General features: G+C 40.8%; 56 protein-coding genes, 1 tRNA gene, 1 pseudogene and 1 riboswitch (1 of these 59 running past the window's edge). Of the genes and pseudogenes, 30 read left to right on the forward strand and 28 right to left on the reverse strand.

The window, feature by feature from the left end:
* Positions 1-95: 95 nt before the first annotated feature.
* Positions 96-171: transfer RNA gene (locus JOC37_RS02195), tRNA-Trp, on the reverse strand.
* Positions 172-324: 153 nt separating this feature from the next.
* Between JOC37_RS02195 and JOC37_RS02200 the strand changes: the two genes are divergently transcribed.
* The 6 genes from JOC37_RS02200 (at position 325) to JOC37_RS02225 (ending at position 6811) form a co-directional block, all read left to right on the forward strand.
* Positions 325-1263 carry a D-alanine--D-alanine ligase gene (locus JOC37_RS02200; protein WP_204615450.1) on the forward strand — a complete coding sequence of 313 codons (939 nt, stop codon included), beginning with the start codon at positions 325-327 and terminating at the stop codon, positions 1261-1263.
* 217 nt (positions 1264-1480) lie between these two features.
* Complete coding sequence (locus JOC37_RS02205) at positions 1481-1675, forward strand: hypothetical protein (RefSeq protein ID WP_204615452.1); 195 nt, start codon at positions 1481-1483, stop codon at positions 1673-1675.
* Between the two features lie 108 nt (positions 1676-1783).
* On the forward strand, positions 1784-4543 hold the full coding sequence (locus JOC37_RS02210) for a UPF0182 family membrane protein (protein WP_204615454.1): 2760 nt from the start codon (positions 1784-1786) through the stop codon (positions 4541-4543).
* Positions 4544-4683: 140 nt separating this feature from the next.
* The gene (locus JOC37_RS02215; protein ID WP_204615456.1) at positions 4684-4947 is read left to right on the forward strand and encodes a late competence development ComFB family protein; all 264 of its coding nucleotides are present in this window, start codon (positions 4684-4686) and stop codon (positions 4945-4947) included.
* 169 nt (positions 4948-5116) lie between these two features.
* On the forward strand, positions 5117-5572 hold the full coding sequence (locus tag JOC37_RS02220) for a hypothetical protein (protein ID WP_204615459.1): 456 nt from the start codon (positions 5117-5119) through the stop codon (positions 5570-5572).
* Between the two features lie 72 nt (positions 5573-5644).
* A complete protein-coding gene (locus JOC37_RS02225; protein WP_204615461.1) occupies positions 5645-6811 on the forward strand; it encodes a glycosyltransferase family 4 protein in 1167 nt (388 codons plus the stop codon).
* 35 nt (positions 6812-6846) lie between these two features.
* Here JOC37_RS02225 and JOC37_RS02230 read toward each other — a convergent pair whose 3' ends face one another.
* Complete coding sequence (locus JOC37_RS02230) at positions 6847-7569, reverse strand: LysM peptidoglycan-binding domain-containing protein (protein ID WP_204615470.1); 723 nt, start codon at positions 7567-7569, stop codon at positions 6847-6849.
* Between the two features lie 147 nt (positions 7570-7716).
* Here JOC37_RS02230 and JOC37_RS02235 point away from each other — a divergent pair, with 147 nt between their 5' ends.
* The 4 genes from JOC37_RS02235 (at position 7717) to JOC37_RS02250 (ending at position 11383) form a co-directional block, all read left to right on the forward strand.
* Positions 7717-8013 (forward strand): DVU0772 family protein, encoded by a 297-nt coding sequence (locus tag JOC37_RS02235; protein WP_204615473.1) that lies wholly within the window; start codon positions 7717-7719, stop codon positions 8011-8013.
* A 202-nt stretch (positions 8014-8215) separates the two neighbouring features.
* On the forward strand, positions 8216-8980 hold the full coding sequence (locus JOC37_RS02240; RefSeq protein WP_204615475.1) for a phosphate ABC transporter substrate-binding protein: 765 nt from the start codon (positions 8216-8218) through the stop codon (positions 8978-8980).
* 33 nt (positions 8981-9013) lie between these two features.
* The gene (locus JOC37_RS02245; protein WP_204615477.1) at positions 9014-10759 is read left to right on the forward strand and encodes a Na/Pi cotransporter family protein; all 1746 of its coding nucleotides are present in this window, start codon (positions 9014-9016) and stop codon (positions 10757-10759) included.
* Positions 10760-11152: 393 nt separating this feature from the next.
* Complete coding sequence (locus JOC37_RS02250; RefSeq protein WP_204615479.1) at positions 11153-11383, forward strand: Sec-independent protein translocase subunit TatA/TatB; 231 nt, start codon at positions 11153-11155, stop codon at positions 11381-11383.
* Between the two features lie 49 nt (positions 11384-11432).
* Here the strand turns inward: JOC37_RS02250 and JOC37_RS02255 are convergent, their stop codons facing one another.
* Both JOC37_RS02255 and JOC37_RS02260 read right to left on the reverse strand, forming a co-directional pair.
* Entirely contained in the window at positions 11433-11684 is a 252-nt protein-coding gene (locus JOC37_RS02255) for a hypothetical protein (RefSeq protein ID WP_204615481.1), read from the reverse strand.
* 271 nt (positions 11685-11955) lie between these two features.
* Positions 11956-12150 carry a hypothetical protein gene (locus JOC37_RS02260; RefSeq protein WP_204615483.1) on the reverse strand — a complete coding sequence of 65 codons (195 nt, stop codon included), beginning with the start codon at positions 12148-12150 and terminating at the stop codon, positions 11956-11958.
* Between the two features lie 234 nt (positions 12151-12384).
* Here JOC37_RS02260 and JOC37_RS02265 point away from each other — a divergent pair, with 234 nt between their 5' ends.
* A complete protein-coding gene (locus JOC37_RS02265; protein WP_204615486.1) occupies positions 12385-12717 on the forward strand; it encodes a hypothetical protein in 333 nt (110 codons plus the stop codon).
* A gap of 4 nt (positions 12718-12721) precedes the next feature.
* Here JOC37_RS02265 and JOC37_RS13650 read toward each other — a convergent pair whose 3' ends face one another.
* Together JOC37_RS13650 and JOC37_RS02275 are read right to left on the reverse strand one after the other, a co-directional pair.
* The gene (locus JOC37_RS13650) at positions 12722-13039 is read right to left on the reverse strand and encodes a nitrous oxide-stimulated promoter family protein (RefSeq protein ID WP_204615493.1); all 318 of its coding nucleotides are present in this window, start codon (positions 13037-13039) and stop codon (positions 12722-12724) included.
* Between the two features lie 88 nt (positions 13040-13127).
* Positions 13128-13907, reverse strand: a complete 780-nt coding sequence (locus JOC37_RS02275; protein WP_238480707.1) for a sulfite exporter TauE/SafE family protein — start codon at positions 13905-13907, stop codon at positions 13128-13130.
* A gap of 166 nt (positions 13908-14073) precedes the next feature.
* Positions 14074-14177: riboswitch (TPP riboswitch) on the forward strand.
* A 68-nt stretch (positions 14178-14245) separates the two neighbouring features.
* On the opposite strand from JOC37_RS02275, the gene thiC reads away from it, so the two are divergent.
* From thiC to JOC37_RS02290, 3 genes are all read left to right on the forward strand, one after another.
* Positions 14246-15547 (forward strand): phosphomethylpyrimidine synthase ThiC, encoded by a 1302-nt coding sequence (gene thiC / locus JOC37_RS02280; RefSeq protein WP_204615497.1) that lies wholly within the window; start codon positions 14246-14248, stop codon positions 15545-15547.
* Between the two features lie 168 nt (positions 15548-15715).
* Positions 15716-15967 carry a hypothetical protein gene (locus JOC37_RS02285; protein WP_204615499.1) on the forward strand — a complete coding sequence of 84 codons (252 nt, stop codon included), beginning with the start codon at positions 15716-15718 and terminating at the stop codon, positions 15965-15967.
* Between the two features lie 26 nt (positions 15968-15993).
* Complete coding sequence (locus JOC37_RS02290) at positions 15994-16308, forward strand: helix-turn-helix domain-containing protein (protein WP_204615501.1); 315 nt, start codon at positions 15994-15996, stop codon at positions 16306-16308.
* Between the two features lie 47 nt (positions 16309-16355).
* Here JOC37_RS02290 and JOC37_RS02295 read toward each other — a convergent pair whose 3' ends face one another.
* The gene (locus JOC37_RS02295; protein ID WP_204615503.1) at positions 16356-17405 is read right to left on the reverse strand and encodes a 4Fe-4S binding protein; all 1050 of its coding nucleotides are present in this window, start codon (positions 17403-17405) and stop codon (positions 16356-16358) included.
* Positions 17406-17700: 295 nt separating this feature from the next.
* Here JOC37_RS02295 and JOC37_RS02300 point away from each other — a divergent pair, with 295 nt between their 5' ends.
* The 4 genes from JOC37_RS02300 (at position 17701) to JOC37_RS02315 (ending at position 22361) form a co-directional block, all read left to right on the forward strand.
* A complete protein-coding gene (locus tag JOC37_RS02300; RefSeq protein WP_204615506.1) occupies positions 17701-18297 on the forward strand; it encodes a hypothetical protein in 597 nt (198 codons plus the stop codon).
* Between the two features lie 391 nt (positions 18298-18688).
* Positions 18689-20479 (forward strand): indolepyruvate ferredoxin oxidoreductase subunit alpha, encoded by a 1791-nt coding sequence (gene iorA / locus JOC37_RS02305; RefSeq protein WP_204615514.1) that lies wholly within the window; start codon positions 18689-18691, stop codon positions 20477-20479.
* Between the two features lies 1 nt (position 20480).
* Positions 20481-21068, forward strand: a complete 588-nt coding sequence (locus tag JOC37_RS02310) for an indolepyruvate oxidoreductase subunit beta (RefSeq protein WP_204615517.1) — start codon at positions 20481-20483, stop codon at positions 21066-21068.
* Positions 21069-21071: 3 nt separating this feature from the next.
* Positions 21072-22361, forward strand: coding sequence for a phenylacetate--CoA ligase family protein (locus tag JOC37_RS02315; RefSeq protein ID WP_204615519.1), 1290 nt, complete (start codon positions 21072-21074; stop codon positions 22359-22361).
* Positions 22362-22525: 164 nt separating this feature from the next.
* On the opposite strand, the gene JOC37_RS02320 is transcribed toward JOC37_RS02315, so the two are convergent.
* Both JOC37_RS02320 and JOC37_RS02325 read right to left on the reverse strand, forming a co-directional pair.
* The gene (locus JOC37_RS02320) at positions 22526-23524 is read right to left on the reverse strand and encodes a tyrosine-type recombinase/integrase (RefSeq protein WP_204615529.1); all 999 of its coding nucleotides are present in this window, start codon (positions 23522-23524) and stop codon (positions 22526-22528) included.
* A gap of 22 nt (positions 23525-23546) precedes the next feature.
* Positions 23547-24662, reverse strand: coding sequence for a 4Fe-4S binding protein (locus tag JOC37_RS02325; RefSeq protein WP_204615531.1), 1116 nt, complete (start codon positions 24660-24662; stop codon positions 23547-23549).
* A gap of 276 nt (positions 24663-24938) precedes the next feature.
* On the opposite strand from JOC37_RS02325, the gene JOC37_RS02330 reads away from it, so the two are divergent.
* The 10 genes from JOC37_RS02330 to JOC37_RS02375 all read left to right on the forward strand — a co-directional run bounded on the left by JOC37_RS02330 (position 24939) and on the right by JOC37_RS02375 (position 37065).
* Positions 24939-27014 (forward strand): molybdopterin-containing oxidoreductase family protein, encoded by a 2076-nt coding sequence (locus tag JOC37_RS02330; RefSeq protein WP_338017325.1) that lies wholly within the window; start codon positions 24939-24941, stop codon positions 27012-27014.
* A 3-nt stretch (positions 27015-27017) separates the two neighbouring features.
* Positions 27018-27587, forward strand: a complete 570-nt coding sequence (locus JOC37_RS02335; protein WP_204615535.1) for a 4Fe-4S dicluster domain-containing protein — start codon at positions 27018-27020, stop codon at positions 27585-27587.
* The gene (locus JOC37_RS02340) at positions 27577-28734 is read left to right on the forward strand and encodes a PucR family transcriptional regulator (protein WP_204615538.1); all 1158 of its coding nucleotides are present in this window, start codon (positions 27577-27579) and stop codon (positions 28732-28734) included. Before JOC37_RS02335 ends, JOC37_RS02340 begins: the two co-directional genes overlap by 11 nt.
* Positions 28735-29282: 548 nt before the next feature.
* Positions 29283-31853 (forward strand): molybdopterin-dependent oxidoreductase, encoded by a 2571-nt coding sequence (locus JOC37_RS02345; protein ID WP_204615540.1) that lies wholly within the window; start codon positions 29283-29285, stop codon positions 31851-31853.
* A gap of 16 nt (positions 31854-31869) precedes the next feature.
* Positions 31870-32424 (forward strand): DMSO/selenate family reductase complex B subunit, encoded by a 555-nt coding sequence (locus JOC37_RS02350; RefSeq protein ID WP_204615542.1) that lies wholly within the window; start codon positions 31870-31872, stop codon positions 32422-32424.
* Between the two features lie 8 nt (positions 32425-32432).
* On the forward strand, positions 32433-33257 hold the full coding sequence (locus JOC37_RS02355; protein WP_204615549.1) for a dimethyl sulfoxide reductase anchor subunit family protein: 825 nt from the start codon (positions 32433-32435) through the stop codon (positions 33255-33257).
* A 120-nt stretch (positions 33258-33377) separates the two neighbouring features.
* Entirely contained in the window at positions 33378-34082 is a 705-nt protein-coding gene (locus JOC37_RS02360) for a TorD/DmsD family molecular chaperone (protein ID WP_204615557.1), read from the forward strand.
* An 85-nt stretch (positions 34083-34167) separates the two neighbouring features.
* Positions 34168-34809, forward strand: coding sequence for a molybdenum cofactor guanylyltransferase (gene mobA / locus JOC37_RS02365; RefSeq protein ID WP_204615559.1), 642 nt, complete (start codon positions 34168-34170; stop codon positions 34807-34809).
* Positions 34790-35812, forward strand: coding sequence for a molybdopterin-binding protein (locus JOC37_RS02370; RefSeq protein ID WP_204615561.1), 1023 nt, complete (start codon positions 34790-34792; stop codon positions 35810-35812). The genes mobA and JOC37_RS02370 overlap by 20 nt, the downstream gene beginning before the upstream one ends.
* Before the next feature lie 2 nt (positions 35813-35814).
* A complete protein-coding gene (locus JOC37_RS02375; RefSeq protein WP_204615563.1) occupies positions 35815-37065 on the forward strand; it encodes a molybdopterin molybdotransferase MoeA in 1251 nt (416 codons plus the stop codon).
* A gap of 766 nt (positions 37066-37831) precedes the next feature.
* On the opposite strand, the gene JOC37_RS02380 is transcribed toward JOC37_RS02375, so the two are convergent.
* From JOC37_RS02380 to JOC37_RS02450, 15 genes are all read right to left on the reverse strand, one after another.
* On the reverse strand, positions 37832-38428 hold the full coding sequence (locus JOC37_RS02380) for a hypothetical protein (protein WP_204615565.1): 597 nt from the start codon (positions 38426-38428) through the stop codon (positions 37832-37834).
* A 227-nt stretch (positions 38429-38655) separates the two neighbouring features.
* The gene (locus JOC37_RS02385; protein WP_338017326.1) at positions 38656-39423 is read right to left on the reverse strand and encodes a LysM peptidoglycan-binding domain-containing protein; all 768 of its coding nucleotides are present in this window, start codon (positions 39421-39423) and stop codon (positions 38656-38658) included.
* Positions 39424-39568: 145 nt separating this feature from the next.
* The gene (locus JOC37_RS02390) at positions 39569-40417 is read right to left on the reverse strand and encodes a metal ABC transporter permease (protein WP_204615567.1); all 849 of its coding nucleotides are present in this window, start codon (positions 40415-40417) and stop codon (positions 39569-39571) included.
* Positions 40418-40432: 15 nt separating this feature from the next.
* Positions 40433-41173: a metal ABC transporter ATP-binding protein gene (locus JOC37_RS02395; RefSeq protein ID WP_207754859.1), complete on the reverse strand. Its 741-nt coding sequence runs from the start codon at positions 41171-41173 to the stop codon at positions 40433-40435.
* A 52-nt stretch (positions 41174-41225) separates the two neighbouring features.
* The gene (locus JOC37_RS02400; RefSeq protein WP_238480713.1) at positions 41226-41633 is read right to left on the reverse strand and encodes a Fur family transcriptional regulator; all 408 of its coding nucleotides are present in this window, start codon (positions 41631-41633) and stop codon (positions 41226-41228) included.
* Between the two features lie 183 nt (positions 41634-41816).
* Positions 41817-42503: a zinc dependent phospholipase C family protein gene (locus tag JOC37_RS02405; RefSeq protein WP_204615571.1), complete on the reverse strand. Its 687-nt coding sequence runs from the start codon at positions 42501-42503 to the stop codon at positions 41817-41819.
* Positions 42504-42581: 78 nt separating this feature from the next.
* Positions 42582-44117, reverse strand: a complete 1536-nt coding sequence (locus JOC37_RS02410) for a phosphoenolpyruvate carboxykinase (ATP) (RefSeq protein WP_204615573.1) — start codon at positions 44115-44117, stop codon at positions 42582-42584.
* A 200-nt stretch (positions 44118-44317) separates the two neighbouring features.
* Complete coding sequence (gene mdh / locus JOC37_RS02415) at positions 44318-45250, reverse strand: malate dehydrogenase (protein ID WP_204615575.1); 933 nt, start codon at positions 45248-45250, stop codon at positions 44318-44320.
* A 22-nt stretch (positions 45251-45272) separates the two neighbouring features.
* On the reverse strand, positions 45273-46556 hold the full coding sequence (locus tag JOC37_RS02420; protein ID WP_204615576.1) for an NAD(P)-dependent malic enzyme: 1284 nt from the start codon (positions 46554-46556) through the stop codon (positions 45273-45275).
* 74 nt (positions 46557-46630) lie between these two features.
* Positions 46631-47359 carry a fumarate reductase iron-sulfur subunit gene (locus JOC37_RS02425; protein ID WP_204615577.1) on the reverse strand — a complete coding sequence of 243 codons (729 nt, stop codon included), beginning with the start codon at positions 47357-47359 and terminating at the stop codon, positions 46631-46633.
* Between the two features lies 1 nt (position 47360).
* Complete coding sequence (locus JOC37_RS02430) at positions 47361-49184, reverse strand: fumarate reductase flavoprotein subunit (protein ID WP_204615578.1); 1824 nt, start codon at positions 49182-49184, stop codon at positions 47361-47363.
* Positions 49181-49819: a succinate dehydrogenase/fumarate reductase transmembrane subunit gene (locus tag JOC37_RS02435; RefSeq protein ID WP_204615579.1), complete on the reverse strand. Its 639-nt coding sequence runs from the start codon at positions 49817-49819 to the stop codon at positions 49181-49183. Before JOC37_RS02435 ends, JOC37_RS02430 begins: the two co-directional genes overlap by 4 nt.
* Positions 49820-49849: 30 nt before the next feature.
* A complete protein-coding gene (locus JOC37_RS02440) occupies positions 49850-50404 on the reverse strand; it encodes a Fe-S-containing hydro-lyase (RefSeq protein ID WP_204615580.1) in 555 nt (184 codons plus the stop codon).
* Positions 50405-50454: 50 nt separating this feature from the next.
* Complete coding sequence (locus JOC37_RS02445; protein WP_204615770.1) at positions 50455-51297, reverse strand: fumarate hydratase; 843 nt, start codon at positions 51295-51297, stop codon at positions 50455-50457.
* 262 nt (positions 51298-51559) lie between these two features.
* Positions 51560-52906 (reverse strand): sigma-54 interaction domain-containing protein, encoded by a 1347-nt coding sequence (locus JOC37_RS02450; RefSeq protein ID WP_204615587.1) that lies wholly within the window; start codon positions 52904-52906, stop codon positions 51560-51562.
* A 192-nt stretch (positions 52907-53098) separates the two neighbouring features.
* Here JOC37_RS02450 and lexA point away from each other — a divergent pair, with 192 nt between their 5' ends.
* Positions 53099-53722, forward strand: coding sequence for a transcriptional repressor LexA (gene lexA, locus JOC37_RS02455; protein WP_204615589.1), 624 nt, complete (start codon positions 53099-53101; stop codon positions 53720-53722).
* 202 nt (positions 53723-53924) lie between these two features.
* Positions 53925-54137: pseudogene (locus JOC37_RS02460) on the forward strand (transposase); the annotation flags it as partial.
* Between the two features lie 182 nt (positions 54138-54319).
* On the opposite strand, the gene JOC37_RS02465 reads toward JOC37_RS02460, so the two are convergent.
* The 4 genes from JOC37_RS02465 to JOC37_RS02480 form a co-directional block, all read right to left on the reverse strand.
* Entirely contained in the window at positions 54320-54571 is a 252-nt protein-coding gene (locus tag JOC37_RS02465) for a hypothetical protein (RefSeq protein ID WP_204615591.1), read from the reverse strand.
* Positions 54572-54586: 15 nt separating this feature from the next.
* Positions 54587-55330: a hypothetical protein gene (locus tag JOC37_RS02470; protein ID WP_204615595.1), complete on the reverse strand. Its 744-nt coding sequence runs from the start codon at positions 55328-55330 to the stop codon at positions 54587-54589.
* Positions 55331-55401: 71 nt separating this feature from the next.
* Positions 55402-57129 carry a hypothetical protein gene (locus JOC37_RS02475; protein WP_204615598.1) on the reverse strand — a complete coding sequence of 576 codons (1728 nt, stop codon included), beginning with the start codon at positions 57127-57129 and terminating at the stop codon, positions 55402-55404.
* A gap of 383 nt (positions 57130-57512) precedes the next feature.
* Positions 57513-57671, reverse strand: the end of a protein-coding gene (locus JOC37_RS02480; RefSeq protein WP_204615601.1) for a MerR family transcriptional regulator. It continues 255 nt past the right edge of the window; the window shows 159 of its 414 coding nt (coding positions 256-414); its start codon lies beyond the right edge, outside the window; its stop codon occupies positions 57513-57515.

Here is a 57671-nt window from a genome sequence, read left to right on the forward strand (position 1 = left end):
ATGAACTTCGTTCCACAACATGAACCGCCGTATACCGAACGGTACGTACGGTGGTGTGAGAGGACGGGAGTTAATCACTCCCTCCTACTCGATTTTGGCAGGGGAGACAGGACTTGAACCCGCAACACCCGGTTTTGGAGACCGGAGCTCTACCAATTGAGCTACTCCCCTTTGTAAATCTGAAAACTTTCACCGGCACATGCTATTATAAGATAAATTTTTTTATTCGTCAAGGGATTTTGCTCTTGAACAAGGAATTTGCTGCCAGCGTAAGAATATAATAAATGATAATATATATATATATATACTACCGGAGGTGTCTTAATGGCCTTAAAAATAGGCGTGTTATATGGAGGTAAATCCACTGAAAGGGAGGTTTCATTAAAAAGCGGTGAAGCTGTTTTTCAAGGTTTAAAAGCAAAAGGTTACCGGGTAGTGAAAATTGACGTTGCCGAACAGGACTTTATTGATCAAATTAAAAATGAAAATATTAACCTCGCTTTTTTAGCGCTGCACGGGAAATATGGTGAGGATGGAACAATTCAAGGTCTGCTGGAAATACTGGGAATTCCTTATACCGGTTCAGGAGTGCTGGCCAGTGCTGTGGCCATGAACAAGGTAACCACTAAGAAATTGCTGCAGGTAGATAATATTCCAACACCGGATTTTTGTACTTATACCAGGGAAGACATTAGCAAACTTGGTATGGAACAGGTAAGTAATGAAATTATTGACCGGCTGTCACTGCCGGTGGTGATAAAAGCACCTACCCAGGGTTCCACCATAGGTATATCTTTTGTAAAGACCAAAGATGAACTGCCAAAGGCATTGGAAGAATCATTTAAATTTGACCGCCTGGTAATGGCTGAAAAATTCATCACCGGGACGGAAGTAACAGTTACTGTGTTAGGTAACGAAAATCCCAGGGTATTACCCCAGATAGAAATTGTATCCGCCACCGGTGTTTACGATTACCATGCCAAATATACGGTAGGGATGAGTGAACATATAATCCCGCCCCGGCTGCCGGATAAATATCTGGAAATAACTGCAGATTTAGCCCTGCGTACTCACCAAACCTTAGGGTGCCGGGGACTAAGCCGGGTAGATTTGATAGTTACAAAAAATGGTAATGTTTATGTGTTGGAAGCCAACACGCTGCCGGGAATGACAGAAACCAGCCTGGTTCCTGATGCCGCCCGGGCAGCGGGCATAGAATTCCCTGATTTGGTAAGCACGCTGGTTGAGCTGGCGCTGGAGTAGAGGACGCAGACACTGCGTCCTTTTCAATATTTTAGCAAACGGAGGGAAGAATGGCGGGGGAAGCAGGGTGCTGCACAGGATGTGCGGCATTACTGGGAATGAAACATTTTAATAAAAGAAAATAGTCTAATTCTTAAAATTGTGAAATAATGTGCAGGAAAAACAGTAGTAAATAGAGAAAAAAATACTAATTGACATAAACATTGGAGGTGTGAGCATGGCAGAACGCTGCCTGATGTGTGGTAAACTGCTTGAAAAAGAAGAAGAACAGAAAAATGATCACTGGTGGGATGACGAGGACGATTTTATCCCCAAACCGAAAAAGAAAACAGCTTCATTTTGTCAAATGTGTGAAGCCAAATTAAGAAAAGAATCTGATGATGCCCACAAAGGCCCCAGAAAACAAATGTAAAATGTTTAACCTCAAGTCTCAATAATTAATAATTATTGTTAATTGTTGTTTTTTTGGGGAAATATATACTATATATACTTATGAGAGACTTTTGGAGGTGTATTTTTTTTGCGATCGAAAGCTAAATGGTATTTAATTGCCGTACTTTTATTATTCTTTAGTATGTCATATTGGTTGGCAAATTTGTATACCGACTGGTTGTGGTTTAGTTCCCTTCAATACCAATCAGTTTTTGCAACCATTTTATTTAGTGAAATGGGCCTGCGGGCGGCATCCGGGATAATATTTTTTATATTTTTACTGGCTAACCTGTTATTTACCAGGCCTTTTCTATTACAAAAGCTGGAAGATTTTCGATTAAAACGTGTCCGGTCATTTGATGAAAATGTAGTGGTGATACAGCAGCCGGCGGCAGAAAAGTGGTTGGAAAAGATCAACAAGCGCATGGTGGGGTTGCTGTTTTTACTGGCCAGTGCTGTGCTGGCTTTTGTAACCGGTAGTACATTCAGCGGTGACTGGATTACACTGCAGAAATTTTTAAACGCTACCTCCTTTGGCACTACGGATCCCATTTTTGGTAAGGATATAGGTTTTTATGTATTCAGCTTACCTTTTTACCGGTTTGTACTGTCCTTTTTAACCTGGATCACAGTGGTAGCTGCACTGGCAGTGGGCTCAGTGTATTTCCTTGCCGAAACACTGAACAGTAACGGCCGCTTGCAGTTATTAAAGAGCAGCCGGGCCCGTTTGCATCTATCAACCCTGGCAGCATTATTCTTTTTATTTAAAGGTATTGATTTTTACTTACAGCAGTTTTTACTGCTGTTTTCCGAAAGAGGCGCCGTGTATGGTGCCGGGTATACCGACGTACATGTAAATTTACTGGCTTTAAAGGTACTGGCAGTATTATCAATATTAACGGCTGTCGTTATATTAATAAATGTTTTTCTGCGCCGCTTCAACCTGGTTTTGTACAGCGTGATTGGTATTATTGCCGCTGCGGTAATTTTAAATGGAATAATTCCTTACGTTGTGGAACGCTTTATAGTTGAACCCAACCAGTTTAACCGTGAAAAACCTTATATTGCTCACAACATTGAATATACCCGTAAGGCATACAGTTTGGATAAAATTGAAACGGCCAAGTTTCCAGCCGGAAAAGTATTAACCGCCGATGATATACAACAGAACAGGGAAACAATTGATAACATCCGGTTGTGGGATTGGAAGCCTTTACAACAGACCTATGCACAGCTGCAGGAAATGCGCCTGTATTACGAGTTCTCTGACATAGACATTGATCGTTATTACATTAATGGTGAGTACCGGCAGGTAATGCTGGCCCCCAGGGAGTTAAATCAAAGGCAGCTTCCCTCCCAGGCGCGAACATGGGTTAACCAGCGTTTGATATATACCCACGGTTATGGAGTGGCCATGAGCCCGGTTAACGAAGTTTCCAAAGAGGGCCTGCCCAAGTTTTTTATTAAAGACATACCGCCCAAAGGGATCAAAGATATTAAAATAACAAGACCGGAAATTTACTTTGGTGAAAAAACAAACGAGTATGTAATTGTAAATACTAAAACTAAAGAATTTGATTATCCAAAGGGCGAAAAGAATGTTTATACCACCTATGAAGGGGAAAGCGGTATCAAAATAAATTCATTATTGCGCAAGCTGTTATTTGCTTATGTACTATCCGATTCAAAAATACTGTTTACCGGGGACATAACCCCTGACAGCCAAATTTTATTGTACCGCAACATTAGAGAACGTGTACCTAAAGTGGCACCATTTTTATCCTTTGACAGCGACCCCTATATAGTAATAAGCGGGGGGAAGCTGTATTGGATGTGGGATGCTTACACCACGACCAATATGTACCCGTACTCTGAACCCTTTCAGGGAGATTTAAATTATTTAAGAAATTCAGTTAAAGTAGTAATTGATGCTTATACAGGGGATATTGATTTTTATATTGCAGATAAAGAAGACCCGTTGATTAAATGCTATAAAAATATCTTTCCCAGCATGTTTAAAGATTTAGATGAAATGCCCGGGGATTTAAGGGCCCATATTCGCTATCCCATCGATTTATTTAATGTGCAGGCCCAAATGTATACCAATTATCACATGCTTAACGCTCAAGTATTCTATAACAAAGAAGATAGGTGGGCGCTGCCCACAGAGATATTTGAAGGTAACGAGCAGAAATTGTCTCCTTACTATACGATTATTCAAATGCCCGGCTCCGAAAAGCCGGAGTTTGTCCAAATCCTACCGTTCACCCCAACCAATAAAAAGAACATGATTGCCTGGTTGGCGGGACGTTCCGATGGGGAAAATTACGGTAAGTTACTGCTTTATGAGTTTCCGAAGCAGAAACTGGTATATGGTCCAATGCAAATAGAGGCCAGAATAGATCAGGATACAACCATTTCCCAGCAGCTGTCACTGTGGGATCAGCGGGGATCATCTGTAATAAGGGGCAACCTGCTGGTAATTCCCGTTAATGATTCACTGCTCTATGTAGAACCATTATATTTGAAGGCCGAGCAAAGCAGCATGCCGGAACTGCGCCGGGTAATTGTTGCCCATGGGGACAAAATAGTTATGGAGCCCACGTTGGAGCAGTCATTACAGCGCATTTTCGGTCAAGAAACGAAAGCACCGCAGCCGCCCACTTCAGAACCGGGGGCAGAGCAGGATGAACTCCAGGCAGCAACAATGGATAAACTGATAAAGATGGCTGTGCAAGTTTACAACAAGGCACAGGAGCAACTTAAAAACGGCGATTGGGCCGGGTATGGTGAAAGTCAGAAACGCCTGAAAGAAATATTAGATCAGCTGGACAGGCAAAAACGTTAAAAGATAATAAAAAAAGATAAAATAAAAAAATTGCTAAATTACCGGGTTTATTCCGGTAATTTTTTTTACTGATTACTACTGAAATAAATAGTTGTTTTTGGTATAATTAGAAAAAATTACGAATGTGAGGTTTCCAAAAAATGTTACACAACTATACTGAAACAGCTGTTTTGCAGCTGTTAAATGAAGTATTAAAAAATTATGATGGCAGTTTATGCACTTGTGAACGATGCCGACAGGATATAATAGCCCTTGCACTAAACAACCTGCCCCCCCGGTACATTGTTACCGATACCGGTGAAATAATCACCCAGGTTTCTTTTAATCATTTTGGCGGCAGAGCCCAAGTAATAGCACAAATAGTAAAGGCGGTAGAAACAGTAGCCAAAAATCCCAGACACTAAAGACCAGCAGGGCTGGTCTTTAGTGCTGTTGAAAAAAATATAACCGGCCTGGAACGAGCAGCAGCGGTTTCCTGCTAATATACCAATATATGCCAATTTATCGGAAGGAATTTAAAAGGCGGTCCACGTATTAAATTATATGGAAAATAATGGTAAGGAGTGGACTGCTTTGCACAAGCCTGTTACTTTACCGGCAATACTGATTTTAGTAATATACACCGTTGTTTTATCACTGCCTGTCACCGGTGCCGGCGGTGAAGTAACTTCCCCGGCAGAAATAACCAAGGTAGTTAAAGGGGCGGTGGAATGTACAGAATGGATGAGGGCCAACACAGAGCAGGAAGTGAACAGTATTTTAAGCCGGTATTACACCGGTAAAGCATTAGAAGAAAATACTAAGAGCGTATGGGAATTCGTAAAATTACCCACAGACTGGCACTCGATAACTACCGCTGAAGATTGTGAAATAATATACCAAGACAAAAATATGGCGGTGGTAAAAGCCCGTTTAACAGATACAGATGAACTGGATAAAGATACACAGAAAGGAACGGCATTATTTTTTTTAACCGCTACCGAAGACGGTTGGAGAATATACGCTCAGAACTACCAATGGCACTGGTAACCTTTGGTATAATTTAGATTATAATTGGAGATGCTTTAATTTAGTAGATTGCACGGCAAAGGGGGGCACAAAATGAAAATTGCCATGTTTTCTGATAGTTATCGTCCTTATACCAGTGGAGTAGTTCGTTCTTTAGAAATATTTAATGCCGAGTTAAAATCAATGGGCCATGATACCTATATATTTGCACCCAATTACCCGAACTGCGAAGAAGAGCCGGGGGTATATCGCTTTTTTTCCATCCCGGCACCCACAAATAAAGATTTCACCCTCGCTTTCCCCTTTTCACCAGGATTATTATCTAAATTGAAAAAAATAGGCCTGGACATTATTCATGTCCATTCACCCTTCTTGTTAGGACGCTTAGGGGCAAAATATGCGCGAAAACTGGGAATACCACTGGTGTTTACCTATCACACGCTCTATGATAAATATGTTCATTACGTACCCTTTGGTCAGAATATAACTAGAGAATTAACTCAAAAATTTACTATGGATTTCTGTAACCAGTGCGACCAAGTGATCGTACCCACAAATGTAGTAGCTAAGCGTTTAATAAAAAATGGATTAAAAGTGCCGGTAGAGGCCGTTCCCACCGGTATAATCACTGCAGAGTTCAAACATGCAGACAAAACATGGTTGAGAGCCAATTTTAATATACCGGCAGATAAAAAAATACTGCTTTTTGTAGGCAGATTAGGACAAGAGAAAAATATAGAGTTTTTATTGGATAGCTATATTAAAATTTTTACCGAACACCCGGATACCATCCTTGTGCTGGTGGGCAGCGGCCCGGAGGAAGAGCGTTTAAAACAAAAGGTTGTACAGAACAACTTGCAGGAACATGTGATTTTTACCGGTAGGCTGCCAAAAGCAGAAGTGCAAAAATGTTATGCAGGATCTGACATATTTGTGTTTGCTTCGGTCACCGAAACCCAAGGACTAGTGATTGCAGAGGCTAAAGCAGCAGGGCTGCCGGTGGTGGCTGTGGATGCTTATGGGGTTTCCGAAATGGTTGTAGACGGAGAAGATGGGTACTTATGTTCCTTGGATATGAATATGTTTGTTAATTTGGTTCATAAATTATTAAACAATGATAATCTGCGCCGGAAGATGGGAAGTAAGGCGATGATAAATGCCGAAAAACTGTCTTCCCGCAATTGTGCCAATAAACTGGTGGGTGTTTATGAAAAGTTAATTGCCGGTTATCAGCGTCAAGACGGGAGATTGCATGGATAGTATTAAAGCCAGCTGTTGTAAGGCTGGCTTTAATACTATCCCATTGGTTTGCAATACCGGCAGTAATATTTTTTGAATAACTTTGCATGGTGTTCTTCGTCTTCAGCGGCCCGGAGCAGCCAGGCTGAGATATATTTGTCATTTATATATGCGGCCATATCTCTATACAGTTTAGCTGTATCTTCTTCCTCTTGAGTCACATCCATTAAAAGATTACAAACATTGTATAACTCGTAATTTACATATGCTGCGCACCAGGGCTTGCCCCGGCTGTTTTCATATACAGGTTCACAACCCAACAGTTTAATAAATTTCATAATGTCGTGCATATGTCTCATTTCAATGATGGATATTGCTTCCAGTAGTTCTGCCACTTCTTCGTAGGGAGTGTCTTCTAACATTGTGTAGTAATATAAGTATTTGTGAATGGCTGTCAATTCACTGCTGCAATCGGCCAGTATATCCAGCATCATTTTGGCATATTCTGTATTGGGTTTCTCTACATTTACTTCTGGATATGGAACGGGCAGGCATACTTCAGACCATTTTTCACTATTTGGTATACACGCACAATGATTACTATCATTATAACCGTCGTGGTCATTGTCCACCGAGCCGGGAATATTGATAACCATACCGGGTATAATGACGCTGGGGTCTTCAATCTGCGGATTGGCAGCTACCAGGGCATCCAAACTGATACCATAACGCCTGGAAATTTTATATAAAGTATCCCCGGGCTGGACTGTGTATTTCATTATTTTCCCTCCCAAATTAATTTGTTTTAATTTATGTGGGGAAAGCAACCATTGTGAATATAATAGAGCTGTGAATATGAAGGATTTATAAAGAAAATGTTGAAGTATTATTTTGTTATCAAATTGATTTGGAAGGGAGTTAGAGTAATGAATATAGAAAAAATCAAAAGTAATCTTTGCTGGGATTTTAAATTTGAGGATGAGTTTAAAACCGAAAAGACTGGCTATACCTTTATTGTTGATGTATGCAGCGGTACACCAGCTCTGGCCCTGTATCGTTTTACTCCTTATGGATGTAAATGCGAACCATTGGAAGAGCAGCCTCCGGTGGACATGATTAAAAGGGCCCTGGTTGAGCAGGGAAACGGTGAGCTGAAGGACGGTTTTTACTACCTGGATAATGATCTGCGTGCATGGGTAGAGAATAACATACTTAAAGTTTAAATGAATGTGTGCTGTCTCTATTTAATAGTTCCCCCAAGTTTGTTTACAGGGGGATTGTTAATTTCGCGTTAAATAAGTTAAATTGTCGTTAAAAATGTGGTTTTATAAAGGTTTTTTTCTATTTATTAAAGAATAATATAACTGGGTACAGTAATGTATCAAATTATGTTGAGGATTAAGGATTAAGGAGCAATAGAATAACATGATTAAACGTACTCTTGTTATTTTTTTGCTGCTGGCACTGTTGGCAGCCGGTTGTGGCAGTAAAGCCGAAACGATAAGAATTGTGGGTTCCACATCAATGCAGCCTGTTTCGGAAGTGCTGGCGCAGCACTTTAAACAACGGCATCCCGGTGTGCAGATTTTTGTCCAGGGCGGGGACTCGGAAATAGGGATGCGGAGTATAAAAAATAACATTGCTGAAATAGGGTCCTTATCCCGGCCGCTAACTGCTGACGAAAAAAAATTAGTGAATGCCTATGAAATAATTGAGGACAGTATTTCTATAATTGTTAATAATGAAAATAAAGTAGACTGCATCAGCTTGCAGCAATTAAAAGATATTTTTACGGGAAAAATAACAAACTGGAAACAAATAGGGGGGGCTGATTATTCGATATCGGTAATTTCTAGAGAGGAAGGTTCCGGTACATACAATATGTTAAAAGATATTGTTATTGGAAGCAGCAATGAAATTGTTGATACAGCTTCAATAATGACTTCAACCGGAGCAGTCCGTACCACTGTGTCCAGGGATAAATATGCCATTGGATATGTGTCTTCTGCTTACGTTAATAAAGATGTTAAACTGCTGAAGATAGTAAATGAAAAAAATGAACCGGTAAAATTAAGCAGGCCACTAATATATATAACAGGTAAAGAAGCAGATAATATAACTAAGCAATTTTTGCAATTTGCATTAAGTGACGAGGCGCAAAAAATCATTACCAAAATATTAAGGGATTAATGTATTAACTAAATTTTTCCCGGAGGTATGAAAATGGATTTTTCAATGCAGGATATTCTATTTAAAGCCTTTGGCGGTTTAGCTATATTTTTGTTTGGAATAAAATTTATGTCTGAAGGCTTGCAAAATGTTGCTGGCCAGCGTTTAAGAGTTTTTTTGGAGAAAGGAACCAAAACGCCGGTTAGAGGTGTACTCACCGGTACACTGGTTACAGCACTGATTCAGAGCAGTAGTGGAACAACAGTACTTACAGTGGGGTTAGTTAACGCCGGCTTATTAACTCTCAGACAAGCCATTGGAATTATTATGGGTGCTAATATTGGTACAACACTGACGGCATATTTAATTGGTTTTAACTTAAAGCATTATGCGCTGCCCATTGTTGCTGTAGGTGGTTTGTTGCTTTTCTTCTTTAAAAATAAAAGCGTAATCAATTTCGGACAAGTGGTTTTTGGTTTCGGGCTGTTGTTTTACGGCATGGACGTAATGGGTAGTGGGTTAAAACCATTAAAAGAGATGCCGTTTTTTACAGATTTGATGCTTAACGTGGAAGATACACCTTTATTGGGTGTGGCCATAGGAACTGTTTTTACTATGCTGGTACAGAGCAGCAGTGCCACCATTGGTATACTGCAGGAACTGGCCAGTCAGGGGTCTGTAACATATATGCAGGCAGTACCCATATTATTTGGCGATAATATTGGTACCACCATTACAGCACTGCTTGCCGCCATTGGTACATCGGTGGCAGCAAAACGTACTGCCATGACCCACATGTTATTTAATATCAGCGGTACGGCGATTTTTTTACCCTTAACTTTAATAGGTGTTTTTCCGGAAGTGGTAAAATTTGTTACTAACTACATCTTTATTTTGCTGCCCGGCTTTGAGGGGACGTGGGAGACTTTAAATATAAGAATGCAAATTGCCCAAACCCACGGTGTATTTAATATTACAAATACAATGATCCAACTGCCCTTTGTAAGTGTTTTGGCTTATGTTGTAACCAAGCTGGTACCTGGGGAAATGGTGCAGTTTGATGTAAAACCGAGATTTTTAGAGCCCAGGTTGTTATCCCAACCGGCAGTAGCTTTAAAACAAGCCCATATGGAGCTTGTACGCATGGGTAAGCATGCCAGTGATTTCTTTAATGATTCGGTAAAATTCTTCTTCAATACTAAGGATAAAGAGTTAAACCCGTTGTATTTAGAGCAGCGGGAACAATTGATAAATACCCTTGAAGAAGAAATTACAAACTATGTTACAAGCCTTACTTCAGGAGTAAAATTAACCCAGGAACAGTCTAATTATGCATCTACCCTGCTGCATGCAGTAAATGACTTAGAACGCATTGGGGACCATGCCGATAATATTGTAGAACTGTCTATTTATGCTGTGGAAAATAAAGTTTCTTTTTCCGAGGAAGCATTGGAAAGTATTAAGGCTATGGCACAGTTAACCAGTGAAACCCTGCGCTTGAGCCTTGAAGCATTGGAAAACAATGATCATGACCTGGCGCGCAAGGTAATTCAAAATGAAGTAATTATTGACAACCTGGAGCGCGAATTTAGGCAGGGTCACATTGCCCGGTTAAATGAAAGGAAGTGTACCGGAATTGCCGGGGCGGTATTCATTGATATGCTGAGCAACCTGGAACGAATAGGGGACCACTCTGTAAATATAGCTGAGTATGTGTTGGGAGACATGGGGGCGGTTGAGCGAACCAAAGTTAAGTATTCCAGCAGCAAAATAGCTTATGGCTCTGCTCGTAAGGACTGACCAAGTAATGGAAATTAACCACCCGGTGGGTGGTTAAATTTTTTATCCATTGAATAGTCAATTATTATCCTGATATAATTATGTACTAATATTAATAATTTTTAAAAGGTGATGACGCTATGGGTGAAGTATTAGAATTTAAACCGAGAAAAAAAAGAAAACTTAAAACGTTAAAATATGAAGATCCGGCTAAAAGGGAATTGTATAACAAAAGAAAACAGCAAAAAAATTTTCCGTACCAGTCAACCAGAACTGTAAAAAATATCACCTATTTTATCATATTATGCATCATTGTGTATTTTATAAACAAAATTATTTAAGTAAGATATATTTTTAATTGCAGCAGGATTATACCAAGTAAATGAAGAACTTCAGAGAGAGGGGGATGTGCCGATGTTAAATTTTAGTTTTTGGGATATAATATTAATTTTAATTGTCAGCTTGATAGTTTTTGGTCCTAATAAGTTACCCGATGTGGCCAGATCAATGGGTAAAGGTATGGCTGAATTTAGAAGGATTACCAGCCAGGCCACCGAAGCATATAAAGAAGAAACAAGTCAATTAAAAAAGGAATTTGAAGTAACCGCTAAAGACGAAAAAAGAGAGGAGAATAAAAAATCTTAAGGGTTCGGTCAATCGAACCCTTTACTATTTAATCAATGCCTGTTAGCAGCTACAACTGCGTGGCGGTTTTATTTTTACGGCGTATTTTTTTCTTCTTTTTTTTCTTTTCATTATTAGTTTGTTCAGCAGCCACAGGCCCAAAGGAAATATCTATAAAAGTATAAAACAATCCCCAACTAACCAAGAATAGTAAGATGTGATGATAAAACGGGGAACCGGGCTGGTTAACGGAAAAAAAAGTGAACCAAACCGCACCAATTCCGGCCACTACAACGGATATTTTGTTAAGTAAGTCAGACACCGCTACTACCTCCCATGACAATACATGACTTACTTCAACAAAAAACAAAATATTCCTCTAAACTGTAATATTTTATTTCCTGTCTTTTCTTAAAAGCAGCCCTACTCCTGCATCCGGCCTTGCTGAAAAAGACACCAGCCTGTATTCCTGGTTTAACATTCTGCAATGGCATGTTCCACATTATGGAGAAAATGCTCCCCGGGGTTGCTGTGGCCTGAGAAGTAACCGGAATAATAAAAAAAGCCAGTCTTTTTAGGGACCGGCCGGTAAATTATACCGTTTGCTTAGCTAATTTGCAGCTGCTTACAGCATGCCCTCGTAATTGATAAACCTTTTTAGGCAAGTCAGCAGTGCAAAAATGTACCACTATATCCGTATTTGGGATGCGCCAGCTGGATCTGTACTGGCAGTACTGGCAATCCTGGGTTTTGGAACGAAAAGACATTTTAGCGTACTTGGCAGCCATTAATCATCCCCCCGCAATTGGCTATTTATATATTAGACGATATAAAAGGGGTAAAAGTGCCAAATTGCGTCAAAATATTTTTAATAGCGGCTATTTTTTATTCAATGCATTTTTCTTTTTTATTATTTTGCAATTATATGTACCAGCAGGGGATTTCACTGGCAGCAGCGAATTATTATTTATGCCATAGATGGCACCATTTTTAAAATAGATTATATACTAGGGGTGGTCAATGTGAGGCATTTTACAGCCGATGAATTAAAAAACGTTTTTAACAAGTTGAGAAACAGAGACAGCGTGACTGAAGAAGAGCTGGAAATACTGAAAATGTACATACCATTACATTTAAGCCAAGAAAGGGCCGAAGAAATGGCTAAATTAGTTGAAGCTATAAGGGAAGGGAAGCGCGCGCCCCTGACTAAGGATGAACGGATAGAAATGCACAAGAAAAATATGAAACAAAGCCTTGATAACTTAGTGGCATCCCTTCCCGGTATGGATGATAAAGAGTTCGAAGAAGCCCTCAGAATGTGCGAAACCCTGCGCAGGCAGATGGCTGCAGATTAGTACTTTAAGTAAAATAATGTAAAAGATAATCAATTCTACCCCTTTTCATGTAATAGATGCCGGAAAATTTCATTACTTCCTGTATTTTTTTCCGGTACTTGGGGGCGTAACAGTGTGTATCACACTTTTTACAGGCAGGTTTAGGGTTTTTAGGGCAGTTTAAACGCCTTTTAACTGCATATTTTGCAAGTGCACAGCAATCCGAACATAATTTTAACTCCGTATTTTCCACCCGAACAGTATCCTGGTTGCGATGATGATAATGGCAGTAGGTTTTTATAAAATTTAATAACAGCGCAACGTCTTTAGCTTGTTTATCCATTTAAAAATCATCTCCCGGCAGATTAACTTTATCATTACTATGTTACCAGGAGGTGATTTTTTAAACAGTGACATAGATCATAATTTTTTTACCAGCCGGTAAATTTATATAAGCCGAGCAGTTTGCCGGACATTAATAGCACTGCCACTATTAAAACTATCCTGATCCACTTATCACCTTTGGCCACTGCAAAATTGCTGCCGATATAGGCCCCGGCGGCATTGCCAATGGCCAGCGTTAAGCCCAGTACCCAGTTAACCTTACCGTTGATAATAAACACCAGCAGGGAGGACAGCATGTAAATTCCGATAACAAAAACTTTTAAACTGTTTATTTTCACCAGTGACATGCCGGTAATTAATGTTAAAGCAGCAATAATTATAAACCCTACCCCGGCTTGAATGAAACCACCATAAAAACCCACAAAAAAGAAAACCAATACTGCCATAGATAACCGTAATGTACTGAATTTTTCTTCTTCACCTGTTGGGGTCTTAAAAAATTTTTTCTCCGGTCTGGTAATAATCAAAACCAATACTATCAACATTACTAGGGCCAGTATTTTATTAAACAGGTGTTCCGGGAGGGAAATGGCAAATTTGGCTCCGACAATGGAACCTAAAACGGCTGGAATTCCCAGCGTAATGCTTAATTTGGGGTTAAAAAACCCCTTGTGCCGAAAGTTAATGATGGCGACAATGTTTTGTACCATTAGGGCAACACGATTGGTGCCGTTGGCTGCAGCAGCGGGTAGCCCTAAAAATATGAGCATGGGCATGGTTAATAAAGAACCGCCGCCACCAACGGTGTTTAGAAAGCCGGCCGCCACCCCGGTTACCAAAATTAATATTATATGTGGTATTGTCAATTTTACTGCTCCTTTCATAAAATACGCCCTTGAATATTTTCATTATATTATAATTAAAATAAGTTAAATTTTAAATAAAAAATAAATGCCGGCAGCAATATTTACAAAACCGGTTCGATATAATAATATATAAAACAGCAGCAGTATGGAAAAGTTAATAAATTTAAAATAGCTCTAGGGGAGCCTATTGATGGCTGAGAGGAGATTGGTCTCCGACCCTCATAACCTGATCTGGGTAATACCAGCGTAGGGAAGAGTTAGAGCATGGGCAGACTGTGCCGTAACTCACTATGTTGGGTTACGGTTTTTATTTTTATTCAAAGAAAGGTGGAGATAACATGACACAATTGGAGTACGCGCTAAAGGGAATTATAACAGAAGAGATGAAACTGGCGGCAGAAAGAGAAAAAATTAATCCCGAAGATTTAAGAAAAGGAATTGCCAGGGGAGAAATTGTACTGCCCTGCAATATTAATCATAAAAATTGTCACCCCATTGCCGTAGGTAAAGGATTATCAACCAAAGTTAATGCCAATATCGGTACATCAGATGCCTATCCTGAACTGGATAAGGAAATTAAAAAGCTGGAAACGGCCATCAAAGCCGGAGCCCATTCGGTAATGGACTTGAGTACCGGTGGAGACATTGATGAAACAAGAAGGCAGATAATTAATCACAGCACAGTAATGGTGGGTACCGTTCCTATTTACCAGGCCCTAGTTGATGCGTCAAAACGAGGTAAAAAAATGGTGGAACTAACTGCCGATGAAATGTTTGAAGCAGTGGAAAAGCATTGTGCCGATGGGGTGGATTTTATTACTGTGCACTGTGGAGTAACTAAGGAAGTGATAGAAGAATTAAAGGTCAACGGCCGGGTGATGGACATTGTATCCCGGGGGGGCTCCTTTATTACTGCCTGGATTTTACATAACCAGAAGGAAAATCCTCTATATGAACAGTTTGACAGGTTGCTGGAGATAGCTAAAAAGTATGATGTTACCTTAAGCCTGGGTGACGGCCTGCGGCCGGGCTGCATTGAAGATGCCACCGATGCCCCTCAAATAAGAGAACTAACCATTCTGGGCAGTCTGGTAAAAAGGGCCAGGGCAGCCGGGGTACAGGTTATGGTGGAAGGCCCGGGCCATGTCCCCCTGGACCAGATAGAAGCCAATATGAAGATAGAAAAGACCCTTTGTCATAACGCGCCCTTTTATGTTTTGGGCCCGATAGTTACTGACGTGGCTCCCGGGTACGATCATATCACCGCTGCCATTGGAGGTACCTTAGCTGCCTCTGCGGGGGCAGATTTCCTGTGCTATGTTACCCCGGCAGAACACCTGGGACTTCCCACTGTAGAAGACGTAAAGGAAGGCGTAATCGCCTCCCGCATTGCTGCCCATGCGGCCGATATTGTTAAAGGTGTAAAGGGAGCCAAAGAATGGGATTTAGCCATGTCCAGAGCTAGAAAGGAATTGGACTGGGAAAAGCAGATAGAACTGGCCATAGATCCGGAAAAAGCAAAAAATATGCGCCGGAATAAGAATGATGAAAACCAGGAATGCTGCACCATGTGCGGAAGTTTCTGCGCTTATAAAATAGTTAGTGAATATTTAGGTAGAACAATTAAAGGTAGTTGTTAGTATAAAAGCATGGAAAATAAAAGAGGTTGGTGGTATTAAAATATTTGCTGCCGCAATTAAAGGAATTAAAATTTTTATGTAGTATATAACATGTGTGCATTTTACTATGCGGCTTAAAAAGGGTGATTTTAGAACCGCAGTATTTTTCAGGTAGGCCTCATGATGTAAATGGCACCGGCAGGGAATGAAAATTTCGGCAGCTATTTGAAGGAGCGAACGTCTTTTAGTGAGCAGCTGCCTAACTTAGCAAAGACGGCGGGTGGAGACAGGGTAACGCATACGAGTGCGCTGCCGGCATTTGAACCAAGGCGGGCGAAATATGCCTGGGACCCTGCTGCAGCCAGACGGCTGAGTGCCAGTTTGGCCTGCGGTACGAAACCGGTGAGCGGTGTGCAAATACTGCCGGGCTCGGCAAGATAAATTTTTCAGGGTAGGAGTAAGCAGAAATGTCTATACCAAAAAGAATAAAGGAATTAAGAGCAAGGGCAGGCATCAGTCAGGAAACTTTAGCCCAAAAGCTAGGTGTGAGCGTTGCATCGGTAGCTTCCTACGAAATAGGGAGGGTAAATCCCAGTATTGAAGTTTTAAAAAAAATTGCTGATATATTCGGTGTTAGCGTTGACTACATATTGGGAAGAAGCAATGATGAGCCCATTGTGCCGATAGAAATTAGTTTTATGATTAAATCACTGCCGGAAAAAAAGAAAGAAAAAGTAATCAGATATTTGCAATTTATCGTTGAAGAAGAAATGAACTATTAACTCCTTAAAACCAAGGGCCCACCATATTGCTGGTGAGCTCTTTGGTTTTACTCGTTATATTTATCCACTAAATCTCTTATGTCTTGAGTTTTAAACCCGTATATTTGGCCCGCTTCTTTCAAGGGAAGGTTAAAATGTTTCTCTTTGATGTTATATTTATCAATGAAAATTTTGGCCGGTATTCCGGTTATGCCAATTATATCATTAAGAGTATCTTTACCGCTAATTAAACTTGAATTGAAACTGCCCTTGCTTTCTGTCAGGACAGCAAGACTGGGTTTTTGCCAATTAAAATCCCCTGTAAAAGTAGTGATACCAATAACCAGCACAAAAATTGCCACTACTGTTTCCAATACTCGGCGTTCAGAAATTTTAAAGGATTTTTTTCCAGATATGTAAAGCGTATCTTTTACTGGACACACGTTAACACATTCGTTACAGTTTATACATTCTACAGATGTTACATTGTTATTGGATTGTACATCGATGTTAACTGGGCAAACATTATTGCATTTCTTACAGTTGATACAGGTAGATTCGTTGCGCTTAATGCTGGTTAATCCAAAGGGAGAAAGCAATGCCAGGAATGCAGCCATGGGGCATATGTATTTACAGAATACCCGGTTATAAAAAAAGGAACCAACCAGTGTGATAACAAGCAAGCCCAGGCCGATGGAAAATTCATCCCATAAATCTTTTGAAAATAAGTGATGATAAGCAATCCAGGGGTCATAAGATCTCCAAACCATTTCTCCTGATTGATATGTAAATATTATCACTGCTGCCAACAGCAGATACTTTACATAACGTAATATTTTGTCAACTGTATTAGGTATGGTATACCTGCGCCGGGAAAACTTCACACGCAGCTTATAAGAGAGTTCCTGCAGAAATCCTAATGGACAAATCATACCGCAAAAAGCTCGTTTAAAAATTAAAGCCACAAGCAGCACAGCAAAAAGAAGGATAAAATTACTCCACGCTATTCTTTTAAGCATCGTACCTTCGGTAAAAAGAATATAAGCAGATTCAATTGCGCCAAAGGGACAAAGGGAGTCAATGCTGACAGGTATGAATTTTTGACCGAAAACATGCATCAGTCCAATAACTGTTGTAAGGATAAAGATAAAGGTTAGAACTGAAAGACGAAGAATTCTATTTTTCTTTTGATTAGTCCTATTACTTAACGTTAACAGAAAAAATCACTCCTTTATTAAATAGATTTCTTTTTATGGTACAGCGGTTTTGTTACGAAAATGTCACAGAAGTTGCAAAAAAATAACAAATTTTTACCAGTGAAGCAGCTGTAACTTTGCTTATATCGACAAAATGATGATAAAAGGAACGGGTTAAAACAGGTCATTTGCCTTAAATTAGAAAGGGGGAATAATTATGGAAGGCAGTAAATTTCAAGAACTCGTGCTGCAGCAATTGCAAGCGCTTACTGAAGGGCAAAAGGTGCTTACTGAACGTTTAGAGGTCGTAGAAAAAGGACAGCAAAGACTTGAAAACGGCATGGGCGGCCTTGAAAACCGCATGGACAGCCTTGGAAACCGTATGGGTGACATTGAAAACCGCATGGATGACCTTGGAAACCGCATGGACGGTCTTGAAAACCGCATGGATGACCTTGGAAACCGCATGGACGGTCTTGAAAACCGCATGGATGACCTTGGAAACCGTATGGGTGACATTGAAAACCGCATGGACGGCCTTGGAAACCGTATGAGCGATCTTGAAAATCACATGGGCGACCTTAAAAACCGTATAGGTAGCCTTGAAAATCGCATGGAAACGGTTGAAAAAGGTCTGTTAAAAGTGGAAAACTATGTTGAAAACGAGGTTATCGATAAAGTTCGCGCCTTGTTTGATTCTCGCGAAGTACATGAAGATAAACTCCGCCGGATAGCTAACAAGCTGGAGAGCATTGAAATTGATACTGGTTATCTAGTTACAAAAGTTGCTAAATTAGAAAAAGCAGCAAAATAATTTTATTAGATTGCCGTAGAACCTGTTTTATGTTTTTATACGGGCTGCTTGTTAGAACAATTGACTGAATAGTCAAATGCTTGATTTTATAAAAACTAATGTGACATTTTTAAGAATATATGCTATAATGTACATCAATTAGTTAAGAATAAGTTGAGAAAAGTGAGAAGTTTCAAAAACTGCATAGTGAATGGAGAAAAGATGAGTTTAGATGAGTTAAGCTGAGCCTAGTACAAGTGAGACTAATCTAATTATTCAGCAGGTAAAACTTAACCAGGCGTGGCAGCTTGGTTTTTTTGTTTTCTATCGTAAAACATGAGTAGAAAGCAGACCCATGCCACCAATATCACCTTTTCATAATAATTCTATTAATATTGTCGGAGGAAAAGCTATGAAAAAATTGTTGATGGGTAACGAAGCTATAGCTTACGGTGCCGTAGAGGCGGGGGTACGGGTTGCCACCGCTTACCCCGGGACACCATCGTCTGAAGTCTTTGCTGCTCTGGCCGCTATGGCCAAAGAAAACGGAATTTATGCCGAATGGTCAATTAACGAAAAAGCGGCTTTAGAAGTGGCCGCGGGCGCGGCATATGCCGGGGCCAGGGCTATGGTAACCATGAAACAGGTGGGTTTGAATGTGGCCGCAGACCCGCTGATGACTCTGGCCTATATCGGAGTAAAGGGTGGTTTGGTTCTGGTGGTGGCCGATGACCCCGGCCCACACAGTTCCCAAAATGAACAAGATACCAGGAAATTTGCCCAGTTGGCCAAACTGCCGGTGCTGGACCCGGCAGCACCGCAGGAAGCAAAGGACATGACGGTGGCAGCCTTTGACATTTCAGAAGAGCTGGGATTGCCGGTGATTCTGCGCCCTACTACCCGCACCTGTCATGTCTGCCAGGATGTGGAACTGGGTGAACAAAAAAATACCCCAGAACCGCCTGGTTTTGCAAAGGATTCGAGATGGGTGATTTTTCCCAGCCTGGCATTTAAGCGCCACCGCTGGCTGAATAAACAGCAGGAAGCAGCCCGGAATATACTTGAATCTCTGCCATTTAACTCATCTGAATATGCAGAAGGTGATGTTGGGGTAGTAGCCTGCGGAGTTGCTTACAATTATGTAAAGGAAGCCCTGGGAATTTTGGGTGTCGAGGTTTCTGTCTTAAAAATAGGTACACCATATCCACTGCCCGAGAAACTGGCGTTGAAATTCTTGCAGAGACACCGGCAGGTGCTGGTGGTGGAGGAGCAGGAACCGGTGGTAGAGGATCAATTGATTAATTTAACCTGGAGCAATGGTCTGCCTCTGAAACTATCAGGCAAGAGAGGGGGGTATATTCCACGGGAAGGAGAATTGGATGTAGATAAGGTGCTCTCTGCCCTGGCCAAGTTTATTGGTACAGAGCTACCACGAAAGCAGGAGAATGAAGTATTACCCCCGATGCCGCTGCGCACACCTGTGCTTTGTGCCGGCTGCCCCCACCGTGCCTCCTTCTATGCTTTTAAGCAGGCAGCTGGTAATGACGCCATTTTTACCGGAGACATTGGCTGCTACACGCTTGGTAATATGCCGCCCCTAAATGCAATGGATACCTGCCTGTGCATGGGAGCCAGCATAACCATAGCCAGCGGGTTGTACCGGGTAGAACCAGAGCGAAAGATAGCAGCATTCTTAGGTGATTCAACCTTTTTCCATACAGGTATAGCTGGTTTAGTCAATGCCGTACATAACAAAGCAAACATTACAGTTGTAATACTGGATAACCGGAGCACTGCCATGACCGGTCATCAGCCGCACCCGGGTTTGGAGTGGACCGCCACCGGGGAACCCACCAATGGTTTAGATATTACTAAAATAGTTAAAGCCTGCGGAGTTGAAATGGTACGGGTGGTGGATCCATACGATCTTGAAACAGCAAAACAGGCGGCAGGGGAAGCTTTGGATTTCAACGGGCCAGCTGTGGTAATTATGCGCCGGGAATGCGCAGCACTAACCAGAAAACGTCAGGCACTTAGGCAGGTAGATTTGGAAACCTGCGTTGGGTGCGGTATGTGTATTGACGAATTGGGCTGCCCGGCCATAATTAAGCAGGATGGTCTGCCTGTAATTACCAATACTTGCACCGGTTGTGGTGTATGCTCTCAGATTTGTCCCACCGGGGCTATTCGGGAGGTGCGTTAACATGAACTTAAATATAGTTATTACCGGTGTTGGTGGGCAGGGTAACGTGCTGGCATCGCGCATTCTGGCTCAAGCAGCAGTAGAAGCCGGGTATAAGGTACGCACTTCCGAAGCCATCGGCATGGCTCAAAGGGAAGGCATGGTGATGAGCCATGTACGCATGGGAGAATGTCTTTACGGTGCTGTTATTCCCGATGGAAAGGCAGATGTTTTATTGGGATTTGAACTGGCGGAAACCATTCGCGGGCTGCCGAAGCTAAATAAAAAAGGTGTGGTTATTGCCAACAAGTCATGTGTCATTCCAGTTTCCGCGGCTTTAGGTATATCCAGCTACCAGCGGGATAAGTTAACTCGCTACCTGCAAGATCATGTAAATAATTTACACCTATTTGATGCCACTGCTCTGGCAGCACAGGCAGGCACAGTCAAAGCCACCAACATTGTGCTGTTAGGCGCATTGGCGGCACTAAATTTATTACCGTATACATGTGCTGATTTGCTTAATGTGGTGCTGGAATCAGTGCCGTCTAAATTTAAAGATGTTAATAAACGGGCTTTTGAATTAGGTTATCGAGCCATGGAGGTGTAATACATGGCAGTAACAATTAAAAATGTCAGGGAAAGTTTTGATTTTACTGAAATAACTTTACATCAGGAAAAAAGCTTAAGATCAATGATTAAAAGGGTTTATGAAAATTCACCCTATTACCGCCGCAAATTGGATGAACATGGTATTAAACCAGGGGACATCCGCACTATAAAAGATTTGGCCAGCATTCCCTTTACCACCAAATCTGAACTGCGGGAAGCTTACCCGCTGGGAATGATGGCTGTTTCTGAGGAACAGGTGGTTAGAATTCACTCTTCTTCCGGCACCACCGGTAAACCGGTAATCATACCCTATACACGCAGAGATGTGGAAATTTGGGCAGAGATGATGGCCAGGTGTATGTCCGTGGTGGGAGTTACAAACAGAGACAGGGTACAGATAACTCCCGGTTATGGCCTGTGGACGGCAGGTATCGGTTTCCAGGCCGGAGTGGAAAGAATTGGCTCCATGGCCGTACCTACAGGTCCTGGTAATACCGAAAAACAGCTGGAAATGATGGTAGATTTGCAATCCACCGTGCTGATAGGTACATCATCCTATGGTCTGCTGCTGTCAGAAGAAATCTGCCGCTGCGGTATTAAAGAAAAACTGGTGCTGCGATTGGGGATTTTTGGTTCGGAACGCTGGGGAGATAAAATGCGAGCCAGAATAGAGAAAAACTTGGGCATCAAAACTTATGATATTTATGGACTAACTGAAATATACGGTCCGGGAATTGCCATTGATTGTCCGGAACATAACGGTTTGCATTACTGGAGCGATCACTTGCTTTTTGAAATAATCGATCCCATTACTGGTGAACAGCTGCCGCCGGGTGAACAGGGTGAATTAGTTATCACTACTTTAACCAAAGAAGGTATGCCGCTGCTGCGCTATCGCACCCATGATATTACCAGGATAAAAACCGAACGGTGTTCTTGTAATTTACCATATCCTCTAATAGATAGAATTCTAGGACGCAGTGATGATATGGTTAAGGTCAAGGGGGTAAACGTTTACCCCGGTCAGATAGATCACGTATTAAAGGAAACTCCTGGTGCCGGCGGCGAGTATCAACTGGTGCTTACCAGGGAGCAGGGAAAAGATAAAATAACTGTGCGCATTGAAATAGAGGAAGGGCATAATCTCCAGGAAGTAACTGCCACCTGCCAGCGTATAATTAAAAGTAAAATAGGTATCTTGGCTGAGATTGAGGCAGTGCCTTACGGAGAACTGCCTCGCAGTGAAAAGAAAAGTAAACGTATATTCGATAAACGCGAACAAGGCCTATAAAACCAATAACATCACTATATTGCAGGCCTAAACGGATTGGTATTCAGCCGCCTGTCCGGCATATTCGCCTTCCATGGCTCAAACGCGGCCAACTTCCGCGGCCGATCTGTCGGCACAGCAAAATAAAAGACACCCCAAAAGAGTTTTAATCTTTTGGGGTGTTTCTATCTGCCAATAGGAATTTTGCTGATCACAGAGGCCATGTGTTTTCTGTTTACATGGGTGTATATTCTGGTGGTGGCAATGTTATCATGACCTAACAGATCCTGCAATTCTTCCAGCTTCGCTCCGCTGTCCCGGAGAATTGTAGCAAAGGAATGGCGAAGCTTGTGTGGAGTAATACGGTTTGACAATCCGGCTAATTTAACATACTTTTGTACCAGATTTTCCAGCGCCCGGGTTGTAAATCGTTTATTTAGGCGTGAGATAAATAATATATCTTTATCTTTAGGATGTACCCGTTCGTGGGGGCGTACTTCCAAATATCTTTTAATTCCCTTGTAACAAGGCCCAGACAAGGGTATTTCCCTTTCTTTATTTCCCTTGCCGATAACCCTTAAAAAATTTCCATCAGCAGATTCTATTAGGCCGCTTATTTTTACTCCAGCCAATTCTGATACCCTTAAACCGGTATGTAAAAACATTAACAGTATGGCATAATCTCTTATCTTATATGGCGAATCACTTTCGAGTACGGTTCTAAGAAGTCTATTTGCACTGTCTACATCTAGGTATACCAGTTCCCGCCTGGGCGGCTCCCGGCGGGAGATGGTAACGGGGTTTTGGGGTAAAAGATTAAGGATTTTTACTATATAATTGTAAAATGACTTCAAGGATGCCAGTTTTCGTGCATCGGCATGGTAAGAATCCCCTTTACTCTGGCGGGGTCTGGTGCTGATAAAATCTGTAAAGTAAGATTCAATAATTTGGGGTGTAACTGACAATAAATGTTCATCATTAATAACATTAGGCTGGATAGCTGTTATCGCTTTGTGTATGTCTAAGTCATTAGTAGAGGGAAGCTTTTCGACACCTTTTTCTAAGGCCAACCAGCGGCAAAACAAGGAAAGGTCTATGGCATATTCTTTAATTGTAGCTTTGCTCCGGTGCTCTGTTTTATATTTATAATCTAAAAATCGTTGTATTAAAGAAGGCAGTTCCATATCAAATACCTCCGGTATATTTTTATTTGCCGCATAATGTACAAATTGTTTTTTTGCCAGGTATTTGCCAAAATTCCTGCTGGCAGTTTAAACAATTATTTTTACTTGCAGAAATAAGTACTAAAGGTTCTGTTTGGATAAAGTCCTTTATGGAAAGGTTTTCAGACCATTTTATACCCTGAAAAAAACACACATCCTGACAAATATTACATTCAGTGCACAAATGCGGTATAAAAACTAAACTTTTTTTATTCTCACTTTTTATGACTTGTAAAGCACTGGTGGGGCATAATTTGGTACAGACTTCACAAAAATTACATTCTGTAATTTGTAGTTTTTTATATGGTAACGACTTTGATAAATCAACTGCTTTTAAGTCTAAGGTATTTTTAAATATATCATATAAATATTTCCTTTTCACTTTAACCATTTTTTCGTTTTTGGGCCTGTCGGGCCTGGGTTTATTATTGTCTGTGTTTGTCGAACTGAAGAACTGCCGGGGGATCTTTTGGGCACTAGAGAAAATAGATTTAAGAAACATCCTTCGATTGTAATTTTGAATTTCTTCACTATTAGAATGATCTTTGATTTTATCTAGGTATGGCTGTAAATCAACAATGTTTTCTACCAGGTGCACAGCATTGGTAAATAGATTAAAAGCATTTAATTCTGCCATCAAATTAGAAACTTTAAATTTCAAGCAATTGTTACATAATGCTGGATTTAAAAATATTACAACTTCTTTTGAATTAAAAAGTAAATTAATGACTAATTCCGGATACAGCTGAGACAAACAGTTTATACTTACTAGTTTATCTTTTTCTTTATCCTTTAGCTTCAATTTTTTTTGAAAAGGATGGCAGGTAATTATTAATGTTTTTTCTGTGGAACATTGATTAATTAAATGGTCTTCGTTTAGTTTAAAAACATGATTAGGACATGCTGATACACAAAAGCCGCAGTAAATACATTCTTCCAGCTGCAAAACCCCATTTTCAAAAGAAAGCCCCTGGGTCGGACAAACTTCAACACATTTCTGACAAGAGGATTTAGGAGTAATTTCCCTGCTGCAAAGGGTATTGTTAACTTTTAATGGTGATAGATTGGCAAATAACGTCATAATTTTTTGAATTTTCATTTCTCCATCTCCATACTAAAGTTTATAAATTATTGAATTAAGTACGTTTAATATAATAACAAATTTCAAAAATATAACCTAGACTTATTTTTTTCTAATAATTGTCAGTTTAACTGCTGCTTAATTAATATTGATAAAAATAAAAATTAATGCTATCTTAATCTCCATAGCACTCATCATACTTGAGCCAGAAAAAATTATCAGTATTTTCATAACACCAGCTTTCAATTTCTTTAATGCAGGAAATGTTAATTAAAGTTTATTAATACTAGGGGGGTGATTGGCATTTTTTTGAATAAGGATGAACACATATTCCAAAATATCTGCACTTATAACTGTTATTGTGCCTGCGGTATTAAAACTTTGGCAAAAGATAACAAAATTGTGGGTATAGAAGGTGATGTAAATCACCCCTTTTCAAAGGGCAAGCTGTGTGCTAAAGGTTATGCTTTTTTAAAACAAGTATATCACCCTGAGCGAATACTTTACCCAATGCGCAAAAATAGGAGAACATCTAGATGGGAGCGGATTAGCTGGGAACAGGCCATAGACTTGATAGCAGTTAAAATTTTAGAAATAAAGGATAAATATAATACAATGCTGCCTGTATTTTTCGACAATCAGTCCGGAAATCTGGGTGTTTTACAAAAATCACTGGGATTATTTTTTGATTTACTGGGTCCTTGTTCAAAGTTGGGAACTGAATTATGTGCTTCAGCAGGTAAGGGAGCACATTATTATACTTTCGGCGCTTCTTGCAATTCATCCCCGGAAGATATGGCTAATTCACGCCTTATAATTATTTGGGGTGGCAATCCGGCATGGACATGCTGCCACCAAATGCGGATTATCGATGAAGCCAGGCAAAAGGGGGCCAGGGTAATAGTAATTGACCCTGTTCAAACAGCGACTGCAGTGAATTGTGATTTGTATGTCCGAATAAAACCTGGTACCGACGGCGCTTTGGCGTTAGGAATGGCTAAACACATTGTGGAAAAAAAGCTTTATGATATAAATTTTGTAAACTCCTATACCAAGGGGTGGGAAGAATTTAAAAATTATCTTCAAAATAATATATCTTTAAATTGGGCCTCAAAAATTACCGGGGTAGAAGTTAGAAATATAATGAATTTAGCCGAGAACTATGCCGCTATAAAACCTGCTTCAATTTGGCAGGGATTGGGAGCACAAAGATGTATCAACGGAGGTCAAAATTATAGAATTATTAATACCCTTGCCGCTATAACTGGCAATATAGGAAACAGTGGAGCCGGAGTATATTATATAGATTTACAAAACTCTTTTAGGTTAGATGATATTTTATACAGTGAATACGCTGGTTTTCAAAAAAAGCAGCACAGGTTCATCAGTGCCCATAGTTTTTTAGATCGGCATAGTCCGCCAATTAAAATGGCTTTTATAACTGCAAGTAATCCTTTAGCCCGGTATCCATCTACTGATAGGCTTAGTAAATTTTTTAAAGAATTGGATCTGGTGATAACGGTAGATTTATTTTTAACCAATACAGCAAATTATTCAGATATATTTTTACCAGCGGCTACTTTTTTTGAAAAACCGGACATTGTAAGCAGTTACTGGCATCAATATATTGGTTATAACCAGCGCGCTATTCATCCTTTAGGTGAATGCAAGTCTGAATTAGAAATTGCTATGCTGATTACTAAACGCTTAAGAAAGCTGTCATCTACAGCTCCGAGTTTTCCAACTGATTTAACTGATGAGCAATTCCTAGAAAAGCACTTCAACCCGTTAATAAAAGAGTTAAAAAATGTACACAACTTTACTCAATTCAAACAGGGAGGTTATTATACTTTTAAAAACAAAAAAAATATAGCATGGTCAGATAAAAAATTTTTAACTCCAAGCAATAAATTTGAAATAGTTTCAGAACGGGCGGAGCAAGTGGGATTACCCCTTATTCCCTGTTATATGCCGGCGGGAAAGCCGGAAAATATCTATCCATATAGGCTGCTATCAGTTCATTCCAATTTTTTTACAAATTCCCAGTTTGCCAATATCGATATCCTACAAAAATTAGGAGGCAAATCAAGGGTTTTAATTAGTAAAAATCTGGCCAGAAAACACTTAATAAACCAGGGAGATAGAATTAGAGTTTATAACAGGCAGGGCGAACTTATTTTAAATGTTGAAATCACAGAAACTATACCCGATGACCTGCTGGTATGCTTTCTGGCCGAACAAACAGATGGTTTTACGATAAATAAAATTACTACTCCTTTATTAAATGATATGGGAGATAACACCAACGAATTTCTAGGGATAGCTTATAATGATACCTTTGTTAACATTACTAAGATTCGAGGGGTTTAGAAAATGGGTTATGGATTTTCATTTGATATAAAAAAATGTATAAGCTGTCATTCCTGTGAAGTAGCGTGTGCCCAAAAAAACGATTTTTTTTACGGATACCGCAAGGTTTACAGAAATGAAACTAGGTTTAAGGATAAAAAATTTCCCTTTTTCCTTTCCCTGGCCTGTAATCATTGTGAAAATCCGGAATGTTTTAGAGTATGCCCGGAAAGGTTATACGTAAAGAGGAGAGATGGTATAGTTATTCATAATATTGGTAGATGTAAAGGGTGTACGGAGTGCGTCAAAGCGTGCCCATATGATGCACCAAAATATAATTCCGTTATTGGAAAGGTTAGCAAATGTAATTTTTGTGTAGATCTTTTGGAGCAGGATATGGAACCTAGATGTGTTAATGCTTGTGTCACGGGTGCTTTGAAAGTAATCAAAAAACCTTTCATAGATAATAATCATCTGCGCTTGGTTTTTGGGCTGGAAGCAATTGTAACCCGGCCTTCATTGGAGTTAATTATGCCTGAGGAAGATTTAAGCATAACAGAAAAGGGGATTGGGACAGAACAGCATGAATTTTAAAGATAAACTTTTAGAAGGTGTGCTTGATGGTAAGGGGTTACCATATATTGCATTGAAATTAACAGAAAAATTGGGTAAGCCCGTTGCTATTTCTGATGAAGTTGGAAGAATTTTAGTTATTCAAAGTGCAAAGGAAATGGATATATCAATTAATAATTGCTTGGCAGTTCCCAAAGGTACTGTGAATAAATATTTTTATAATAAGCAGAATAACATATTTTATTATCAAATAGGAAAAGAAATTGCAACGGCATATATAATAATTTTAAATTTTGAAAAAGAGGCAACGGAAGAACTGATTAACTATCTTGAAGATGCTAGTTTGGCTATAAGATTTTATTTTGATAAATTAAAAGCTGTAGAAGAAGTGGAAAAAAAATATAAGAACGAATTTATTCAAGATTTGTTATTTAATAATATTAGATCTTTTGAAGAGATAACCGAAAAGGGGAAGATGTGGGGGTGGGATTTAACAAAATCTTATTATGTAGTAATTATAGAACCGGATAAAAATAGTAAAGATACTTATATAAAGATGGTTAATTCATATATAGATAATTATATTTATAAAAATGAAGTTATAACTTGCATAAGAAATGGCATGATTATTTTAATTTATCCCGGCGAAGTAGAGGGAAATAAATTAATTCCTGACGACATTTATCAATTACAAAAAAATATAAATGAGAAATTCGGGTTAACTTTTTCCATTGGTGTTGGGCAACCTTATTCTTTAATTAATGAGATTCATAAAAGTTATCAGGAAGCTAAAACTGCTGTGGCAATATCACGAATATTGGGAGAACAAAATTTTGTAACCCATTTTCTAGAGTTGGGCATTTTTAGGTTGTTATATAAACTTGATATGTATATATTAAAAGACTTTTACTTTGATACTTTAGGGAAAATAATTGAATATGATAAAAATAATAATGGTGCTCTTTTGATAACTTTAGAAACTTTATTTGACAGTAACATAGATTGGAAAAAAACTGCTGATAAATTATTTATTCATGTTAATACACTTCGCTATAGAATAAAAAAAATTGAAGAGTTACTTAAAATAGATCTCAATAAATTGGAAAATCAGAGTAATTTGTTTATGGCTTTAAAAATTAGGGCTTTACTGAAAGCCTCTAATTTTTAAAGCTATTCAGGGAAAACCACCATGCTGCTTTGCGGAATCACCAGGATAAAAAGCATTGTTTTAAGCATCCTAACATAAAATAATCCCGATATAATTGATTTCAACCACTTGTAGCATCTCCTTTTAAACCCCCTATACACTTTTTGCTTGCATGCAGGAAGTGTACAGGGGGTTAGGGGATGTTGACAAGTGGTTTTTACTTTCTTGTTCTAAAAACTGGCCTGCATGAATTGGCTGCTAAACCTTGCATTTTTATTTTTTATTTTGCTATAAACAAGCATTTAATAATTATTAAATTTATTAGTTATAAACCACAAAATATGCACCTGTTTTTTTGGCAATAGATACAAAGGTTTATTTTCGTTTCCAATAGAATTTCACTCCAGCGGGAAATGTTCAAATTGCCCCAATAGTATTAAGTTTTTACAGGGCTGTTTGTACTTTTCCGAACAAAAAAGGGGGGATGAATATAAGTATTAAAAAACAGCTGGATAACAATTATCAGACCTAAATTTTTTAACAATATCTTATTATGAAGGAGGTATAGTATGGCTGGTCTGATTGACAAGATACTCAACTACAAAATAAAAAGGAGAACTTTCCTGAAAACCAGTGCGGTTGCTGCTGCGGGACTTTCTTTGGCTGGCTGCAGTAACGGTTTAATTGAAGTACCCGGTGAGTTAGCCAAACAGTTGGCGGAAAAAGAAGGGGAGTGGATTACTGCCGCCTGCTGGCATAACTGCGGCGGCCGATGTTTAAATAAAGCTCTGGTGGTAGACGGTATAGTGGTAAGACAAAAAACTGACGATACTCACCCGGACAGTTTTGAGTTTCCTCAACAGAGAGGTTGTCCCAAGGGGCGTTCCCAGCGCAAGCAGGTTTTTGCTGTTGACCGTATTAAGTATCCTATGAAGCGAAAAAATTGGCGGCCCGGAGGGGGAAAAAAAGAACTGCGGGGCCGTGACGAGTGGGTTCGTATTTCTTGGGACGAAGCACTGGATATTGTAGCCGGGGAGATTAAGAGAATTAAGGAAAAATACGGTAACAGATCTATCCTCCTTGGTGGGGGCAAAGAAATTGCCCGTACGTTGGGGTTGTACGGCGGTTATGTTACTCACTGGGGTACCACATCCTGGGGAACATGGTATAATGCGGGCACGTTTGGCATGGCAGAAGGCTATTATACCCAAAGTATTAATGATCGTTTTGATTTGAATAATTCTCAACTTATTGTTTTATGGGGGGCTAATCCTGCTTGGAGTTCTTGTGGTACACCCACTTATAATTACCTGCAGGCCAAGAAAGCTGGCGCCAAGTTCATTGTCGTGGATCCAGTTTACACGGATACAGCGGAAATATTAGGAGATGAATGGATTCCCATTCGCCCGGCCACTGACCATGCTATGCTTCTCGGTATGGCCTACACGCTGATAACCGAAGATGATCCGGCGACAAACCCTTTAATTGATTGGGACTTTCTCAACCGCTGCACGGTGGGATTTGATGCTGAACACATGCCTGCAGGTGCAAACCCGCAGGAAAACTTTAAAGATTATGTTTTAGGAACCTATGATGGTGTACCCAAAACTCCTGAATGGGCTTCAGAAATCTGCGGGGTAAATCCTAATACCATTCGTAGACTGGCCAGAGAGATTGCAACTACTAAAAGGACAGCACTAATTACGGGGTGGGCTCCTGCTCGGGTTCACAATGCAGACTCCTGGCCCCAGATGTTTATGACCTTTGGTGCCATGACCGGCCATATGGGTGAGCCCGGCAGGATGACCGGAGTTGGTGTCCATATAAATACAACTAACGGTGGTCCGCGCCTTATAAATGCCGGCAGCAGCGGTGTTCCAGGCATTAATAATCCGATTTCCGACAGCATTAACGACAGCGAACTTTGGAATGCAGTACTGACTGGTAAGTACACGGCAGGATATAAAGATATTCGGGATATCAATATCCAGCTTATTTATCACGGTGGTGGTGCTGCCCTACAAACAGTAGATGGTATGACCAAAGGAATAGAAGCTACCCGCAAGGTTGAGTTTGTGGTTTCCCATTCTCAATTTTTAACTACTAATTCCAAGTATGCTGATGTAATACTGCCCGTAACAACGGCATGGGAGCGGGAAGGTGGGCTGCTCGTAGGTAACAGAGAAATTCTGATTTACTACAGCAGGGTAACTGAACCCCTTTACGAAGCGAAACACGATCAATGGATAGCCATGGAAATCGGCAAGCGCCTTGGGCTTAAACCAGAGGCAATTTATCCCATCTCTGAAAAACAACAACTATTTAACCAGCTTGCTGGTGCAAAGGTTATTAAAGAAGACGGCTCCGGTTATGAAAACCTAGTGACAATTACCGATGCAGATATTCTTGAATGGGGTGTTGAAGGGAATCCTCAACAGGGTAGGATTTCTCTTAAGGAGTTTAAAGAAAAGGGTATATATCAGGTTCGCAGAAAGCCGGGAGATAACCTTGGTTATATTGCTTTTAAAGAGTTTCGAAAAAATCCGGATAAAAACCCGCTTAAAACTGCCAGCGGGAAACTGGAAATTCACTGTCAGGCTTATGCCGATTTAGTTAATAGCAAAGGATGGACAAAGATTAATCCCATTCCCACATACAACCCGGCCGCGGAGGGTTACGAAGATACCTTTGCTGATTGGCAAAACAAAGTTAAAGGTGATTTTCCGCTGCAGGTTATTAATCCGCACTACATTGGCCGGGCCCACAGTGTTTTTGCCAACATTCCCTGGCTGCGGGAGGCCTTTCCGAGTCCGGTTTACCTCAGCGCTCAGGATGCGGCTGAACGGGGAATCAAAAATGGTGACACTGTTTTAGTCAAGAGTCGCCATGGTAAAACCTTGCGTCCTGCTTATGTTACCGAGCGGGTAAGACCGGGTGTGGTTGTAATTCCCCATGGTGCCTGGGTGGAGATGGACGAAGAAAACGGAATTGACAAAGCCGGTGCCGATAACATTTTAACCGCCGGCATTCCTACAGGACAGGGTACTTCAGGTTGGAACTCATGTAATGTTCAGGTAGAAAAATGGACCGGTAAACCTTTAGAGCCTGACTATAAGTGGCCGCAAAGGGTTGTATTATAGAAAGGAGTAAAAAACCATGGGACAAAAGGGTTTTTATTTTGACATGACAATTTGTATAGGTTGTAAAACCTGCCAGGTTGCTTGTAAAGACAAAAACGAATTACCAGTTGAGGTACTTTTCCGAAAGGTTAGGACTTTTGAAGGCGGAAAATACCCCAAACCTTGGGTTTATCACCTTTCTATGAGCTGCAATCACTGTGCGGAACCAAAGTGTGTAAAAAACTGTCCGACGGGTGCTCTTTATAAACGCAAGGATGGTATTGTAGCCCATAATAGGGAAAGATGTATAGGCTGTCAATACTGTGTTTGGTCCTGTCCTTACGGTGCTCCTAATTATCTGGAAGAAGAAGGGAAGTCCGGCAAGTGCGATATGTGTGCAGATCTTATTGATAAAGGGAAAAATCCTGCCTGTGTGGATGCCTGCATGATGAGGGCTCTACACTTCGGCGACCTTGAAGAACTTAAGGCTAAATACGGCGGCACCAGTAATATCAAGGTGCTTCCTGATTCCGGTATCACCAAACCTTCAATTTTAATTAATCCTAAGCCGATAGCGAAAAAGGGGGTTTAGTTCAAGTAATGGGAGAATGGCCGTTAATTATTTTTACTTTAGCCATGCAAGCCGCAGCCGGGGTCTGCCTCTGGACTGTGTACTTTGAAACTAAGAAAAACGGGGCGGACTTCAGATTAAGCACTCCAGTAGCTTTAGGATTAAGTGCTGTGGCAATGATTGTATCATTGTTTCACTTGGGAACACCTGTTAAAGCAATTAACTCTTTATCAAATCTTAGTAATTCTTGGCTTAGCAGAGAAATCTTATTCAGCGGAACTTTTTTAACCTTGTTAGCAGTTTCTGTTTTTTTGCAGCGGGCAAACTTAAAAAACGAAAGGTTAAAAAAGTTTTGTACTTACCTAAACGGCATTGCTGGCTGCTTGGTGGTGTTCAGTATGGCAATGGTTTATATGAACAGCATCAAACCTGCTTGGGAAAGCTGGAACACCCTCGTGGATTTTTACGCTACCGCTTTGGTTTTGGGCGGAGTAATACTTGTTATGTCATCAAGGAAAGAAATGGGTGACAAATTATTGGGAATGAATCTTATTTTAGTGGTGGTGGTACTGCTTCAAATAGCGCTGCTGCCGAATTTTCTGGTAGGATTGGGGGCCGGAAATGCTGCTGCACAAGCCAGTGTAAAACTTATTCATGATGATTATGGGGCGATTATGTTTCTCCGGTGGCTGCTGGTATTGGGAGGAATGATTTTAATGCTGTTGTCACAGGTAAGAAAGAAACAGGATATGGGCTGCCTTTACATGGCGGCAGCAGCATTGGTTGCAGGACAAGTAATGGGACGCTATCTGTTTTATGCGGTTGGTGTGGCAACAGGTATAGGCTTGGTCTAAAAAAGAACAACTCCCCAGTTTGTTTAACTGGGGAGCTGTTTATGATGCGGAGAAATTGGCAAAGATAACCGTTCGAAATTTTTGTAAAAAGTATGTTAAAGATAGGGAGGACTTGTAATAATGTCAACGGCTGAAGATCTGATTAAATGCGAAGAAGTTGAAGAATTACTAGAGGAAAGAGTATTTGTTTATAACGTATTGAAGCAAACATTTATCGAGGAACCATCCAAACATTTTTTAAAGATACTGTTGGAAAATGAAGTGCTTCAGTCGTTTCCGCTTATTGATGAAAGCAGTACCCTTCTTGAAGGAGTAACAGAAGCGACCAGGCAGCTTAAAAAAATAGATATTTTAGATACCAGAGAGTTTGATAAACTGCATTGGGATTATACCAAAATGTTTATAGGACCGTATAAAATACCAGCTCCACCGTGGGAGTCTGCTTACTTAACTGAGGAGCGGCTTTTGTTTCAAGATAGGACCCTTGAGGTTAGAAGGATCTATTTGAGGTATAATTTCATTCCCAAATATTACTTGCACGAAGCTGATGATCACATTGGTTTAGAGCTGGATTTTATGTACCAGTTGAGTAAAATGGTTGCTGATAAATTTAAAACCCGAGAGATCCCAAAAATAATAACGCTTTTAAATGACCAAAAATATTTTTTAGAAGAACATTTGTTAAAGTGGGTACCGATGTTAACTGCGGACATTATCAAAAATGCGGATACAGAGTTTTACAGCGGCATGGCAAAGATTTTAAACTCTTATCTTAAGCTGGATCACCAGGTGGTTGTGGAACTTTTGGATAAAGTTAACAATTGAAAATTTCTTCTCATTCTTTTAGAAGAAGATTTTTGCAGTTAAAAGTTAAATTAGACAAAAAGCGGCATAAGTTTGGGAGGATTGTATGCCAAAGGGCAAATCTTTATTAATTAACAGCCAAAACAAAGACATCGGAATAATCATATTGGCTGGTGGTAAAAGCCGGCGCATGGGTAGAGATAAAGCGTTTTTGAAGTTAGGTAAACAAACATTAATAGAAATCATTGTCAACAAAGCAAAAGCATTTTGTTTTAGCGAAATAATATTGGTTACCAATGAGATTAAAAAATATTCGTTATTGTTAAATGTGAAGATTGTTAAAGATTTTTATCCTGATTTAGGCCCGTTGGCAGGAATCCATGCTGGCTTAATTCATTCAAAATGCAGGATTAATTTTGTAGTTTCCTGTGATATGCCCTTTATTTCATTGAAAATAGTCAATGAACTTTTAGAAAAACAAAGTCATTATAAAGTAGTTGTTCCTAAAGAAAATGATAAGTATCAACCTTTGGCAGCACTTTATACTAAAGATTGTGCTCCATATATTAAATATTTACTAGAAAAAAAAGAAAGTAAAGTTATTAAACTCTATGACCTGGTTAAAACCTGCTATTTAGATGTAAATTATGTTAACAACAATTTTTTAAATATAAATACGCCAAAGGATTTTGAACAAGCAAAGAAGCTTATGGAAGGAAGAATGGCATATGAAGAAAGTAAAAGTTAATGATGCTGTGGGAATGGTTTTAGGTCATGATATTACAAAAATTATTCCTGAAAAATTTAAAGGCAGAGCTTTTAAAAAAGGCCACATTATAACTAAGGAAGATATTCCAGAGCTGCTAAAAATAGGTAAAGAACATATCTATATCATGCACCTGAAACAGGGTGAAATTCACGAAAATGAAGCTGCTTTAAGATTGGCCAAAGCCGGTGGAAAAAAAGGAATTACTTTTACAGAACCTAAAGAAGGCAGGGTGAACTTAAAAGCTCAATATTCTGGTGTTTTAAAAGTAAACAAGGATTTATTAAAAAAAATAAATACCATAGAAAATATCATGTTTGCTTCTTTACACAATAATAAACCTGTAAACAGCGGCGAAATGGTGGCTGGAACCCGTATTATCCCTTTAGTTATTGATGAGAAACCCATTAAGTATATAGAAGAATTATGCCAGAAAGAGGTACTAATAGAAGTAAGACCTTATCAAAAATATAAGGTGGGTATAGTAATAACGGGTAATGAGGTTTACTATGGAAGAGTTAAAGATGCTTTCGGGGCTGTTCTAAGAAAGAAATTAAAGCCCTACGGCTGTGAAATAATTGGTCAAAAAATAGTACCGGATTCTAGAGAAATAATCCAAAAAACAATTGAAGAATTAATTAAGCAGGGAGCTCAGATTATTCTGACTACAGGAGGAATGTCCGTAGATCCAGATGATGTTACGCCTTCGGCTATTAGAAAATTAGGAACAGATATTGTATCCTATGGTGCTCCTGTACTACCGGGAGCCATGTTTCTTTTCGGTTATTTAGGGGAAACTGTTATAATGGGACTGCCAGGCTGTGTAATGTATGCAAAAACAACAGTTTTTGATTTGATTTTACCCCGGGTTTTAATTGGAGAAAGAATTACTAAAGAGCATATAGCGAATTTAGGCCATGGAGGGCTTTGTTTAAGTTGTAAACACTGTTATTACCCCAACTGCGGCTTTGGGAAAGGAGTATAACTATGCTGCCAAAAGCAATTGAACTGGAAAAGGCCCGAGAAAAATTACTGAAAACAGCAACATGTAAACTTACAGAAAATGTTTATGTGGAAAAATCTTTGGGAAAGGTTTTGGCTGAAAAAATATATGCTCCGATTAATGTTCCCGCATTTCGTAAATCGGCCTTAGACGGGTTTGCTTTGCGGGCTGCTGATACAAGGGGGGCGACAACTCAATCTCCTGTCAAAATTAAAATTATAGATGAAATTCCGGCGGGGGATACCAGAAAAGTATCTAAATTGGCCTGCGGGCATGGAGTAAAAATATTGACTGGTGCTCCTCTTCCACCAGAGGCTGACGTTGTCATCAAAAAAGAAGATGTAAATTTTAAAGATGGGGAAATTCTAATTACCGATGAATTAATTGAGAATAATAATGTAATTCCCGTTGGTGAAGATATGCATAAAGGAGAATTAATTTTCCCGGAAGGAGAGCTGATTACCCCTTATCATATTGGAGTAATGGCTGCATTAGGTTTAACTGATATTAAAGTTTATAAAACTCCTAAGGTAGCTGTATTTAGTACCGGCAGCGAATTAAAATTTCCAGGTGAAACACTAAAATTTGGTCAAATATATAATAGTAATTTATACACCGTTACGTCACTGATTAAAACCTTAGGTGCGCAGGTTTGTACTAAAGGAAATGTAGCTGATGATATAAAAACAATTGAATCTGCAGTTTTACAATCTATAGACAAATGTGACATTATTTTGACAACGGGTGGGGTATCTGTTGGTGATTATGATTTTATACACAAAACTTTAGAAAAAATTGGGGCGGAAATTCTTTTTTCCCGCGTTGCTATTAAACCTGGTTCGCCGGTTATTGCTGCCGTTAAGAATAATAAATTTTTGATCGGCCTGTCGGGAAATCCAGCGGCAGCATTTATAAGTTTTGAATTGCTGGTTAAACCCCTAATTCATAAATTAAGTGGTTATAAAGATATAAACACTAAATACTTGGAAGTAGAACTGCAGGAAGGATATTTTAAGAAGAGCCCTCAAAGAAGATTTTTAAGGGTTCATGTGGCTTTTGAAAATGGAAAATGGATAGCCAGGCAGACAGGAAAGCAAAAGTCCAGTATTTTAAGATCTATGATTGGGTGCAACGCTTTAGTGGATATACCGGCTGGATCAGGGCCCATTGCACCCGGTTCACTGGTCAAAGCGGTATTGATAGGGGGAGGGGATCTTACCTGTTACCAGCCATAATTTCTGCTGTAGGTATTGGTGCGTGGCTTTGAAATAGATAAGCCGGGTAAATTTCTCGGGCGTTTTTGAGAAGCTGGAGCGGACAGGGAAGGGAAGATCTAAAATCGAGGTGTATCGGGAAGGTAATAAAAAACTATAATGTTAATGTTATGCAGTGAAAAAAGAGTTATATGCACCTCAAAATACGCCTAAACACAACTTCGCAAAACATATATTTTGCGAAGTTGTGTTATCTGCACCCCACCAAGGGTTACCAAGGGTTTAAGTACTGTCCAAAGCTAATAAACCTATACTTAATTATATGAATTTATACCTTTCAATTCTTTATATCTTTATACTAGTGATATGTTCAACTGCAGCTTCACAGGTTGTTTTTAAGTCAAGTTAGTCAATGCTAGTATTTTTATAATACCTAAGTTGGTTTTGAATTTTAGTGTTGATCATATCATGCAGTTAATTATATAAGGGATATAATCCGGTGGGGGTTTTGGTAAATACCAGTTTACCGGATTGGTTTTATCATTAGTTTTATCCGTTAATTAATGAAGGCCTTCAACAGCTGGGTTATCACCAAATTTTTATCCGGGTATTTTAAGCAGGCTGCTGCTATTTTGCCGGCAGCAGCCCCGGTTTATCCACGTTAGTTTACATAATACTTATTAGCGGAACCAATAAATGCCCAATTTAGATCAAAGTTCTTCTGCATATAGTTTTGTACAGTAAATTTTAACCTTTGGTAAACTTAGTGCTTTATGTAAGCCCCTTATTATTTCCTTCGAACCTTGGGGTTTAAACAAAGCTCTTTTTTTATTATTTCTTTTAAATTTTTTTCGGCAAACTGAAATAATTTGGTACATTTAGTATTATGTTTAATAAAGGACTTTTTAAGCTTTTTAACAGCATTATTTTTTAACCAGTAATCCAGTTCAATTAAATTTAATGTTTTTCCCACCGCATCTAGATCTGAAGAAAACCCGTTTCGGGCTGCGTTTGTACAATATAAATACTGCTTTTGGTGCCACTGCTCAATATCAAAGAAACAATCTTTTAAAATACAATCTATTGTAAAATGATGGGAAAAACTCATAATCAGCGAAAACAGCGGGTCGTCGGTTCCCTTTTCATCTAAAAAAAAGTAGTAACCCTGCTCAAAAATTAAGTAGTAATGACATAATTCGTGGGCCCTGATGTATTCTTCCAGCCTGGGGTCCACATCACTTCTGATATAAACATGGGTCTTTGGAACCATGGCACCGGATAAATGCCCTAAAAATGCATCATTGAGTAAAGACTTTTTCTCAAAAACTATTGTGCTGCTGTCAATATTTAATCTTTTGCATAGTAAGTTCCAGTTGCCGGGCATAAACAACCCCCATTAGTTTAGAAAATCCGCACCTTGAAATTTTTAGCTTTTGTTATGAATTATATATTAATTATACCATTTATTAAAGAAATGTTCCGGTATTTGACATTGGTATTTTACTTCTTAAAACTGTAACCTTTTTGTTACTATTTACAACCGGGTTTACGATATAATGAACAATGTAAATAAAAGAAACCGGGATTTATACCCGGTTTCTGGCTAGGCAATTAATATGTGAATGTAAAAGCCCCAATTTTCGCTGCGAAGGGTCTCGACTGCAGCCACGGGTTTTTAACGTCGGACTCAAAAAAGTATAATGCACCGTTGGTGGGGTCCCACCCGTTAACGGCATCTTCTGCTGCTTTGCGGGCAGAACTTGTGGCTGGGTTGTTAATATAACCGTTCATTACCGGGGTAAACTGGTAATAACCGTAGCTTTTGTCATAGATAACACCGGTAATGGTACGGGGGAAATTTTCATGTTTTACCCTGTTTAATACCACAGAACCGACAGCAACTTGAGTTTTGTAAGACTCGCCTTGGGCCTCGGCACTGATCAGCCTGGCCAGCAGGTCCATTTCCCCGGCAGAGGGCCGATTAACGGAACCGCGGTTGGCAGCGGTGCTGCCGGGAATGCGTAATTTTTGCCCGGGGTAGATAACTTCACTGCTCAAGTTGTTAACGCGCATAATCGTTTTATAGCTTACGCCATATTTTTGGCCGATAAGATATAAAGTTTCACCTTTTTTTACAGTGTGCACGCTTCCACCGGTACCGTCCGGTATGGTTAATTTTTGTCCCACATATATTGTTGTTCCTTTAATGCCGTTTGCCTGCTGTAACTGTGAAACGGCAACACCATACCTCTTACCGATTAGGTATAGTGAATCTCCGGGTTGCACAGTGTAAGTTGCTGCTGCAGCGTGTTTTGCAGGTAATGCTAAAAATACAGCCATCATCATCCCAACCAAAAAAACGTTTATGTGCCTATGCACCCAATCCCTCCCTTTTTATGTTAACTTGTTACTCCAAGTAATTAATTAGACAAATAGCTGTTACTCCCTTTATGTAAATACTGGTCAGCGTTCCAGGTATTGCGGACTGGATATAAAGAGGCCTGCACTTGTTGTGCAGGCCTCTTTATATCCAATCTGTTGCTTTGCCGGTATTCTTTTTGTTATGCAACTGCTTTGAACTAATGTTTTTAGTTACTATTACACAAAGCAATATAGCTACTGCCAGTAGTATTATGGTTCCTCCCGGCGGTAAGTTTAAGTAAAAGGATAAGTATAACCCCGCCGTAACGGATATCAATCCAAAAGTAACGGAATACATTAAAGCAGTTTTAAAGCTTTTGGCCAGCTGCAGTGCAGTGGCCACAGGAATTATCATTAATGATGAAACCATTAATATTCCCACTATGCGCATGGCCAAAGCAATGGTTAGTGCTGTCAGGGCAGTGAAAACAATGTTGATTGTTTTCACTGGAATGCCGGCTATTTCTGCTGTTTCTTCATCAAAGGTAATTAAATAAAGTTCTTTGAACAGCAAAGTTGTTAATATTAATACTGCTAAACCGGCGGTCAATATAATTATTACATCGGTATTATTGTTCACTACGATGCTGCCAAAAAGATAAGTCAGTAAGTTGGCGTTTAAATCTTTACCTATGCCCAGCAGTATTGCCGCCAGTGCCACACCGGACGACAGCATAATAGCAATGGATAATTCCGAATAGCCCTTGTAGCGCCGTCTTAAGTTTTCTATCAATACCCCCCCGCCCACCGCAAACAGTGATGCGCTGAGAACCGGGTTGCTGCCGGAAAGTAAGCCGGCAGCAACCCCGGCCAATGATATGTGTGAAAGTGCATCGGCAATCAAAGACATCCGCCTCAGAACAATAAATAACCCGATCAGAGGGCAGATTATGGCCACCACAAGCCCAATGATAAATGCTTTTTGCATAAAACCATACTGAAATATTTCCATTACCAACTCCCCCGTTTACTGGTAAGCCCACACACTCTTATTGCAGTCTATGTTTTTTATGGAGCTGTTTTCTCCGGTATAGCACGAGCAGTGACAGATTTTTTTGTCCAGGCATATTTGATGGTTAATAATGGTTGATATCAGCTCCAGTTCATGGGATACAATTAATAAAGTAAGCCCCCGTTTAGTGTTTAGTTCCTTTAGCAGCTGAACTAATTGTATTTGAGCTTGAGCATCCATGCCTACGGTAGGTTCGTCAAGAATCAGCAGGTCCGGGTTGGAAACAACGGCCCGGGCTACAAATACCCGCTGCTGCTGCCCACCGGAAAGTTCAGATAACCTGCGTTTTCGTAACGGGTATAATCCTACATTTTTCAATGCTTCTTCAGCCAGAGCATAATCTTTTTCATTAAATGACTTAAACAGGCCGCGGCAGGCAGTCCTACCTGCAATTACTGCTTCCAATACAGTGGTGGGAAAATCGCGATTAAATGAAGCTGCATTTTGGGGTACATAACCAACCCGGTATTTTTCAGTAAATTTAGCTGCGGGTACTCCAAACAATCTAACATCTCCCTTTAAGGGTTTCAATTTACCTAGAATTAACTTTAAGAGGGTGCTTTTTCCCGCCCCGTTGGGACCGGTGATGCCCACAGCATCACCGGCATTAATAGTAAGGCTGACGTTGTCCAGTATGGCATGACAAGAATATTTAAAGGTAACATTTTGCAGTTCAACAATGGGACTCCCCTTCATTAAACCCCTCCATATTATGAATTTATCTGATAAAAAAGGTTTGTTATAGTATTTACGAACAATTGCTGCAGTAACCAAATATTTCAAAGCTGTGATTGGTTACTTTAAATTTTTTACTATCAATCTTATCTTCTAAAAATTCCATTGGGCAGAAGTTTAGCTCCTGCAGGCGGCCGCAGTTAATGCAGATCATGTGATGATTATGGGAACTGCTGTTCAGCCTGAACCTGTTTTTCCCGTCCCCCAGATTAATTTCAGAAATAATGTTTAACTGCTGCAGTAAGTGTAAGTTTCGGTATATGGTATCAAGGCTCACGTTCGGCTGGTTGGATGTAACTTGATTATGCAGTTCTTCGGCGGTTTTCATTTTATTTGCTGATAACGCCTTCAGCAGCTCCCTTCTCTGGGGTGTTATTTTATAACCGGAACTTTTTAATCTATTAAGATAATCTTCGTACATGGTCAAAACAATCATCTCCTAAATAATAATTATTATTATTTATATCTATATATAACTTAAACACAGATGTTAATATATGTCAATAGCAAAAAATGCCCCACTTCTACAAAGTGGAGCATTTTACCCTGAAAATATTACAGTTTTAAGCCGGCGGCCTTTGTGACGTTTGCCGGAATTCCTTTTTTAAACTTTAGTAATGGTATTCATAAAGTACAGCATAAATCCCGCTGTACTGCGTTGAGCCCGGGTAAGTAAAATAGAAGTTGCCCGGTGGTAATTTGCTTCCGGTGTTTCCTTACAAACTTGAGGGAAAAATGCCCAGGACAGTTTAGCATTAATATTGATCCATTCGTCAACTGAATTTGCTGCATTATATAAGCCATTATGGTTAACGGCATACTGCATATAATGGCGTTGAACCCACCGTTCATAATCACTGTGCCCGGATAAGGCAGCACCGCGAGCATGATGGGGAACGCACATGTCCTGCACCAAGTGGACCGCTGCCCCCAGGTAAAACATGCATTTATCAAGCAAACCCTTCTGCCAATATTTAATGGTTTTTTTAAAGTAATAGTTGCACTCGCTTTTGGCGTTGGGCCATGGCCAGATACCCTTACCGGTGTAGGGGTTTAGATAATGGGAAAAATTTTTCCAACCTTTATCGGCCCACAAAACCCCCCGGTTGATGTCCTGGAGATAATTGCGCAAATATTTAGATATTTTATGGTAGCCGTCATTATAAAGAATTTTAACTGCTTGATTGTTGAGAAAAATATGGGTGTCACCTGGCGTATCATCAATCAACTGCTGCACGGGGGCAGCAGCCTGTAGAAAGATTTTCGCTGCCTGCCAAGCAAAATTGTTCAACTGGGCAACCCCTTTCTCATCCCTTTATCCCTAATTAATAATGTTAAGTTTACCCAGCTGATCCGGATTTTTATACAACTACTTTTCTATAGCCTGTAATATTTCTGCATTTAAACCTTTGTACTTGGCCAACCAGCGGCGTCTTTCGGTACGCAATTTTTCCACCAGCTCTCGATATTCTTCTTTTGTATAATACTGAACCGGGTTAAGCTTATCCATGTCTACTTCAGGTACTTCCCTTGGAACCATATAACCCCAATCCGGGTCATGGACCCAGCTGATGTTTCCTTTAGCCAGGTGTTTCATAATATTGGTGGAATCCTGAATAGTAATTTTTATTCCCGGCTGGCCCGGTTTACTGCCCACACTGCCGGTATTCATTACATAACATTCCATATCAGGATTTGCCCGCAGTATTTCCAGCAGACGATTACCTTCATCTGCCTCTTTACCTATTATAAATGGATTGGTGCCTACACAGCGCTTGCTTTGTCCTGCTTTGTCAGGATCACCGGCAGAGGTTTCTATTGATTCTCCCAGCATAAAATATGCAGCTGCCTGCTCCGGAGTAAGTTTAGCCACCGCTGGCACGATATCATTTCGCCGGGTAATAAAAATTATGCGATGGGCTTTTTCTAAATCGATTTTATCGTCCGTACCTTCCACTTCACTGCGCAGCACTACACCACGGCCATTGGAAGTAAGTTCCGAGTTATTAAAATCAACGATACCGTCATCCCCCACCATAATGTTTTCAAACACTGCCCGGGATGAAGTGGCGGCCTTGTAGAGTACCCGCTGGGACTGATCTAAGCCGTCGGTTTTAATGTAAAAACCGTTTTCCGTTCCGTAGCAGTACCCGTTTTTATTCATCATAATTACGTCATCCTGCCGGATGGCCACTCCTTCTTGGCCGGTTAAGCCGTGATCGTGCATGGTTAATGTTGTTTTACCGGTACCTGACAGGCCAAACATAATAAATCCCACTTCTTTTAAATGACCGGCCCCGTCTTTTACCCTGAGCACCTTGCTTCCGGCATGAAAACCGAGGCCGCCCTGTTTTTTAAATTTATACATGGCCTTGCGCAAAAAAGACTTTTTACACTCTCCAAAATAATCTGTACCTAATATATAGGTTACCCCTGCTTCCGGGTGGCAAAATATAATTCTCTGGGGCCACTCCGGAACATAAATACTGACTAACTCCGGCTCATCATTTTTATTTCGCGGTTCAAACAGCATGTTGGTCCACTGCAGGGGAATTCGGGCATAATCTTTGGTAATATACAGCCGGCAGTGCAGGTTAAAATTGTTATGTCTCCCCATCTGCCTGTCGATTTTAATTATCTCCTTTTCCTCAAGGTACCGGTGAACTGCATTGGCAATAGAATTGGCTTTTTCCAAAGATATTCCCTTTTGGTCAACACCCAGTTCCACTTCCCCGGCGTTAACAATATAAGTATGTTTGGCACTGCGATTGCGCACTTCAGTTACATAACTGGCACTGCCGTATTGGGTGGTCTTTTCTTCATGGACGGCCATTTTCCGCAGTTCTTCTAACGTTGGATTATCATACACTCTCCGGGCTTTTACTTTACGACGGAAGTTATCCATAAAAATATATCTCCTTTCATTCAAGCCATCTTGATATACTGTATTCAGTATACATAAAAATGTTTAGAAATCTTTACCTTGTCCGATATTAACTGGCAGTTTTTTGTATGTAACTTTAAAGAAAATTATTAGTAAAAATTTGACTGGGATTGCTAATTGGTTAATTGGCATGGCTTTAATAAGGCCATGCCAATTATATTTTAAAGGTCTACTTTGGATAGTACATTGCGTACAGATTGGAAGGATTTTTGTAAGGATGCTTTTTCAGCGGCGGTTAAATCCACTTCAATGATTTTTTCTACCCCATTTCCGCCAATGACGGCCGGGACACCGGCAAAAATATCCCGCTCTTCATATTCACCCTGTAAATAAGCAGAAACAGGTAAAATTCGCTTCTTATCTTTTAAAATTGCTTCAGCCATTTGAACAACGGAAGCGGCAGGTGCATAATAGGCACTGCCTGACTTGAGATAACCTACAATTTCGGCACCGCCCTTGCGGGTACGCTCTACAATGGCATCAATTCGCTCTTTGGAAATTAGTTTTTCAATGGGGATGCCTCCTGCATAAGTATAGCGAACCAGCGGCACCATGTCATCGCCATGTCCACCCAGTACAAAGGCGCTGACATCCTCAAAGGAAATACCCAATTCCATGGCCACAAAGGTACGGTAACGGGCGGAATCCAGTACACCGGCCATACCCATAACACGGTTTGATTCAAAACCAGTGGTTTTATAAATTATGTAAGTAATAACGTCAACAGGGTTGGAGACACAGATTACATACGCGTTAGGAGAGTACTTGGCGATATTTTCTGCCACATTAACTGCAATTTGGGCATTGGTATTTAACAATTCGTCCCGGCTCATGCCCGGCTTGCGGGCAATACCGGCGGTTACTATCACAATATCCGAATCCTTGGTATCTGTGTAGTCATTGGTGCCGGTAATATGACAGTCATATCCCTCAACGGGGGCTGCCTGCATTAAATCCAGCGCTTTCCCCTGGGGAATTCCTTCTACCACATCAAGTAATACTATGTCCCCCAGCTCTTTGGATGCTGCCCAGTGGGCACAGGTGGCTCCTACGTTACCTGCTCCGATAATGGTGATTTTATTTCTCCTTTTCATCTTGACCTCCCAAAATTAACTGTTATTGTAACATTCTATATTGTACCATTTCTTCTGCTAATAACTTACCATAATTTGTGTTTTTTTGAAATAATTCATGGGTACGCCGGGCTATTTCTTCCGGGTCCACCTTTACCCTGGCCACTTTGGTCTTCATAGCTGCCGCTGCCACTGCTGCCGCCACCGCCGGGCAAAGCCACGGATCCATGGTTTTGGGAATAATGTAACCGGTGGATAATTCCTTATCTGATACTTGACCTGCTATGGCCCGGGCAGCAGCCACCTTCATTTCCATATTTACTTCACTGGCCCTGACATCCAATGCCCCGCGGAATATTCCGGGAAAGCCCAAATTGTTATTTATTTGATTGGGGTAATCGGATCTGCCGGTACCGACTATTTTAGCCCCGGAAGATACCGCCAGCCGGGGATTAATTTCCGGTTCCGGATTAGCCAGGGCAAAGATGATTGGGTCCCTGGCCATTGATTTTACCATCACACCGTCCATTAAATTTCCCCGGGATAACCCGATAAAAACATCTGCATCCACCAGGGCATCAGCCAATTTGCCGCCATGCCCGGTGGGGTTTGTTTGACGGGCCACTGCAGCTTTATAGCGGTTTATTCCCTCTACCCGGCCGGGGTAGATAATACCCCTGCTGTCACAAACGATAATGTTGTTCACCCCTGCTGACAGCAGCAAACGGGCGGTGGCCAGTGCTGATGCCCCGGCACCGTTTATCACTACCTTTATTGCATCCAGGGCTTTATCCACTAACTTCAAGGCATTAATTAGCGCAGCCATTACTACCACTGCCGTACCATGCTGATCATCGTGAAAAACCGGTATATTTAATTCCTCATTCAGCCGCTCTTCAATCATAAAACATTCCGGAGCAGCGATATCTTCCAAATTGATACCACCAAAAGTAGGTTCCAGCAGTTTAACCGTTTTCACAATCTCATCCGGGTCGCTGCTGTTAATTAATATGGGAAAAGCATCAATACCAGCCAAGGTTTTAAACAACTGGGCCTTTCCCTCCATAACCGGCAGCGCTGCGGAAGGGCCGATGTTTCCCAGGCCCAAAACAGCGGTGCCGTTTGTTACCACTGCCACCATATTGCCTCGACTGGTATACCGGTAAACCATATCCGGGTTCTTATATATTCTCATGCTCGGTTCAGCAGCACCGGGAGAATAAGCCAGTGTAAGGTGATAATCGTTAGTTAACGGCACCTTGCTGTTAATTTCAATCTTTCCTTTATTTATACTGTGATAATGCAGTGCGTCCTCCAGCTTATACATATACTACCTCCGGAATCATATTTTTATTTCTACAAATATAATTACCGGATGATAGTATTTCTAATAAATAACTTTTATCGCCTCAAACCGATACGGGCCATCTTTCTGCGCACAAAGGCCAACTGCATCTGCAGCGGCAGTTCCATGGGACAGTTGTCGTCACAGGCCATCAATCCAATGCAGCCGAAAGCCCCTTCATTGTTTCCCACCACTTCAAAGTATTTTTTATCCGGTCGTTCATCCCTCGGGTCTACCATAAAGCGAGCTATTCTGTTTAACCCGGCGGCTCCTAAAAAATCATCCCTAATGTTGGCAGTGGCACAACCGGCGATGCAGCAGCCGCATTCAATACAGCGTTCTGCTTCATATATCTTCAGCGCCGTTTCATTATCCATGCGTTCTTCCCGGGCCTGGGGATTAAAATTCTTTTCGGTGTGAATCCAGGCCTCGGTTTTTAATGATAAATGCCTAAACCATGTTCCGGTATCCACCGATAGATCACCCAGCAGTTTAAAAACAGGCAGGGGCATTAAGGTAATGACATTGGGCAGATTTTTGGTCAGCGTTTTACAGGCCAGTGTGGGACGACCGTTAATAAGCATGCCGCAGGAACCGCAAATGGCTGCCCGGCAGACAAAATCAAATTTTAAAGAGGGGTCCTGGGTTTCTCTAATTTTGTTCAGCGCTACAAAAACGGTCATTCCCTCGGTTTCTTCCAGACTAAAGGACTGCATGTAAGGTGCCACTTCAGGTGTATGGGGATCATATCTAAATATACTAAAGGTTAGTGTCCTGCTGCCCAATTTAGGTCCCTCCTTTGCCGGACGAAGAAGATTCCCCGTAACCGCGGTCACCGGGCGGTATCTCGGTAATTTTCACCGGCTCATATTTTAATTCCGGTAAATCCTTACCTTCATGCCAGTAAGCCAGTGTCCTTTTCAGCCAATTTTTATCATCACGCTGGGGATAATCCTCCCGGAAATGACTGCCCCGGCTTTCTGTGCGGTTCAATCCCCCGTAGGCAATACACAACGCCAGCTTGATCATTCCGGGCAGCCTCAGGGCAGAACTTAGTTCCGGGCTGGCCCCCTTCCCGCTGGAACGCAGGCCGATATTTAATGAACGGTGATACAATTCCTGTAGGGTCTCTACAGCAGTCTGCAAACCCTTTGCATGGCGGAAAATTCCCACGTGCTCCATCAGTACCTGCTCTAACCGGTTCCTTAATTCATACACATTTTCCTTCTGCTGCTTACCCGGTTTTCCAGATATCAAATCCTTTATTCTTTGACTAATTACACGGTAATGGTGCTGGACGGTTTGGTGTGAGTATTCCAAAGATGCGCCTTTGGCATACTCGGCTGCCTTTTTACCTACAATCATACCGGATACAATAGTTTCTGCCAGTGAGTTGCCCCCTAAGCGGTTAAAACCATGCAAATCCCAGCAGGCTGCTTCTCCACAGGCAAACAAGCCCTTTAATCCATAAGCGGCACCATCAATATTGGTACGCACACCACCCATGCTGTAATGCTGGGTGGGACGAACCGGGATTAGATCCTTAACCGGGTCAATACCGGCAAAATTTCGACATATGTTAGCAATTTCACGCAAATTGGTATTGATATGTTTTTCGCCCAAGTGTCTTATGTCTAACCACAGGTGCTGACCGTAGGGGCTTTCCACACCATAGCCTTTGCAGATATGCAGCATCATACGGCGGGCCACAACATCCCTGGAAGCTAACTCTTTTTTCTTCGGTTCATAGTCCGGCATAAACCGGTGCTTGTTTTTATCCAACAAATAACCGCCGTCACCCCTGGCCCCTTCGGTAATCAATATCCATACCGGAACCAGGCCGGTGGGGTGAAACTGAACCGCTTCCATGTTGCCCAGGGGTACAACACCCGTTTCCAGGGCTAGAAACATCCCGCTTCCTTCATTAATTACTGCATTGGTTGATGCCCCGTACAGCCTACCGTACCCGCCGGTGGCAATTACAGTGGCTTTGGCTATATACGTATGTAACTGGCCCGTTCTAAGACACCTGGCCACCACGCCTAAGCATTTTTCCCCGTTGTGAATCAGGCGCACCGCTTCCATGCGGTCGTGAACTTTAATACCCAGCTTTATAACTATACTGTCCATGGTATATTGTAATGTGTGACCGGTGCCGTCGGCGGTGTAACAAGTGCGCCACTTGGCGGTACCGCCAAAATCCCGGGCGGCAATTAAACCCTGGTATTCTTTTAAGTCTTCTATTTCTCTGCCGTCGGGCAGAGTTTTCTTTCCGGCCACAACCCTGCTCCAGGGAACTCCCCAATAGGCCATTTGCCGCACCGCAACAGGGGCTGTTTCACAGAACAACCGGGCCACATCCTGGTCACAGCCCCAATCCGAACCTTTAACGGTATCTTTAAAGTGCACATCCGGGCTGTCTCCCCGGCCCATGGCGCAGTTGCCCAGTGCCGCCTGCATCCCTCCCTGGGCTGCAGTGCTGTGGGAGCGGCGGGGAGGAACGAGGCTTAATATTATAACATCTAGGCCGTGCATGGCTGCTTCGATGGCCACCCGCTCTCCCGCCAGGCCTCCTCCTATTACTATAACGTCAGTGATATGAGAGTTCATGATATACCTCCTAATTGAACAAAGGCCAAGAGAGTAAGAAAACCAAGAATAATAATTAAAGCGCTGGCAGTACCGACCAGTATTCCAACCGGTTTTCGCGGGAACCAACCCCATTTGACAAACTGCCTGTATAAGCCGACGCCGGCGTGAACTCCCGCTGATAATAATAAAAGAATGTAAAACCATATATACCCCGATTGAACACGGGCCGCACTGCTGCCGGCTTCAATGGGCCAGCCGGTAATAACTATCCACATGTGAATAGAACCCAGTATTAAAATGACCATACCGGAAACAACCTGTACTAACCAGGTCCAGGTATTAAAATGCCTTAACATCCTGGCGTGCTGCCAAATTATCCTTTGTTCTTCAAAGCCGGTGGGAATTCGCCTTCCGGCCGCTAAAAAGTGAGTAAAGAATACAATAACTGTTAGAGGTATACCAATGTAAGGCAGGTAATTTTCATCCAGTGCCCGGGAAAGATTATTAAATACCTCCTTACCCAGCACTATACTGCTTTCAAAAATCAAATGGCTAAATAGAAATCCCACCAAATACAAACCCGTTAACAATTCAACCAGGTCGTAAAATAACGCTGCTTTAGCACTTTTGGTAACGGTACGTTGTAGCTGCATTTTATACCCCCTTGCTAATGGGTTCGGCATCTATTCCACGGCGTAAATTTTTGTTCCCTCTTGATACAAGTCCCCACCAAAGGCATCATTAACAACAATGGCCGGAAAATCTTCCACTTCCAGCTCATAAATTGCCTCCGGTCCCAGTTCCGGATAAGCTATCACTTTAGCCGACTTAATTTTTTTGCTGATTAAAGCTGCAGCCCCGCCAATGGCAGCAAAGTATACCGCTTTATGTTTTTTTATCGCTTCAATGACCTCGGGAGAACGCTTTCCCTTTCCGATCATTCCCTTTAATCCCTGTTCCAACAGTTGAGGGGTATAGGCATCCATTCGACCGGCGGTGGTGGGCCCTGCCGCTCCAATTACCTGTCCCGGCTTGGCCGGAGTTGGACCGACGTAGTATATTATCTGCCCGGTAAAATCCACCGGCAGCGGTTTACCGTTGGCCAGCAGTTCAACCAGGCGCTTGTGGGCGGCGTCGCGGCCGGTAAATATTCTGCCATTAATTAAGACCTGCTGCCCTATGCGCAGCTTTTGAACAACGTCATCGGTTAACGGAGTGGTAATGACAACTTTATCCAATTTTCAACCTCCCATTTTAATTAACATAACATACATTTATGTTAACTGTGTTACAGTATAATTGACTTGTGCCGTGCCGCATGACAGTTTATATTTACAGCAACCGGTAAGCTGGCAATGTGGGCGGCAAAGGTTTTAATATGAACTGCCAGGGCGGTAACCCTTCCCCCTAATCCCTGGGGACCTATGCCTAACTTATTTATTTCATTTAACAGCTGCAGCTCCAGTTCTGCCAAATCCTGCTGCGGGTTTTTAGTACCCACTTCTCTCAGCAGGGCTTCTTTAGCCATTAGGGCAGCTTTTTCCATGGTACCGCCGATGCCCACCCCTATCACCAGCGGTGGGCACGGGTTGGGGCCCGCTGCCTTAACGGTGTCTATAACAAACTTTTTAACTCCTTCCACCCCGTCTGCCGGCTTCAACATTTTCAATGCACTCATATTTTCGCTGCCGCCACCTTTGGGTGCCACAGTGATTTTTAAATTTTCCCCCGGTACCACCCGGGTGTGAATTACACAGGGAGTATTATCCCCGGTATTTACGCGTTTCAGCGGATGACCGACAATGGATTTGCGCAGGTATCCCTGCCGGTATCCCTTTCGTACACCCTCATTGATCGCTTCGTTAATATCACCACCTTCTAAATGTACATCCTGACCCAGTTCTAAAAAAACCACCGTAAATCCGGTATCCTGGCACATGGGTATATTTTCTTCCCGGGAAATTCTGGCATTTTCCATCAGCAGTTTTAAAATTTCCCTGCCGCCGGAAGATACTTCCTGTTCTAATGACTTTGCAAGGGCTTCCAGTACGTCATCTCCCAATTGGCAGCACGCTTCGGCACATAACTTGGCAACACTATCAACTATTATGTTGTAACTAATACTTCTAATTTTGGTCGCCTCCCCTGTTCAGTATTCAATAATCAACTGCCGGTGCTAACAAATCCAATGCAATTCCTATGCCCGGTATTGATCTGCCGCCAACCCCGTGCAGGGCCAAAACAACGGTTTACAGCATCATTTTATCATACTTAAAATTATAAATTACCTGTATTTCTAAATTGTAGAAGCTTAATTAAATTATTGTTATTTAACAAGCGCGGATCTGCCTTATAATACTTAAAATTATTCCAAATTTTATAAGAAATCAGTGCTATAAATTATACTTTTTAATTTTATTGTACAAAGTGGCCAGGGAAATATTTAAAACGGCAGCAGCTTTTTTCTTCCCCTTCATAGAGGTGCCGTATTTCTCCAAAGCCCTTTTAATTAAAATTTCCTCCATTTTACTTATTTCCATAATCTCCATGGATTCGGCGGCAGATGAAAAGCCGTTTAAATGCGGTTTTACAGCATCTGCCGTTATATAACTGCCGTTAAAGCCAATTGAAACCCGTTCTAAAACATTTTCCAGTTCCCGTACATTACCCGGCCAGTGATAACCGGACAGGGCTTCTACAGCATCGGCGGACAGCCCCTTTATTTGAGTTCCCATTTTGCGGTTTAGTTTTTCAATGATACTGCCGGCAATCATTTCAATATCATCTTTACGCTCTCTTAAAGGGGGAATATTAATTTCTATTACATTTAACCGGTAAAATAAATCTTCACGAAACCGGCCGGTTCTAACCAACTGGCGTAAATCTCTGTTGGTGGCAGCTATAACCCGCATGTCCACATTTATGGTTTCTATTCCGCCAACCCGCTCGAACTCCATTTCCTGTAAAACCCGTAATAATTTAGCCTGCAGTACCAAACTAATGTCACCGATTTCATCCAAAAAAATGGTTCCGCCATTGGCCAATTCAAATCGTCCTATTTTGTCATTTATCGCCCCGGTGAAAGCACCTTTTTGATGTCCAAAAAATTCACTTTCTAACAAATTTTCCGGTACTGCCGCACAGTTTACTTTAATAAAGGGGCCGTTTTTTCTCGCACTGGCATTATGAATGGCATGGGCAAATAATTCTTTTCCCGTACCGCTTTCTCCCAACAGCAGCACCGTTGAATTGCTGGCAGCAGCATTCCGGGCCACAGTTAATACCTTATTTAATTCCTCACTGCAGCCGATAATATCGCTGAAGCTGTACTTACTTCTGGTTACCTGGCCGAATTTATGGGAAAGATTTTTAATTATGTTGTTGCTCCTGCGCAGTTCTTCAAGCAGGTTTATAATATCGGTGATGTGCTGAAATACCACAACGGCACCCAGCATTTTTCCATCCACAGTTATAGGGGATGCGTTTGATATTACTTCCACCATCGTTCCGCCGACTATACAGCGGTGGCCGCTGACGCGCTTCCTTTTGCGCAGGGCCAGCGCCAGTGCACCGTCGGGAGAAACGTTAAAGATGTTTTTATGCAGCCGCTGTTCGGCCGGTATGCCGGTAACTTTGGTAAATGCTTTGTTAACGTATAAAATATTCCCCCGGTTATCCGCCACTTCAACGGCTACGGGTACAGCTTCCAAAATACCCGCTAATATATCTATGGGAAGCAAAATTACACCACCCCTTAAAATTTTCTCTTTATTTCCACGCAAACAGCTAATACCCTTCTAAATATTAAAAATAATCGTAATATAATTATAATTCACTTAAAAATTAGACCGTTCGATACACGAACAGATGTTTTAAGTTGAATGTTTTTATGCTATAATAAGTTTTAAAATCTAAAGAAAGGAAGGTTTCTTTTGAATAAGAGCTTGAATGAACGGGAGCAATCTATATTGAATGTAATAAAAGAAAATATACGCGAAAAGGGTTACCCCCCTTCGGTGCGGGAAATAGGGCAGTCGGTGGGATTAAGTTCCAGCTCTACGGTACACGGGTACCTAAAAAAGCTCGAACAAAAGGGATATATCCGCCGGGATCCAACTAAACCCAGGGCAATTGAAATACTGGAAGAACAGAAGTATAACCGGACAGCCGGTGATGATGATTTAGTGGATGTTCCGCTGCTGGGGCAGGTTGCAGCGGGTAACCCTTTATTAGCGGTGGAAAACTGTGAAGATATACTTTCCCTGCCCCGCAGTTTTACCGGTTACGGAGAATTGTTTATGCTGAAAATACGCGGCGACAGTATGATAGAAGCGGGTATTTTGGAAGGGGATCTTGTGCTGGTACGCCGCCAGCCCAATGCCACAGACGGGGAAATAGTGGTGGCACTTTTAGATGGCGAAGCTACGGTAAAAAGATTCTTTAAAGAGAAAAATCACATTCGCCTACAACCGGAAAATCCCAATATGGCCCCTATTTTGGTTCGGGATGTACAAATTTTGGGTAAGGTTGTGGGGCTGCTCAGAAGCATAAAATAATTAAACAAAAAAGACACCCTATTGTGAAGTGAACCCTGTCAAGCAGACAGTGGAAATAATAAAACTACACTAAGCGGCCAAAGCCCGATACTCCATTGGGCTTTGGCCGCTTAATCTTTTTTGTATAGTATTCCCCAAAATCCTTCCATCGGATCATTATCAATACGTTTACCAACTCGGAGAATGTAAAAAGTTTGTGCAAATGGTAATAATTACAAATAAAGGAGATGACCATTTATGCAAAACTTGCAGGACAAAACTGACCAAGGATTGCCGTACCGTAAACGACGTACACGAGATGCTAAAGAACCTTTTTAGGGATACCCTCCAGGGTATACTTGAGGCTGAATTAGAAGAACACCTCGGCTATAAGAAACACAGCATGCAAGATAATAATAGCGGTAACAGTCGTAACGAACTATCCAATCCTGTCCCCAAAAGTAGTATTTGGGGCACCCTTTTTTTTGCAATTAATTTTAGATCCCTAAAAGAATATGATAATCTGCAAAATCTACTATTTATGAACCGATATAATTTGCAAATCATCCTCTTTTACAGCCAATCAAAGCTAATTTATTTTGCAAAACCTCTGCTGGTTTAATTTGCAAATTCACACTTTAGGTAAGAGCAGCGTTGAATACAATCAAGCGTTCCCTGCGGTTCTCCTTGTATCACCACTTCATACGATGGTTTTGATACCTCTAATGCTATGCTTTGTCCTGAGTCAATCATGTTTATCATTTCTTTGTAATTAACTGCGGCACAACCTGCTAATTGTGATGTAATTATGACAGTTGACATGATTGGCACTATAATCTTCTTCTTGAACTTCATAAACTTACTGGCCATTATCAACTACTTCCTTTAATCTACATTAACTTTCACATCTATTAATTTCTTTGCATGATTAACATATCCCTGCTCATATACGTATATAAACGCTTTAGTACGTGTACTATATCTATATGATGAATCATACTGAAGTGATAATACACCCACCTGTGGCATGTCGTTAATTGGTCTTGGCTGGTCTTTTAAGACTGGTTTAGTTATACCATCAGATACTCCACCAGCTGATTGTGTACCGGATGGGTAGGTGAAAGCTAAACTGTTTGAACCATTACCTTTTAAGAACCATTCTTTAAAATCTTCACCGCCAGCTACTGATTTATTTCCTATATATGTGATTGGAAATTTTGGGTATTTTTTTATTTCATTTTCAGTGCCTTTACTTTGGTCTATTATCTGTTTAAGTAATCTAAATTGATAATGCTCCCTAGAGTTACTTAGTGTCTCTCCATTTGCCCTTGTGTTAGTGTAATAATCTTTAAGCGAATTTGTACCCCCATAATTAAATACGGTAGGTTTGCTGAACACTAAGTCTACTGTATTTGATACCTGGTTGAAATTTTTGTCCACTATAGCAATCCTAAACCCGGATTGACTTCCTACCCATGTATACGCCCTGTTAGTGCTGCCTCCTCCTGTACCCGAACCTGCGTTACCATTATCTTGTACGACTTCTGCAAAAGCCTGTATAGGTAAGCTCACTATAATCATTAATGCAACTAGTAAACTGGATATTATTCGTTTGAGCTTATACCTCATTTTATCAACTCCTTTATTGTATATCTATAAATATAAAACTACACTTGTTTGTGTAGTTTTATATGATTGTGTTACTTATTTGGTTCTGGGAAGTCTGTAGATAAATTGAAGTTCGGGTCTGATTCAGTCCCTTCATTTTCACCTTTAAACTCGCTTTCTTCAAATGCATCTACTCTACCATTTCTGTCCTTATCTATTGATGGTGGTAAATAACTACCTGCAGGCTGCTGTACTACAGGCTGCTGTGTTGGTTGTTGTGCTGGCTGTTCCACCTCAGGCTTTGGCTGGCTTGGTTTTTGTGTGGTTACCGGGACTTGGGGTCTGTCTGGACATCTTGCTATTTCTTCTGCTGTTGTTCCTAAATCTCTATATAGACCTTCCTCTACCTGCTTTATGTCTTCCTCAGAATAACCCAGTGATTTTAAGTTTTCTCTATTATCTTTTATTAGTACTTTCGCTTCCCACAGCGTTATTCCACTCTTAAGTTTCTTATTCGGGTCTGCCGGTACTATTGAAGTTGGTATCTCCTCCCAACCATCTCCATATTTTCTCCCATCTTCTGTTTCCCCTAAAACCTCATCTGTATTTATCTGGCCTGTGGTATCATCGGTCTGGTCTGTTGTGTTTTGGTCTATGTTCATCTTACCAAACTCTACATCACTTAAATACCCATATAACTTATTCTTAGCCAGATGTGTATTCATAATTAATTGAATTGCTTCCGCCCTGTTAAGTGGTTCATCCCATCGTGATTCCTCACCGGGTATTAAGTTCAATTTCTTAGCCGCTACCATAGCCTTATAAAGTTCTTCCTGCATCTTCATATCAGGGTTACGTAACATTGTGGCCAATGTATATGCCTGCCATCTGTCTTTCGCTATAATCTCTTTCGTCTTTTTATCTTTATATTTAAAACCTAAGTATAATGCTATATCCCCACCGTTTCTAGTATCTTTAAACGCTTTCTCGGTTCCTTTTACTTTAGCTAACTCATCAGGAAAATGTTTGTTTACCATCATGTAAATTGCTTCTACCCTTGATATACTGCCTTTATATGATGTTGCATCTAAACTCTTATTGGCTACACTCAAGAAACCATATTCATCTACCTCTTGCGCATACTTACTATATTCTGTTGGCCCACCGATAGCGTTCTCAAATTCTTTGTCTATTTCAATCTCCCTTACGCCTTCTTCACTTTTAAATACTAAAGCATAAAATTCATCTCTGCTTAATGACTGTGTAGGGTTAAATGCAGATGGGTTAACTGCATTTTCTAATAGGTTGTAATAAGCATTAATCGCACCAGTTATTCCATATACGGTATTTCCATCGATATCAGTGTATATCTGCTCTGCTAAATCTACTAATTTAGACTTTACTTCAGTATTTTTCCAGTATTTTGTAACGAATACTTTGTTTCTCAATGCGTCCTCTAGGGTTGTATTACCATTCCTATCCCCTTCTTCATCTACAAATAAACAGCCATTCTTGCCATTAACTCCGTTTTCTGTTACTATGTTAATGTTGAATAGCTCATCGAATCCTTGTCTGAATCCTTTATTATATGTCTTTAATTGGTCTAGTTGAACCCAATCAAGCATTCCCTGCGGTTCTCCTTGTATCACCACTTCATACGATGGTTTTGATACCTCTAATGCTATGCTTTGTCCTGAGTCAATCATGTTTATCATTTCTTTGGAATTAACTGCGGCACAACCTGTTAATTGCGATGTGATTATGACAGTTGACATGATTGGCACTATAATCTTCTTGAACTTTATAAACTTACTGGCCATTATCAACTACCTCCTTTAATCTACATTAACTTTTGAATCTATTAATTTCTTTACATGATGAAAATAACCTTGTTTATGTATTGTAAAATCTCAAATTAAATAATCTGCAAATTTTAAGACTTATCAAATCTATGTTAAAAGATTTTTAGATAACTTGAAGTTTATCCAGATGGGCTTACGCCAACTGTTCTCTGGTATTTGCCTGCCGGGTAGGTTCCGCCTCGTTTTTATTCCAGACCTTTTTCTTTTTAAACTTTACATCATATGTTTTTCTGATTTTACCCATAGAAAAATCCCCTCCATAGTAAACAGACTAATGAGCTTTCTTTTTCTGTCTACTATAAGGGGATCATATCATTATAAGGGTGTCTTTTTATGCTGCATTACTTTGCCCTGCAGTCCTCTTCATCTCTGCAAAGACCGCAGGTGCTGCAGTAATCAGCTTTATCCTGTAAGACATAGCAGTAAGTGCCCTGCTCTTTCCAGCAGGGTTTATTTTTGTTTACTTCCGCCTCCTGCTCACGTTTTCCACCGGGGCAATT

The sequence above is a fragment of the Desulforadius tongensis genome, from assembly GCF_016907915.1.
Taxonomy (GTDB): domain Bacteria; phylum Bacillota; class Desulfotomaculia; order Desulfotomaculales; family Desulfohalotomaculaceae; genus Desulforadius; species Desulforadius tongensis.

Coding starts and splice junctions, on each gene's coding strand:
- JOC37_RS02200 (WP_204615450.1), top strand. CDS start 325: ATGGCCTTAAAAATAGGCGTGTTATATGGAGGTAAATCCACTGAAAGG.
- JOC37_RS02205 (WP_204615452.1), top strand. CDS start 1,481: ATGGCAGAACGCTGCCTGATGTGTGGTAAACTGCTTGAAAAAGAAGAA.
- JOC37_RS02215 (WP_204615456.1), top strand. CDS start 4,684: ATGTTACACAACTATACTGAAACAGCTGTTTTGCAGCTGTTAAATGAA.
- JOC37_RS02225 (WP_204615461.1), top strand. CDS start 5,645: ATGAAAATTGCCATGTTTTCTGATAGTTATCGTCCTTATACCAGTGGA.
- JOC37_RS02230 (WP_204615470.1), bottom strand. CDS start 7,569: ATGAAATACACAGTCCAGCCCGGGGATACTTTATATAAAATTTCCAGG.
- JOC37_RS02235 (WP_204615473.1), top strand. CDS start 7,717: ATGAATATAGAAAAAATCAAAAGTAATCTTTGCTGGGATTTTAAATTT.
- JOC37_RS02240 (WP_204615475.1), top strand. CDS start 8,216: ATGATTAAACGTACTCTTGTTATTTTTTTGCTGCTGGCACTGTTGGCA.
- JOC37_RS02245 (WP_204615477.1), top strand. CDS start 9,014: ATGGATTTTTCAATGCAGGATATTCTATTTAAAGCCTTTGGCGGTTTA.
- JOC37_RS02250 (WP_204615479.1), top strand. CDS start 11,153: ATGTTAAATTTTAGTTTTTGGGATATAATATTAATTTTAATTGTCAGC.
- JOC37_RS02260 (WP_204615483.1), bottom strand. CDS start 12,150: ATGGCTGCCAAGTACGCTAAAATGTCTTTTCGTTCCAAAACCCAGGAT.
- JOC37_RS13650 (WP_204615493.1), bottom strand. CDS start 13,039: ATGGATAAACAAGCTAAAGACGTTGCGCTGTTATTAAATTTTATAAAA.
- thiC (WP_204615497.1), top strand. CDS start 14,246: ATGACACAATTGGAGTACGCGCTAAAGGGAATTATAACAGAAGAGATG.
- JOC37_RS02285 (WP_204615499.1), top strand. CDS start 15,716: ATGGCACCGGCAGGGAATGAAAATTTCGGCAGCTATTTGAAGGAGCGA.
- JOC37_RS02290 (WP_204615501.1), top strand. CDS start 15,994: ATGTCTATACCAAAAAGAATAAAGGAATTAAGAGCAAGGGCAGGCATC.
- JOC37_RS02295 (WP_204615503.1), bottom strand. CDS start 17,405: ATGCATGTTTTCGGTCAAAAATTCATACCTGTCAGCATTGACTCCCTT.
- JOC37_RS02300 (WP_204615506.1), top strand. CDS start 17,701: ATGGAAGGCAGTAAATTTCAAGAACTCGTGCTGCAGCAATTGCAAGCG.
- iorA (WP_204615514.1), top strand. CDS start 18,689: ATGAAAAAATTGTTGATGGGTAACGAAGCTATAGCTTACGGTGCCGTA.
- JOC37_RS02310 (WP_204615517.1), top strand. CDS start 20,481: ATGAACTTAAATATAGTTATTACCGGTGTTGGTGGGCAGGGTAACGTG.
- JOC37_RS02315 (WP_204615519.1), top strand. CDS start 21,072: ATGGCAGTAACAATTAAAAATGTCAGGGAAAGTTTTGATTTTACTGAA.
- JOC37_RS02320 (WP_204615529.1), bottom strand. CDS start 23,524: ATGGAACTGCCTTCTTTAATACAACGATTTTTAGATTATAAATATAAA.
- JOC37_RS02325 (WP_204615531.1), bottom strand. CDS start 24,662: ATGAAAATTCAAAAAATTATGACGTTATTTGCCAATCTATCACCATTA.
- JOC37_RS02335 (WP_204615535.1), top strand. CDS start 27,018: ATGGGTTATGGATTTTCATTTGATATAAAAAAATGTATAAGCTGTCAT.
- JOC37_RS02340 (WP_204615538.1), top strand. CDS start 27,577: ATGAATTTTAAAGATAAACTTTTAGAAGGTGTGCTTGATGGTAAGGGG.
- JOC37_RS02345 (WP_204615540.1), top strand. CDS start 29,283: ATGGCTGGTCTGATTGACAAGATACTCAACTACAAAATAAAAAGGAGA.
- JOC37_RS02350 (WP_204615542.1), top strand. CDS start 31,870: ATGGGACAAAAGGGTTTTTATTTTGACATGACAATTTGTATAGGTTGT.
- JOC37_RS02355 (WP_204615549.1), top strand. CDS start 32,433: ATGGGAGAATGGCCGTTAATTATTTTTACTTTAGCCATGCAAGCCGCA.
- JOC37_RS02360 (WP_204615557.1), top strand. CDS start 33,378: ATGTCAACGGCTGAAGATCTGATTAAATGCGAAGAAGTTGAAGAATTA.
- mobA (WP_204615559.1), top strand. CDS start 34,168: ATGCCAAAGGGCAAATCTTTATTAATTAACAGCCAAAACAAAGACATC.
- JOC37_RS02370 (WP_204615561.1), top strand. CDS start 34,790: ATGAAGAAAGTAAAAGTTAATGATGCTGTGGGAATGGTTTTAGGTCAT.
- JOC37_RS02375 (WP_204615563.1), top strand. CDS start 35,815: ATGCTGCCAAAAGCAATTGAACTGGAAAAGGCCCGAGAAAAATTACTG.
- JOC37_RS02380 (WP_204615565.1), bottom strand. CDS start 38,428: ATGCCCGGCAACTGGAACTTACTATGCAAAAGATTAAATATTGACAGC.
- JOC37_RS02390 (WP_204615567.1), bottom strand. CDS start 40,417: ATGGAAATATTTCAGTATGGTTTTATGCAAAAAGCATTTATCATTGGG.
- JOC37_RS02395 (WP_207754859.1), bottom strand. CDS start 41,173: ATGAAGGGGAGTCCCATTGTTGAACTGCAAAATGTTACCTTTAAATAT.
- JOC37_RS02400 (WP_238480713.1), bottom strand. CDS start 41,633: ATGTACGAAGATTATCTTAATAGATTAAAAAGTTCCGGTTATAAAATA.
- JOC37_RS02410 (WP_204615573.1), bottom strand. CDS start 44,117: ATGGATAACTTCCGTCGTAAAGTAAAAGCCCGGAGAGTGTATGATAAT.
- mdh (WP_204615575.1), bottom strand. CDS start 45,250: ATGAAAAGGAGAAATAAAATCACCATTATCGGAGCAGGTAACGTAGGA.
- JOC37_RS02420 (WP_204615576.1), bottom strand. CDS start 46,556: ATGTATAAGCTGGAGGACGCACTGCATTATCACAGTATAAATAAAGGA.
- JOC37_RS02430 (WP_204615578.1), bottom strand. CDS start 49,184: ATGAACTCTCATATCACTGACGTTATAGTAATAGGAGGAGGCCTGGCG.
- JOC37_RS02435 (WP_204615579.1), bottom strand. CDS start 49,819: ATGCAGCTACAACGTACCGTTACCAAAAGTGCTAAAGCAGCGTTATTT.
- JOC37_RS02465 (WP_204615591.1), bottom strand. CDS start 54,571: ATGGCCAGTAAGTTTATGAAGTTCAAGAAGAAGATTATAGTGCCAATC.
- JOC37_RS02470 (WP_204615595.1), bottom strand. CDS start 55,330: ATGAGGTATAAGCTCAAACGAATAATATCCAGTTTACTAGTTGCATTA.
- JOC37_RS02475 (WP_204615598.1), bottom strand. CDS start 57,129: ATGGCCAGTAAGTTTATAAAGTTCAAGAAGATTATAGTGCCAATCATG.